Origin of the sequence: Variovorax monticola (assembly GCF_051216855.1) — a bacterium.
Classification (GTDB): domain Bacteria; phylum Pseudomonadota; class Gammaproteobacteria; order Burkholderiales; family Burkholderiaceae_C; genus Variovorax.
The window spans coordinates 445,670-503,122 of sequence record NZ_JBPJZP010000007.1; the positions used below are offsets into that span (position 1 = coordinate 445,670).

General features: G+C 68.8%; 44 protein-coding genes (2 of these 44 only partly in view). 27 read left to right on the top strand and 17 right to left on the bottom strand.

What is annotated here, in order from left to right; translation table 11 throughout:
* From ACSFA5_RS26145 to ACSFA5_RS26210, 14 genes are all read left to right on the top strand, one after another.
* Positions 1-738, top strand: the 3' portion of a protein-coding gene (locus ACSFA5_RS26145; protein ID WP_435446960.1) for an AraC family transcriptional regulator. The gene continues 201 nt to the left of window position 1, outside the view; only the last 738 of its 939 coding nucleotides appear in the window; the start codon falls outside the window, past its left edge; the stop codon is at positions 736-738.
* Between the two features lie 144 nt (positions 739-882).
* Positions 883-1,188: a Flp family type IVb pilin gene (locus tag ACSFA5_RS26150; protein WP_435446961.1), complete on the top strand. Its 306-nt coding sequence runs from the start codon at positions 883-885 to the stop codon at positions 1,186-1,188.
* Positions 1,189-1,227: 39 nt separating this feature from the next.
* Positions 1,228-3,144, top strand: coding sequence for a TadE/TadG family type IV pilus assembly protein (locus ACSFA5_RS26155; RefSeq protein WP_435446962.1), 1,917 nt, complete (start codon positions 1,228-1,230; stop codon positions 3,142-3,144).
* Between the two features lie 15 nt (positions 3,145-3,159).
* Complete coding sequence (locus ACSFA5_RS26160) at positions 3,160-4,152, top strand: hypothetical protein (protein WP_435446963.1); 993 nt, start codon at positions 3,160-3,162, stop codon at positions 4,150-4,152.
* Positions 4,152-4,874 carry a hypothetical protein gene (locus tag ACSFA5_RS26165; protein WP_435446964.1) on the top strand — a complete coding sequence of 241 codons (723 nt, stop codon included), beginning with the start codon at positions 4,152-4,154 and terminating at the stop codon, positions 4,872-4,874. The genes ACSFA5_RS26160 and ACSFA5_RS26165 overlap by 1 nt, the downstream gene beginning before the upstream one ends.
* 13 nt (positions 4,875-4,887) lie before the next feature.
* Positions 4,888-5,091, top strand: coding sequence for a hypothetical protein (locus tag ACSFA5_RS26170; RefSeq protein ID WP_435446965.1), 204 nt, complete (start codon positions 4,888-4,890; stop codon positions 5,089-5,091).
* Positions 5,092-5,097: 6 nt separating this feature from the next.
* A complete protein-coding gene (gene cpaB, locus ACSFA5_RS26175) occupies positions 5,098-6,066 on the top strand; it encodes a Flp pilus assembly protein CpaB (RefSeq protein WP_435446966.1) in 969 nt (322 codons plus the stop codon).
* 109 nt (positions 6,067-6,175) lie between these two features.
* Positions 6,176-7,798, top strand: coding sequence for a type II and III secretion system protein family protein (locus tag ACSFA5_RS26180; protein WP_435446967.1), 1,623 nt, complete (start codon positions 6,176-6,178; stop codon positions 7,796-7,798).
* A gap of 12 nt (positions 7,799-7,810) precedes the next feature.
* Complete coding sequence (locus tag ACSFA5_RS26185; RefSeq protein WP_435446968.1) at positions 7,811-9,454, top strand: TadA family conjugal transfer-associated ATPase; 1,644 nt, start codon at positions 7,811-7,813, stop codon at positions 9,452-9,454.
* Positions 9,451-10,308: a type II secretion system F family protein gene (locus ACSFA5_RS26190; protein WP_435446969.1), complete on the top strand. Its 858-nt coding sequence runs from the start codon at positions 9,451-9,453 to the stop codon at positions 10,306-10,308. The genes ACSFA5_RS26185 and ACSFA5_RS26190 overlap by 4 nt, the downstream gene beginning before the upstream one ends.
* A 15-nt stretch (positions 10,309-10,323) precedes the next feature.
* Positions 10,324-11,214 carry a type II secretion system F family protein gene (locus ACSFA5_RS26195; RefSeq protein WP_435446970.1) on the top strand — a complete coding sequence of 297 codons (891 nt, stop codon included), beginning with the start codon at positions 10,324-10,326 and terminating at the stop codon, positions 11,212-11,214.
* A 27-nt stretch (positions 11,215-11,241) separates the two neighbouring features.
* Positions 11,242-11,583 (top strand): DUF192 domain-containing protein, encoded by a 342-nt coding sequence (locus ACSFA5_RS26200; protein WP_435446971.1) that lies wholly within the window; start codon positions 11,242-11,244, stop codon positions 11,581-11,583.
* 22 nt (positions 11,584-11,605) lie between these two features.
* Positions 11,606-12,811 (top strand): TadE/TadG family type IV pilus assembly protein, encoded by a 1,206-nt coding sequence (locus tag ACSFA5_RS26205; protein WP_435446972.1) that lies wholly within the window; start codon positions 11,606-11,608, stop codon positions 12,809-12,811.
* The gene (locus tag ACSFA5_RS26210) at positions 12,811-15,129 is read left to right on the top strand and encodes a spermidine synthase (RefSeq protein WP_435446973.1); all 2,319 of its coding nucleotides are present in this window, start codon (positions 12,811-12,813) and stop codon (positions 15,127-15,129) included. Before ACSFA5_RS26205 ends, ACSFA5_RS26210 begins: the two co-directional genes overlap by 1 nt.
* Positions 15,130-15,158: 29 nt before the next feature.
* Here ACSFA5_RS26210 and ACSFA5_RS26215 read toward each other — a convergent pair whose 3' ends face one another.
* Together ACSFA5_RS26215 and ACSFA5_RS26220 are read right to left on the bottom strand one after the other, a co-directional pair.
* A complete protein-coding gene (locus ACSFA5_RS26215) occupies positions 15,159-16,064 on the bottom strand; it encodes a BUD32 family EKC/KEOPS complex subunit (RefSeq protein ID WP_435446974.1) in 906 nt (301 codons plus the stop codon).
* Entirely contained in the window at positions 16,061-17,758 is a 1,698-nt protein-coding gene (locus tag ACSFA5_RS26220; RefSeq protein ID WP_435446975.1) for an FMN-binding glutamate synthase family protein, read from the bottom strand. Before ACSFA5_RS26220 ends, ACSFA5_RS26215 begins: the two co-directional genes overlap by 4 nt.
* 55 nt (positions 17,759-17,813) lie before the next feature.
* On the opposite strand from ACSFA5_RS26220, the gene ACSFA5_RS26225 reads away from it, so the two are divergent.
* The gene (locus tag ACSFA5_RS26225; RefSeq protein WP_435446976.1) at positions 17,814-18,635 is read left to right on the top strand and encodes a UPF0149 family protein; all 822 of its coding nucleotides are present in this window, start codon (positions 17,814-17,816) and stop codon (positions 18,633-18,635) included.
* Positions 18,636-18,681: 46 nt separating this feature from the next.
* Positions 18,682-19,869 carry an MFS transporter gene (locus ACSFA5_RS26230; protein ID WP_435447067.1) on the top strand — a complete coding sequence of 396 codons (1,188 nt, stop codon included), beginning with the start codon at positions 18,682-18,684 and terminating at the stop codon, positions 19,867-19,869.
* On the opposite strand, the gene ACSFA5_RS26235 is transcribed toward ACSFA5_RS26230, so the two are convergent.
* Genes ACSFA5_RS26235 through ACSFA5_RS26250 form a run of 4 tightly spaced genes read right to left on the bottom strand, consistent with a single transcriptional unit; the run spans position 19,859 to position 21,789 of the window.
* On the bottom strand, positions 19,859-20,173 hold the full coding sequence (locus tag ACSFA5_RS26235) for a GNAT family N-acetyltransferase (protein WP_435446977.1): 315 nt from the start codon (positions 20,171-20,173) through the stop codon (positions 19,859-19,861). The genes ACSFA5_RS26230 and ACSFA5_RS26235 overlap by 11 nt on opposite strands.
* Positions 20,170-20,664 carry a nuclear transport factor 2 family protein gene (locus ACSFA5_RS26240; RefSeq protein ID WP_435446978.1) on the bottom strand — a complete coding sequence of 165 codons (495 nt, stop codon included), beginning with the start codon at positions 20,662-20,664 and terminating at the stop codon, positions 20,170-20,172. Before ACSFA5_RS26240 ends, ACSFA5_RS26235 begins: the two co-directional genes overlap by 4 nt.
* A gap of 31 nt (positions 20,665-20,695) precedes the next feature.
* Complete coding sequence (locus ACSFA5_RS26245) at positions 20,696-21,268, bottom strand: CinA family protein (RefSeq protein WP_435446979.1); 573 nt, start codon at positions 21,266-21,268, stop codon at positions 20,696-20,698.
* Positions 21,262-21,789, bottom strand: a complete 528-nt coding sequence (locus tag ACSFA5_RS26250; protein WP_435446980.1) for a phosphatidylglycerophosphatase A family protein — start codon at positions 21,787-21,789, stop codon at positions 21,262-21,264. Before ACSFA5_RS26250 ends, ACSFA5_RS26245 begins: the two co-directional genes overlap by 7 nt.
* Positions 21,790-21,971: 182 nt before the next feature.
* Here ACSFA5_RS26250 and ACSFA5_RS26255 point away from each other — a divergent pair, with 182 nt between their 5' ends.
* On the top strand, positions 21,972-23,420 hold the full coding sequence (locus ACSFA5_RS26255) for an MFS transporter (RefSeq protein WP_435446981.1): 1,449 nt from the start codon (positions 21,972-21,974) through the stop codon (positions 23,418-23,420).
* A 100-nt stretch (positions 23,421-23,520) separates the two neighbouring features.
* Positions 23,521-24,231 (top strand): DUF3053 domain-containing protein, encoded by a 711-nt coding sequence (locus tag ACSFA5_RS26260; RefSeq protein ID WP_435446982.1) that lies wholly within the window; start codon positions 23,521-23,523, stop codon positions 24,229-24,231.
* Between the two features lie 17 nt (positions 24,232-24,248).
* On the opposite strand, the gene thiL is transcribed toward ACSFA5_RS26260, so the two are convergent.
* From thiL to apaG, 5 genes are all read right to left on the bottom strand, one after another.
* On the bottom strand, positions 24,249-25,205 hold the full coding sequence (gene thiL, locus ACSFA5_RS26265; protein WP_435446983.1) for a thiamine-phosphate kinase: 957 nt from the start codon (positions 25,203-25,205) through the stop codon (positions 24,249-24,251).
* 144 nt (positions 25,206-25,349) lie between these two features.
* A complete protein-coding gene (locus ACSFA5_RS26270; RefSeq protein ID WP_435446984.1) occupies positions 25,350-26,558 on the bottom strand; it encodes a YbdK family carboxylate-amine ligase in 1,209 nt (402 codons plus the stop codon).
* Positions 26,555-27,826 carry a cation:proton antiporter gene (locus ACSFA5_RS26275; RefSeq protein ID WP_435446985.1) on the bottom strand — a complete coding sequence of 424 codons (1,272 nt, stop codon included), beginning with the start codon at positions 27,824-27,826 and terminating at the stop codon, positions 26,555-26,557. The genes ACSFA5_RS26270 and ACSFA5_RS26275 overlap by 4 nt, the downstream gene beginning before the upstream one ends.
* Positions 27,823-29,811 carry a site-specific recombinase gene (locus ACSFA5_RS26280; RefSeq protein WP_435446986.1) on the bottom strand — a complete coding sequence of 663 codons (1,989 nt, stop codon included), beginning with the start codon at positions 29,809-29,811 and terminating at the stop codon, positions 27,823-27,825. The genes ACSFA5_RS26275 and ACSFA5_RS26280 overlap by 4 nt, the downstream gene beginning before the upstream one ends.
* A 46-nt stretch (positions 29,812-29,857) precedes the next feature.
* The gene (apaG, locus tag ACSFA5_RS26285) at positions 29,858-30,253 is read right to left on the bottom strand and encodes a Co2+/Mg2+ efflux protein ApaG (RefSeq protein WP_435439050.1); all 396 of its coding nucleotides are present in this window, start codon (positions 30,251-30,253) and stop codon (positions 29,858-29,860) included.
* Positions 30,254-30,312: 59 nt separating this feature from the next.
* Between apaG and rpe the strand changes: the two genes are divergently transcribed.
* The gene (gene rpe / locus ACSFA5_RS26290) at positions 30,313-31,008 is read left to right on the top strand and encodes a ribulose-phosphate 3-epimerase (protein WP_435446987.1); all 696 of its coding nucleotides are present in this window, start codon (positions 30,313-30,315) and stop codon (positions 31,006-31,008) included.
* A gap of 10 nt (positions 31,009-31,018) precedes the next feature.
* Here the strand turns inward: rpe and ACSFA5_RS26295 are convergent, their stop codons facing one another.
* Positions 31,019-31,276 carry a hypothetical protein gene (locus tag ACSFA5_RS26295; protein ID WP_435446988.1) on the bottom strand — a complete coding sequence of 86 codons (258 nt, stop codon included), beginning with the start codon at positions 31,274-31,276 and terminating at the stop codon, positions 31,019-31,021.
* 165 nt (positions 31,277-31,441) lie between these two features.
* On the opposite strand from ACSFA5_RS26295, the gene ACSFA5_RS26300 reads away from it, so the two are divergent.
* The 3 genes from ACSFA5_RS26300 (at position 31,442) to ligD (ending at position 36,074) form a co-directional block, all read left to right on the top strand.
* Positions 31,442-32,452, top strand: coding sequence for a M14 family metallopeptidase (locus tag ACSFA5_RS26300; protein ID WP_435446989.1), 1,011 nt, complete (start codon positions 31,442-31,444; stop codon positions 32,450-32,452).
* 73 nt (positions 32,453-32,525) lie between these two features.
* Positions 32,526-33,497 (top strand): non-homologous end joining protein Ku, encoded by a 972-nt coding sequence (ku, locus tag ACSFA5_RS26305; RefSeq protein ID WP_435446990.1) that lies wholly within the window; start codon positions 32,526-32,528, stop codon positions 33,495-33,497.
* A gap of 15 nt (positions 33,498-33,512) precedes the next feature.
* A complete protein-coding gene (gene ligD / locus ACSFA5_RS26310; RefSeq protein WP_435446991.1) occupies positions 33,513-36,074 on the top strand; it encodes a DNA ligase D in 2,562 nt (853 codons plus the stop codon).
* Positions 36,075-36,212: 138 nt separating this feature from the next.
* On the opposite strand, the gene ACSFA5_RS26315 is transcribed toward ligD, so the two are convergent.
* Positions 36,213-37,028 (bottom strand): transglutaminase-like domain-containing protein, encoded by an 816-nt coding sequence (locus ACSFA5_RS26315; RefSeq protein WP_435446992.1) that lies wholly within the window; start codon positions 37,026-37,028, stop codon positions 36,213-36,215.
* A 347-nt stretch (positions 37,029-37,375) separates the two neighbouring features.
* On the opposite strand from ACSFA5_RS26315, the gene ACSFA5_RS26320 reads away from it, so the two are divergent.
* Both ACSFA5_RS26320 and katE read left to right on the top strand, forming a co-directional pair.
* Positions 37,376-37,528 (top strand): hypothetical protein, encoded by a 153-nt coding sequence (locus tag ACSFA5_RS26320; protein WP_435446993.1) that lies wholly within the window; start codon positions 37,376-37,378, stop codon positions 37,526-37,528.
* Between the two features lie 32 nt (positions 37,529-37,560).
* Complete coding sequence (katE, locus tag ACSFA5_RS26325) at positions 37,561-39,747, top strand: catalase HPII (RefSeq protein ID WP_435447068.1); 2,187 nt, start codon at positions 37,561-37,563, stop codon at positions 39,745-39,747.
* 35 nt (positions 39,748-39,782) lie between these two features.
* Here katE and ACSFA5_RS26330 read toward each other — a convergent pair whose 3' ends face one another.
* From ACSFA5_RS26330 to ACSFA5_RS26340, 3 genes are read right to left on the bottom strand one after another with little or no spacing between them, the layout of a single operon-like run.
* Entirely contained in the window at positions 39,783-41,435 is a 1,653-nt protein-coding gene (locus tag ACSFA5_RS26330) for an SEL1-like repeat protein (protein WP_435446994.1), read from the bottom strand.
* 5 nt (positions 41,436-41,440) lie between these two features.
* A complete protein-coding gene (locus ACSFA5_RS26335; RefSeq protein WP_435446995.1) occupies positions 41,441-43,534 on the bottom strand; it encodes a phospholipase D-like domain-containing protein in 2,094 nt (697 codons plus the stop codon).
* On the bottom strand, positions 43,531-46,365 hold the full coding sequence (locus ACSFA5_RS26340) for a type VI secretion system Vgr family protein (protein ID WP_435446996.1): 2,835 nt from the start codon (positions 46,363-46,365) through the stop codon (positions 43,531-43,533). The genes ACSFA5_RS26335 and ACSFA5_RS26340 overlap by 4 nt, the downstream gene beginning before the upstream one ends.
* Before the next feature lie 392 nt (positions 46,366-46,757).
* On the opposite strand from ACSFA5_RS26340, the gene ACSFA5_RS26345 reads away from it, so the two are divergent.
* The 3 genes from ACSFA5_RS26345 to ACSFA5_RS26355 are packed head-to-tail and all read left to right on the top strand — an operon-like array spanning position 46,758 to position 55,991.
* A complete protein-coding gene (locus ACSFA5_RS26345; RefSeq protein ID WP_435446997.1) occupies positions 46,758-48,839 on the top strand; it encodes a CHAT domain-containing protein in 2,082 nt (693 codons plus the stop codon).
* Between the two features lies 1 nt (position 48,840).
* Positions 48,841-50,547, top strand: a complete 1,707-nt coding sequence (locus ACSFA5_RS26350; protein WP_435446998.1) for a ShlB/FhaC/HecB family hemolysin secretion/activation protein — start codon at positions 48,841-48,843, stop codon at positions 50,545-50,547.
* 2 nt (positions 50,548-50,549) lie between these two features.
* Positions 50,550-55,991: a two-partner secretion domain-containing protein gene (locus ACSFA5_RS26355; protein WP_435446999.1), complete on the top strand. Its 5,442-nt coding sequence runs from the start codon at positions 50,550-50,552 to the stop codon at positions 55,989-55,991.
* A gap of 53 nt (positions 55,992-56,044) precedes the next feature.
* Here the strand turns inward: ACSFA5_RS26355 and ACSFA5_RS26360 are convergent, their stop codons facing one another.
* Positions 56,045-57,453: the 3' portion of a hybrid sensor histidine kinase/response regulator gene (locus tag ACSFA5_RS26360; RefSeq protein WP_435447000.1), read on the bottom strand. 556 nt of this gene lie beyond the right edge of the window; only the last 1,409 of its 1,965 coding nucleotides appear in the window; its start codon lies beyond the right edge, outside the window; its stop codon occupies positions 56,045-56,047.

The window sequence follows — 57,453 nt, forward strand, 5'->3', positions numbered from 1 at the left end:
CAGGCGTTCGTGGGCGACTGGATCGGCGCCTTCGAGCCCGGGCACCTGGTGCTGTGTGGCCCCAAGCTGCCGCACAACTGGATCTCGCTGGACGCGCCGCCCGAGGGCGTGGCGCAGCGCGACCTGGTCATCCAGTTTTTGCACGACCCGATCTTCGAGGCCGCAGAGCGCATTCCCGAGCTGCTCGAAGCGGTGCGCATGCTCGAGCGCGCGCGCTACGGCATCGAGTTCTTCGGCATGGCCGCGTGCGCCGAACGGCACTGGCACCGTGTGAAGGACGCGCGCGGCCTGAAGCGCTTCAGCCTGTTCTGCGACTTCCTGGCCGACATGGCGCAATGCACCGACTACCGCCTGCTGTCGGGCATGCAGACCGACGGCGAAAACCCGCTGGAGGCCATCAACGACATCGTGACGCGCATTGCCAGCGAACCCGCCAAGGACGTGAGCGCGGCCGACATCGCCGCGGAGCTCGGCATGAACGCGGGGCGCTTCGGCAGGCTGTTTCGGCGTGCCACGGGCCACAGCTTCCTGAGCTACGTGAACCAGGTGCGCGTGAACAAGGCGTGCCTGCTGCTGATGCACAGCGACCGCTACGTCACCTCGATCTGCTACGACGTGGGCTTCAACAACGTGTCGAATTTCAACCGGCAGTTTCTTGAAATCAAGGGCCTCACGCCTACGGAATTTCGCAGGCAGAGCCAGCTGCGTCTGGAGGGCGCGACGAGTTCAGCGAACTAAAGACTGCGAATTGTTTACACCCAGTTGCAAACTGTTTCCTGAAAGTTATTTCGTATCGGCAATCGCAAAAAGTGTATCGAACGCAGTGCAAGAGCGTCCCTACGATCCGGCTGTCCTTTCAGCCACCTTTCAGGAAACCCTCTCATGCAAACACTTCGTTCGACCCCGCTGAGCCGCCGTATCGCCTCGCACATCAAGATCCGCGGCCAGGGCATGACCGAGTACCTCGTGATCCTCGGCCTGATCGCCATTGCCGCGATCGCCGTGTTCAGCTTCTTCGGCCAGACCATGCGCAACCAGGTGGCCGGCATGGCGCAGGAAGTGGGCGGCAAGACCGGCACCGCCGAAGTCACCAACGCGCAGACCGCCGCCGGCAAGGCTTCCACCAACGCCCAGGTCAACATGAACATGAGCACCTACACCAAGGGCGGGGCGGACGGCGCGAAGTAAGCCCAGCCGCTTGCACCACGGCCTGACCGACATCGCCCGATGCCTCCAGTTGCCGCTTCGCTTCCCCTGGCAGCCACCGAGGCGCCCACGCGCCGGCGCCAGTCGGGCCAGGCGATCGTGTACCTGGTGGCGATGCTGCCGATCCTCTTTCTGAGCGTGCTGGTGGTCTACAACACCGCCACCGCCACGCGCGAGAAGATGAAGCTGCAGAACACGGCCGACGCCACCACCTACAGCGCCAGCGTGCTCACGGCACGCAGCCTGAACTACCTGGCCTACACCAACCGCGCGATGGCCGCCAACGAGTCGGGCATCGCGACGCTGGCCAGCGCGCAGACCACGATGGGCGCCGTCCTCACCAGCGCAGCCAACATCCGGGAAGGCCAGGTCATCGTCGAGGGCTTCAAGGCCGTGCGCAACCTCAGGAACATGCGCATCCCGGTGGTGGGCCTGCTCGTCTACGGGCCCATGTATCTCAAGAACATCGACGACGCCCGCAAGGCGCACGACAGCGCGGAGACCCTTGCCGGCCTGGTCGACACGGTCGCCAAGCCGCTGCAGGTGGGTGTGGACATGCTGCGCGTGCTCAACCAGGGCATCTCGGCCAGCCAGGTCGTGATGCTCGCGGGCACCGTGGCGCAGCTTCCGCAGGTCATCAAGGACGTGCTCAATTCGAACGACCCCGACGTGTCCGTGCCGCCCGGCGAAACCGCGATCTTCGCGACCAAGTTCGTGGCCGATCTCGGGCTCTACCTCAAGAGCTACCACCAGTCGGGCAGCATCTCGTTCGACGACGAAGAATTCAACGAGGTGCTGCGCTTTGCCCACTCCGCGCAGGCCATGCGCGACGACTGGACCAAGAAGCGCCGCTTTCTGCCCGATTGGGCCACCATGATTGCCTCGGGCCTGTCCGGCATGGTCAAGGGCCTTGCCACCGAAGCGCCTGTTTCGCCGCCGGGACTGTCTGAAATCGCCGGCGACGTTCTCGGCGGGCTGGTCGACTGGAAGGGCGGCACCGAACTCGTCGCGAGCGAAACCGGCGACGAGACCGGGCGCATCCGCTGGCAGTCTGCCGATGTCATCGATATCAATCTGCCGATCGGGCCGCTGTTCACAGCCTTCGTTGCCAGTGCCGAGGACACCGCGCACGCCCGCTTCGGCCTGGGCGCCGCTGCGGCCGCCGCGGGCGGACCCAACCGCCGCGGCAGCTGGCGCGGCCAACGCCTGGCGCTGGAAAGCTATTCGCGCGAGGCCCGCACGTACGGCGGCCTGAACGACGACGTCAACAACAACGGCATCATGGTGCGCGGCTCGTTCAGGGCGGCCGCCAACAACACCAACTGGGGACCGCTGGGCATCCTGCCGGGCGCCCTGCCGGTGTTTCAGTTCGGTGCCAAGCTGCATTACGGCCCGCGCACGGACATCGGCACCGGTCTCACGAAGAACTGGGTCATGCCCCGGTTCATCGACATCAAGGAACACCCGCCCATGCGGGCCAACGAGTCCGACAACTGGCTCGCGGAAAACGGCTTCAAGGGCGGCAACCCCCTCAAGTGGGGCAAGAACACCGACAAGGGCCCGGCGTTCACGCTCGTGGTCCAAAAGGGCGGCGACAAGGTGCGCACGGGCGAAGTCGCCGGCTTCGGCAACTCCGCGGCCGACGGCAAGGCGGGGCTGCGCGACAACTTCCAGGGCCGCGAGATCAAGGCCGTGTCCACCTCGCAGATCTACTTTCGCCGGCCGCAAGACCGCTGGGCGCGGCGCGACTTCTCGGCCGACGACCCGCCGCAGATCGGCAAGTACAACGTCGGCTTTGCCGGCGGCTACATCGAGCACCGCAGCCTGTTCAGCCCTTACTGGCACGTGCACAACATCGAGCCCTCGCTGTGGGCGCGTGCCATCGCCATGGGCGGCGCGGCCGTGGGCGGCTCGGCCGACGAAGACAACGGCAACTGACAGGCAAGACCGCGCATGACACCTTCGCACCGACGCCTCTTCGCACGCCCGTCCCGCGCCGGCGCGCCCCGGGGTCATGCGATGGTCGAGACCCTGCTCATGGTCAGCTTCGCCGCCGTCACGCTGGCCGCGATCCCGGCCATTGCCGAGTACGGCACCAAGCGCATGCAGACCGTGGCCGCCGCCAAGCTTGTTGCCTGGCAGCGCACGGTGTGGATGCCCGAGCCGACGGCCATCAGCGCCGAGGAAGCCAAGGGCGCGTCGGGCGCCATCAAGAAGACCGATGCGGAGGTCACGCGCGACCTGCGGCGTCACATCTTTCGCGACCGCACGGCGCCCGGCATTTCCATCCACGCCGCCGACATCGCCGAGTTCGAGCCGATGATGCCGGCCATCGATCCGCGCACCACGGCCGTCACCGCATCCAGCACGGCTGCGCCCATGCCCTCGATACTCAGCGCCAGCGACAAGGCGTTCGACGGCATCCGCGTGGCGCAGGCCGCCCTGGGGTCCAACGTGGTCACGGGGTCGTTGAGCAAATTCCAGTTCGTCAGCAGCGGCTACCTGCGCCACGAGGTGAAGGTGAGCCAGACCAACACCAGGTTCGCGATGGTGCCGGCGCTGGACATGAGCGAACAGGTCACCATGCTCACCGAGGCCTGGAACGCCGGCGGCACGAACCGGGAGGAAACCAAGATCCAGGGCCTTGTGCTGCTCAAGCTTGCCGACCCGGTCTTCTACCAGCAGATGCGAGGCGGCTTTCACCAGGCGGCCTACGCGATCAGCCAGGTCTTCCCGAGCTTCACCAACGCCAACCTCACCTTCGGCCTCACGCCGGGCGACGCCGCCGAGAAGTCGCCGCTGGACCGCTTCGAGCGCGTGCCGCCCGGTGCGGCCGCGAGCGGCGAGCCTGCCAGCGGCGGCGACGCCGTGGGCGGCAACCCGAAAGACAGGTTCCGCTACTACCGCGCCTTCCCACCGACGCCCGTGGTCAACGTGCTGCCCTGATGAGTTTGCGCGCGCCGTTCATTCAATGGCTGTTCGCCGCCGCATGGCTCTGCCTTTGCGGCGCGGCTGCAGCGGCGCCGCCGCAGCGCGACTGGCCCGCCATTCCTTCTCCCTCGGGCGCCAAGACCTTCTGGATCGCCGAGTACGTCGAGCAGAACACCGTTCCCATGCAGATCCGCGGTATCGAGTCCGCGGAGTCGATGGAGGCCGTGTCGCGTTTCTACGAAAAGTGGTTGGCCGACAAGGTGGGCTACGGCGTGAGCAAGGTCGGCGCTTCGCGCGTTCTCGGCGCACGGCTGGGCATCTACCAGGTGACGGTGCAACTGCGCGCGCGGCCCGAGGGCACGGTGGGCCGGCTGGTGGCGGCGGTGCTCTACGAGCAGGAACAAAGCGAGCAGAGCCTGCGAGAGCGCGCCGAGCGCATCGGCAAGGGCTTTCCGCGCCCGACCGGCTCGCAGGTGGTGTCGGACACGCTCTCCTTCGACGAGGGCCAGCGCAACCGCACCATCGTCGTCACCAACAACGTGAGCGTGGAGACCAATGCCCTGTACCTGCGCGAACAGATGATCCGCCTGGGCTGGTCGCTGCTGCAGGACCGCACCATCGAAGGCGGCACGCGCTCGGCACTGGTGTTCCGCCGCAACAACGAAGAGATGGTCGTGACCATCTCCAGGAACGACGGCGCCTATTTCATCGTCGCCAGCCAGACCACCCCCGAATAGCGGCGCCTTCCCCATGCGACCCCCCCACCGCCTTTCTTCTTCCCGCCACGCCCAGCGCGGCCAGGTCATCGCCGAATACGTGATCGTCGCGGGCATCCTGGCGGTGATGCTGTTCGCCACCTTTCCCGGCTCCGACCGCTCGGTGATCGCGCTGCTCATCAAGGCCTTCCGCGATGCCTGGGCGACCTATTCGTACACCCTTTCCTATCCTTTGTAGCCAGGCATGAAATCATCTCCGGGACTTCTCAAGTTCAAGCAAAGCGTCAAACGGCTGTCCCCCCTCATCGGTGCCCTGATGCTCGGCCTGCTGGCCGCGGGGCTGGGCTGGTACTACCTGCGGGCCAGCGAGCGCGAAATCGCCGCCAGCCTGGAGAAGGACGCCGACAGCCAGCGCCGCGACGTGGTGGTGGCGCGCCAGGCGCTGCCCGACGGCACCACCGTGCTGCCCGGCATGGTGGCCAAGCGCTCGGTGCCCAACGAGTACGTGCACAACGACGCGCTCACGCCCGAGACCTTCGCGCAGTTCGCGGGCCGCCAGCTCAGCGTGCCGGTGGCCGCCGGCAAGCCGCTGCTGGCCTCGTTCTTCTCCACGCCGCGCAAGGTCTTCGCGCAGGAGATCGAGCAGGGCGTGCGCGCCATCACCATTCCGGTGGACGAGATCAGCTCCATCTCGGGCATGCTGCGCGCCGGCGACCGCATCGACTTCATGTACGTGGTCGAGAAGTCCGCCGCCAACGATCCCTCGGTGGTCGTTCCGCTGCTGCAGGACGTGGAGGTGCGCGCCACCGGCCAGATCACCTCGGAGCAGTTCGCCTCGATGAGGAAGCGCGCCGACGTGTCGGCCGACACCGACCCCTACGCGCAGCAGCGCTACTCCACCGTCACCGTCGCCATCCAGCCGCAGGACGCGCAAAAGCTCATCCTGGCCCAGCGGCTGGGCAAGATCATCGCCACGCTGCGCAACCCCGACGACCGCGCCACCATGACCAGCGGCGTCGACGCGGTCGACCTCGACGCCATCGTGGCCGGCTTCCGGCCGCAGCGTGCGCGGCCGATGGCGGTGGCCAGCGGACCCGCGCGGCCCATGAGCGCCGGCGTCGAATACATCGTGGGCGGCTCCGGCAACCGGGGCGCGCCCGGTGCGCCTGGCCTGGGCGCCATGCTGCCGACGGGCGACGCCTTGCCGCGCTGAGGCCCCATCGCCCCGAACACCGCCCCCTTCGCTCTCTTGCTCCCGTGCTCCCTTGCCCTCACGTCGCCCCGCAGGACGTGCCCGTTTTATTGATGTCCAGAAAAGTTCGATGAATCTCAAGCGATGCTCCCTGGCAGCGACGGCGCTGTGTCTTGTTTTCCAGGCCCCTGCGCATGCGCAGGGCCCGTACCCCGGCATGCCTGCGGCACCCTCGTTGCCCCTGGGCACGGTGGCGCCCGCGCCGTCGGCGCAGCCCTCGGGCGCAACGGGTGCAACAGGCGCAGCGGGCGCCTCGGCCTCCGGCGGCGGCGAACGCTCGCCCGGCATCCGTGCGGCCGCGCCGCCGCCGCCGGCCTCCATCACCGAGGGCGAGCTGGCGCGCATCGCCGCGCGCGCCACGGTGATGCAGCGGCTGCCCGACACGCTCACGCTCTATGTCGGGCAGATGGTGCTGGTCAAGATGCCGGGCGTGGCCCGCGTGGCCATCGGCAGCGGCAAGATCATCGAGGCCCGCGTGCTCGACGGCGCCAACATGCTCATCACCGCGCAGGACGCGGGCGACAGCACGCTGCATGTCTGGGACAAGAACGGCACCGTGCGCAAGCTCAAGGTGCGCGTCAACGTGATCGACCTGGACCGCATCGCCGACGAGCTGCGCGAGATCACGCACGGCATCTCGGGCGTCAACATCCGGCGCATCGGCGAACGCATCATCATGGACGGCAACAGCCTGGACCCCGCCGCTGTGGAGCGCCTGAACACGGTGGCCCAGCTCTATGCGCCCGCCGTGGTGTCGCTGGCCACGGCCGAGCGCATCCGCGTGGACCGCATGGTCGACATCCAGGTGCGCATCGTGGAGTTCAGCAAGACCGCGCTGGACGACCTGGGCGTGCGCTGGCAGACCGGCGGCGACGGCTTCAACTTCGGCCTGTTCTCGGACATCGCCTCCAGCGGCAGCTACCGCATCCTGCCCGACGGCTCGGCGTTCAACGGCTCCAACACCGCGAACCTGCTGAGCCAGAACCGCCGCACGCCCGAGGCCTACTTCGGCATCGGCCTGAGCCTGACCTCGCGCATCAACCTGCTGGTGCAGCGCGGCAACGCCTTTCTGCTGGCGTCGCCCAACCTCTCCACGCGCAGCGGCGGCGAAGCCAAGTTTTTGGCCGGCGGCGAAATCCCGCTGCCTGCGCTCAGCACGCAGGGCGCCGGCTCGGTGGAGTTCAAGCCCTACGGCGTGCGCCTGAACATCAAGCCCATTGCCGACGGCGAGGGCAATGTGTCGGGCAGCATCCTCACCGAGGTGAGCAGCATCGACCGCAGCGTGGCGGTGCAGGGCATTCCGGGCCTCTTGATCCGGCGCACCGACACCGAGTTCAACGTGAAGGCCGGCGAGACCATCGTGCTGTCGGGGCTGCTGAGCCGCGAATCGACACGCTCCAGCGACGGCGTGCCGGGCCTGCGCAAGGCGCCGATCATCGGGCGCGCCTTCCGTGCCGACAACGACACCGACAAGGAGCAGGAGGTGGTGGTGTTCATCACGCCGCGCGTGGTCGGCCCGGCGGACAGCCGCGCGCGCATCGAGCGCTCGCGCCAGCTGGAGCAGGACGTGGGCAGCAACTTCGGCACGCTGACCGAAGACAAGTCGGACCCGCGCGGCACGCGCCCGCCGCCCGCTGCCGCCGACATCGGCGGCATCCCCCCCGGCGCGCCCGGCCAGCCCCTGGCGCCTTGAGACCCACTCACCATGCACAAGGTCTTCGTCAATTCCCCGCAGCAGGGCGTGCGCGAGGTCGCCATCGACGTCGCGGAACTCCAGGTCGGCAAGGACAGCACCAGCCACATCGTGCTGTCGGGCTGGAACGTCGCCAAGCTGCATGCCCAGTTCGTGCTGCACGACGAGGAGGTGTTCGTGCAGGACCTGGGGAGCCTCTTCGGCACCTGGGTCGACGGCAACCGCGTCACGCGCTTCGGGCCGATGAAGGGCGGCGAGGAAATCATCATCGGCGGCCACACGCTGGTGGTGTCGCTCGACGTCGCGCTCAGGCCGGCGGGCGAGGACCCGCAGGACGCGGCCGATGCCGCGCAGATGGCCGAAACCTCGCTGGCCATCGAAGACCCGCTGCTGCAATGGCGCCGCACGCTGCACCGCACGCTGCTGCAGCAGCTGGACAACCGCCGCATCGACACCGCGCAGATGAAGGACGAGGAGCTGCGCTCCAACATCCGCGCGCTCATTGCCGAGATCATTCGCGACACGCGCGAGCTGCCGCCCGAGCTCGACCGCGCCTTGCTGAGCCAGCAACTGCTCGACGAAGCCATCGGCCTGGGCCCGCTCGAGGTGCTGCTGAAGGACGAGAGCGTGACCGAGGTGATGGTCAACCGCTTCGACGAGATCTGGATCGAGCGCGCCGGGCGGCTGGAGCGCACCAACGTCGCCTTCACCAGCAACATCGCGGTGCTGGGCGCCATCGAGCGCATCGTGACGCCGCTGGGACGGCGCATCGACGAGAGCTCGCCGATGGTGGACGCGCGCCTGAAGGACGGCTCGCGCGTGAACGCCATCATTCCGCCGCTGGCGCTGCGCGGGCCCAGCATGACGATCCGGAAGTTTCCGAAGAACCGCATGGGCCACGAGGGCATGATCCGCACCGGCTCCATCACGCCGCAGATGGTGGAGTTCATGCGCATCGCGGTGGAAGAAAAGCTCAATATCATCGTCTCGGGCGGCACCGGTACCGGCAAGACGACGCTCTTGAACATGGTGTCGAACTTCATTCCACCCAACGAGCGCATCGTGACCATCGAGGACGCGGCCGAGCTCTCGCTGGGCCAGCCCAACCTGGTGTCGCTGGAGTCGCGCCCGGCCAACATCGAAGGCAAGGGCGCCATCGCCATTCGCGACTTGGTGCGCAACTCGCTGCGCATGCGGCCCGACCGCATCGTGGTGGGCGAGTGCCGCGGTGGCGAGGCGCTGGACATGCTGCAGGCCATGAACACCGGCCACGACGGCTCGCTCACCACGCTGCACAGCAACTCGCCGCGCGACGCCATGTCGCGGCTCGAAGTGCTGGTGACCATGGCGGGCATGAACATCCCGGTGTCGGCGATCCGTGAGCAGATCGCCTCGGCGGTCGACCTGATCGTGCAGCTCACCCGCTTTCCGTGCGGCAGCCGCAAGGTCACGCAGATCACCGAGATCACCGGCTTCGCCGACGGCATGATCCAGATGCAGGACGTGTATCTCTTTCGCAAGACCGGTGTGGACGAGTCGTTCAAGACCGTGGGCCACTTCACCGCCGCCGGCACCGTGCCCGAGTTCTTCACGCGCCTGCAGGAGCACGGCCTGAAGCTCGACCTGGAATACCTCTTCGGGGAGACCGTGCCATGAAGGGAATGATCCTGCTGGCCTCGGTGCTGTGCGGCATGGGCTTCATCACGCTGTGCGGCTACCTGCTGCTGCAGCGCTCGCCCGAGCTGGTCGGCAAGATGATGAGCAAGCTGCAGGCCAGCGGGCGCCGCACGCTGAACCTGTCGGAGTTCCAGGCGCAGCACGCGGTGGCCTTCGCATCGGGCCATGCCTTCCTCGTGGCGCTGTGCGGCGCCGTCGGCTGGCTCGTGTCGGGCAACCTCATCGGCGGCGTGGTGGCGGCGCTGGTGCTCTACCTGCTGCCCGCGCGCTGGTTCGCCTGGCAGCGCAAGAAGCGCAGGCAGCAGATCGAGTCGGAGCTGCCCGATGCGCTGCTCTTCATTGCCAGCGCCTTGCGCGCCGGCAGCGCGCTGTCGGTGGCCATCCAGGTGCTGGTGCGCGACCAGGTGGGGCCGCTGGGGCAGGAGTTCGGCCTGGTGCTCAAGGAGCAGCGCCTGGGCGTGAGCTTCGACGACGCCATCCAGAAGATGTCGCAGCGCCTGGGCATTCCGGACTTCGTGCTGGTGGTGGTGGCGCTGCGCGTGTCCAAGGAAGTGGGCGGCAACCTGTCGGAGCCGCTGCAGGTGCTGGCCGAGACGCTGCGGCGCAAGGCCATCCTGGAAGGCCGCATCCAGGCGCTCACGGCGCAGGGGCGCATCCAGGGCCTGGTGATGACGCTCTTTCCGCTGCTGCTGATGGGCGTGCTCTACCTGATGCAGCCCACCATGGGCCTGATGTTCTCCACGACCATCGGCTGGATCGTGCTGACGGTGATCGCCGCGATGCTGCTGCTGGGCTACGCGATGATCCGCAAGATCGTGGCGATCGACATCTGACGATCCGGAACCGCCATGCGTTCGCTCATCCTCCTTGCCATCATCTTCCTGTGCGCGACCACGGGCGTGATCCTGCTGCTGTACATGATCTCGCTGATCCGCAAGGCCAGGCCTTCGGAGCGCACGCACATGGACCCGCTGCCGCGCATGCTGCGCCTGGTGTGGCCGGTGGTGAACATCCTGCAGTTCCACGTGTCGGAGATCGCGCCCACCTCGATGCTGGTCAAGCGCAAGCGCCAGCTGCAGCTCGCGGGCCTGGAGTTCGTGCTCCGGGCCGAGGAGTTCATCGCGGTGCAGTGCGTCTCGATGCTGGTGGTGGCCGCGCTCGGCCTGTGGACCGCGGGCTTGCTCGACGCGATGGCGGGCACCAAGGTGTGGGTCACGCTCGCGTCGTGCGTGGTGGGCTGGTACTACCCGGTGATGTGGATGCGCGACCGCCGCAAGCGGCGCGAGAAGGACATTCTGCGCACGCTGCCGGGCTACCTGGACATGATCACGCTGTGCTGCCAGGCCGGCCTGAGCCTCACCGGCGCCATTGCGCAGGCGGTGCAGAAGGGCCCGGGCGGCGCGCTGGGCCAGGAGTTCGACCGCATGATGCGCGAGATGCGCACCGGCGCGAGCCGCATGGACGCGCTCAACGCGCTGGCCGACCGGCTGGACAACAAGCACATCAAGAGCCTGGTGTCCAACCTCACGCAGGCCGAGTCGCTGGGTGCGAGCCTGGCCGACACGCTGTCCGCCATTTCGGACCAGCGCCGCACCGAGCGCTTCCAGATGGCCGAGAAGCTCGCCATGGAAGCGCCCGTGAAGATGATCGGGCCGCTGGTGATCTTCATCTTCCCGGTGACCTTCATCATCATCTTCTTCCCGCTGGTGATGCAGTTCCTCGAAACCCAGAAACTCTGAAGCCCTGAACCCCTGGACCTCCGTTCCATGCGCATCGTCTCCCTCCGATCCCCCCAGGCCCAGCCCTTCGGTCCCGTGCGCGTGGCCGAGCGCGGCTGGGACCGCACGCGCGGGCTGCTCGGGCGCCCGCGCCTGGCCGCCTGCGAAGGCCTGCTCATCATGCGCTGCCGCTCGGTGCACACCTTGGGCATGCGCTACCCCATCGACGTCGTCTTTCTGGACCGGCACGGCGGCATTGCGCGCGTGGTCGAGAGCCTGCGCCCGATGCGCATGGCCATGTGCCTGGGCGCGGCCAGCGTGCTCGAACTGGCCGCCGGCCAGGCGAGGCGGCTGGCGCTGCGCCCGGGGTTGAAGTTGTCGGGCTGGTAAACACACTCAGGAGCAGCGGGCCATGCCATCCACTCTTCACACGCGCCGCCGCGCGAATCACAAGCGGCAGCGGGCGCAGCGCGGCGCCTCCATGACCGAGACGATGATCGCGCTGCCGGTGCTGATTCTGTTCGTGATGTGCGTGGTGCAGTTCGGCCTGATCTACCGCGCGCGCCTCACGCTGGAGTACGCCGCGCACGAGGCCGCGCGCGCGGGCTCGCTGAACAACGGCATGCCGCTGCCCTTCGTCTTTCGCATCGCCAACTCGACCACGCCGGGGCTGGGCACGCTCAACAGCGCCGCGCTGGAGCTCACCACCAACGCGCTCACGCGCGGCAGCGTGTGGCAGGGGCTGGTGAAAGGCATGATGCCGCTGAACGTGCGCGACGCCAGCGTGGGCGGCATGTTCAAGGGCTGGGTGGACACCAACACCGACCTGATCCAGTCGGCCTGCATCGAGTACCTGAACCCCACGCAGACGTCCTTCGTGGACTGGGCCTTCGTGGAGAACTTCGGCGAGAACCGCTGGATCGTGCAGATCCCCAACGACACCATGCGCTACCGCAAGCCGCTGCCCTACGACTTCAAAGCCAAGGCCCTGAGCACCACCGCGGGCATCGGCGACCCGCTGCCACCCGACGCCGAACTGCGCGGCAACGTGTCGAACAAGACGCTGGGCGAGTCCAGCGTGCTGCACCTGCGGGTGCACTACGGCTACCGGCTGGGCATTCCGGTGGCCAACAAGATCATCCTCACGGCGCTCAAGGGCTACCAGTTCGTGGGCGAGGCGTGGTTCAAGCTGCTGTCGGTGGACGGCGCCAGCGCCCCGGGCACCGACTTTCGCCTGAACCAGCTGGACGCCTACTACATCGCCAACGGCAAGATCCCGCTGGCCGCCGACGGCGTGGCGGGCATGGAGTCGCCGATGTTCTGGCATCCGTTCTATTCGTTCGGACCCAAGAGCGACCGCAGCATCGACCTGCAGTGGGACCCGGCGTGGAGCAACAACATCGGCATCAACGTGCTGGAGAAGCCGCAGGACGCCATGACCAACATCTTCGCCTTCGTGCGCAACAACAGCACCGAGTGGGCCTCGCAGCTCACGGCCAAGGGCATCGACGCGCTGGCCGACAAGGTGGGCGGCGGCAACTCCTTCTGCCCGGCCATCTGGGACGCCTCGGTCAAGGGCCAGCTGGTCAAGGTGCCCAACCCGGGCAACCCCGGCTGATGCGCGCGGCGACGGACGAGGCGCACGCGGCGCAAGCTGCACAGGCTGCGCACGGTGCGCACGCGATGAGCGGCGCGGGCGCGCTGGCGCTGTGCGCATCGACGATCTTCGTCTCGGCCTTCCTGCTGTTCCTGGTGCAACCGCTGATCGCGCGGCAGATATTGCCGTGGTTCGGCGGCTCGGCCGCGGTGTGGACGCTGTGCCTGGCGTTCTTCCAGGTGGTGCTGCTGCTGGGCTACTTCTATGCCGACCGGCTCTCGCGCCGGTCGCTGCGCACGCAGGCCGTGGTGCACGCGATCTTGCTGCTGGCCGCCTGCGCCATGCTGCCGGTGATTCCCGATGCCGCATGGAAGCCGACCGGCCAAGGCGACCCGGCGGCGGGCGTGCTGGCCGTGCTGGCCGCGACCATCGGACTGCCTTACCTCGCGGTGTGCACCACCGGGCCGCTGGTGCAGAGCTGGGTGGCGCGGCTGCATGCGGGCGATGCGCCCCGGCAGGCGAGGGTGTACCGGCTTTTCGCGCTGTCGAACCTCGCGGCGCTGGCCGCGCTGGTGGTGTACCCCTTCGTGCTGGAGCCGGTGTTCGCGCTGCGTGCGCAGGCGGTGGCGTGGTCGGTGGGCTTCGGGCTGTTCGCGGTGCTGGCGATCGTGTCGGTGGTGGCCGTGGGCAAGGCGCAAGCCGCGCTGACTGGCGCCCCGGCGACCGGCACATCGGCCTCGGCCTCGGCCGCTGCGGCGCCGCCGCTGTCGTGGTCCGACCAGCTCCTGTGGCTGGTGCTCGCCGCGCTCGGCACGGTCGCGCTGCTCGCGGTGTCGGCCTTCATCACGCAGGACATCGCCTCGGTGCCCATGCTGTGGATCGTGCCGCTCGCGCTGTACCTGCTGAGCTTCGTGCTGTGCTTCGACAGCGACCGCTGGTATCGGCGCAGGCTGTTCTGGCCGGCGGTGCTGCTGCTCACGCCGGTGATGGGCTGGTACCTGAACACGCCGCAGCGCTCGCTGCCGATCGCCGCGGCCATCGGCCTCTTCTGCGCGGGCCTCTTCGCGATCTGCATGTTCGCCAACGGCGAACTGGCGCGCGCGCGGCCCGGGCCCGAGCGGCTCACGCGCTTCTACCTGCTGCTGGCACTCGGCGGCGCGGTGGGCGGCCTCTTCGCGGGCGTGGCCGCGCCGCATTTCTTCAACGGCTACTGGGAGCTGCCCGCGAGCCTGGCGGTGCCGGGGCTGGTCATGCTGTGGCTCTCGCGGGCGCGCCAGCAATGGGTGTGGCTGGTGTTCGCCTTCGCCATCGTGGTGGGCTTCGCGGCGTTCCTGAAGATGGACGCGGTCGCGGTGTCGCTGAACGTGTCGTATGCGTCGGTCGCTGCGCTGGCCTGCTTCGCGGCGGGCTACACCGCGTGGCGGGCACGCTCATGGGCGGCGGGCGCCGGCCTCTTCGGTGCGCTGGCGTCGGTGGCGGTGGCCTGGCTGTCGGTTTCCTCCGTGCTGGAAGCCGACAACCGCACGATGCTGCGCGTGCGCAACTTCTACGGCGCGCTGCGCGTGGAGCAGTTCGGCATTCCGGGTGCGCTGACCGCGTCGCGCCGGCTGATGCACGGCGTGATCTCGCACGGCGAGCAGCTGCAGGGCGCGGTGCAGCGGCGCCTGCCGAGCACCTACTACGGGCCGAACTCCGGCGGCGGCCTGGCGCTGCTCACCCACCGCCCCGCGACGCAGCGCGTGGGCGTGATCGGCCTGGGCGTGGGCACGCTGGCGGCCTACGGGCGCGCCGGCGACACGGTGCGCTTCTACGAAATCAACCCGCGCGTGACCGAGGCGGCGCGTTCGCATTTCACCTACCTGGCCGACTCGCCCGCCAAGGTCGAAATTGCGCAGGGCGACGCGCGGCTGCTGATGCAGCAGGAGCTGGAGGCGAACGGGTCGCAGCGCTTCGACGTGATCATGGTCGACGCCTTTTCGGGCGACGCGATTCCCATGCACCTGATGACCCGCGAGGCGCTGGCGCTCTACAGCAGGCACCTGCTGCCCACGGGCGTGATCGCGTTCCACATCAGCAACCGGCATCTGCTGCTCGCGCCGGTGGTCAAGCGCCTGGCCGAAGACGCGGGCATGCAGGCGGTGCGTGTGCACTTCACGCCCGTGCCCGGCAACCTCACGCTCGAGCATGCGTCGGAGTACGTGCTGCTCACGCGCGACCCGAGCTTTGTGCAAGACCCGGTGATCCGCGAGCGCGGCGAAGCCATCGATGCGAGCGGCGTCTCGCTATGGACCGACGACCACAGCAACCTGTTGGCTGCGCTGCGTTGGGCCGAGCGCTGAACTGAAAACGAGCCTGCGAAGGGCCGTGCTCAGGCGGCCGGCGTGTCGTGCCACTGGCCCAGCAGCCGCGCCACGGCGCGCACCCGCTGCGTGTCGCGGCCCCAGCGTCGGCTGGCCGGCAGCTTCTGCGCCCAACGCATGCGGCGCGCCGCGTTGGCGATGCGCTCGCGCACTTCATCGCTCACGCCTGCCAGCGCGGCATGCCAGTGCAGGCCCGCGGCCTGCGGCGCGGCGGCCTCCAGCATCATGGCGGTGGAGTGCAGGTAGCTGAGCCAGTCGCGCGCCTGGCATTCGGCCAGCGTCATCACCTCGGCGGGGTCGTCCTCGAAGTCGATGTAGCCGATCACGCCGTCGGGGCACTGCACCAGGTTGCGGTCGAAGGCCTGGCTCAGGTGCTGGCCGCACAGGTGCACCGCGGCGATGGCGGCCAGGCCTTCGCGCCACACGGCCAGCAGCGCGGCGGGGCCGGCGGCGGCGGCCTGGTCGAGCCGCTCCTGCAGCACCACGGTGGCACGGCCGCTTTCGCCCAGGTCAGAGATCAGCAGGCCGTCGGGCTGCTGCGCCAGCACGGTGGGCACGCGCAGGCCCGCGGCCGCCAGTTGCTTCAGCCGCCGCGCCTCGGTGGCGATGGCCGCTTCGCCGCCCGGGTTGGGCACCGGCTTGATGATGTCCAGCCGCACCATGCGCGCGACCGCCGCCATCACGCGGTAGCCCCATTTGCCGTGCCGGGGGCCGGCCTTCTTGAGCCACACGCGTTCGCTGCCGAAGCGGTGGCTGGCCACGTTCTTCTGCTGGCGGGGCAGCGTCACGCGCAAAAATTCGGCGTAGTCGCCGGGGGCCGGCGTGCGCGGGAGCGTGTCCAGCGGCGTGGGTGCCGAAGCGGCGCCCTTGCGCGATGGCAGGCGCGCGTTGGCGCCTCGTTTCAAAGGATTCATGCCGCCATTGCAAAGCCCGCGACCAGCCCTTGCGGGCCCTGCGTCACGGGCTGGAAACTCTCTGCACTGGCCAGCGGCCAGTAGGTGCGAAAAACGTTGTGCTGCGCGTCGAGCGCGCCGAGCAATGCGCCCGGCTGCACCTGCATCACCAGGTTGCTCAACAGGCGCACCTCGGTGTCTGAAATGCGGCGCACGATGTGGTGCGCGGTGATCTGTTGCGGATGGTCCAGGCCCGCGGCCTGCACCAGCTCCTGCAGCGCATGCAGCGTGCTGCGGTGGAAGTTGCGCACGCGGTCGGCCTTGGTGGGCACCACCAGGGCCTGCTGGCGCAGCGGGTCCTGCGTGGTCACGCCGGTGGGGCAGTGGCCGGTGTGGCAGCTCTGCGCCTGGATGCAGCCCAGCGCCATCATGAAACCGCGCGCCGCGTTGCACCAGTCGGCGCCCAGCGCCATCATGCGGGCCACGTCGAAGGCGGTGATGACCTTGGCCGCGCAGCCGATCTTGATGCGGTGGCGCAGGTTCACGCCGACCAGCGTGTTGTGCACCAGCAGCAGGCCCTCTTGCAGGGGCGCGCCCACGTGGTCGCTGAACTCGACCGGTGCCGCACCCGTGCCGCCCTCGGCGCCGTCGACCACGATGAAGTCGGGCGTGATGCCGGTGGCCTGCATCGCCTTGACGATGGCGAACCATTCCCACGGGTGCCCCAGGCAGAACTTGAAGCCGGTCGGCTTGCCGCCCGACAGCGCGCGCAGCTTCGCGATGAAATGCATCATCTCGGTCGGCGTGGAAAACGCGCTGTGCGACGAAGGCGAGATGCAGTCCACGCCCACCGGCACGCCGCGCGCGGCCGCGATCTCGGGCGTGACCTTGGGCGCGGGCAGCACGCCGCCGTGACCGGGCTTGGCGCCCTGGCTCAGCTTGAGCTCGATCATCTTCACCTGCGGGTCGCGCGCGTTGGCGCTGAAGCGTTCTTCGTTGAAGCTGCCGTCGTCGTTGCGGCAGCCGAAGTAGCCCGAGCCGATTTCCCAGATCAGGTCGCCGCCGTGCACGCGGTGGTGCTGCGAGATCGAGCCCTCGCCGGTGTCGTGCGCGAAGCCGCCCAGCTTGGCGCCCTGGTTGAGTGCGAGGATGGCGTTGGCCGACAGCGCGCCGAAGCTCATTGCGGAAATGTTGAACACGCTCGCGCTGTACGGCTGCGTGCAAGCCTGCGCGGCATTGCCCTCGGCCGGCTGCGGCGTGCCGCCGATCACGATGCGAAAGTCGTGGTTCGCGAGCTGCGTCGGCTGCATCGAGTGGTTGATCCACTCGTAGCCCGCGATGGTCACGTTCAGCTGGGTGCCGAAGGGCCGGTTGTCGGGCTCGCCCTTGGCGCGCTGGTACACCAGCGAGCGCTGCGCGCGCGAGAAGGGGGCGGCTTCGGAGTCGCTCTCGATGAAGTACTGCCGCATTTCGGGGCGGATGTACTCGAGCAGAAAGCGCAGGTGCCCGATGACCGGGTAGTTGCGCAGGATGGCGTGGCGGGTCTGGCGCAGGTCGTGGATACCGGTGCCCGCGAGCACCGCAAAAACCACCACGCCGACCCAGGCGAGCCACAGGTGCGGCGACACCAGCACGAAAGCCAGGCAGGCCACCAGCCCGATCAGGCACAGGGCGAATGCGCTGTAGCGCGTCGGAAACGGAATAATCGTGGGCATAGAAATTGTGTAGACCGAAGCCTGCTGCATCATAGAGGGCTGCCCCGAACCTGCCATGACGACCATTCCAGCCCCTATTCCAGCCACTGTTGCGGCTTCTGAAGCCACTCCTTCCGCCGCTGCCACGTCCGACGCCCAGGCGCCACTCGGGCCCGACGATTTCGACGCCCTCGACCAGGCGCTGGACGCCATGCGCGAGCACGACGAGGAAATCCCGCAGTGGGAGTTCTGCGAAGGCTTCATGGCCGCGCTGATCTGCACCCGCCGCCCCATCCCCCCCGCCGAATACTGGCCCGTGCTGCTGGGCGACGACTTCTCGTCGGCGCAGCACATGGAATTCGTCTGGAACTGGAAGCGCCGCTGGGCCGAAATCGTCGAGGGCCTGGACGCCCCCGTCGAAACGCTCGACGACGAGCGCAGCTGGCAGCCCGAGGTGCTAGACACCCGCGGCGCCATCGCCTCGCTGCCCGAGGAAGAGCGTGCCGAAGTGGCCGGCGAGGAAATTCCGTCCTTCGCCCAGGTCTGGGCGCTGGGCTTCATGTACGCGGTGGAAAACTGGCCCGAAGAGTGGGCAGCGCCGCGCGACAAGGAAGCCGCGCAAATGCTCGACGACGCGCTCGACAACATCGTCGCGCTCACCGAGGACGACACCGCCAAGCCCACGCTGTCGATGTACGCCGACGACGCCCCGCCCAGCGTGAGCCAGCAGCGGCTGGACGACTTCGGCGCCGCCATCTGGGCGGTGTACGACCTGCGCCAGCTCTGGAAGAGCCTGGGCCCGAAGGTCGAAACCATCCGCAAGGAGGCCGAGCCGGGCCGCAACGACCCCTGCCCGTGCGGCAGCGGCAAGAAGTACAAGAAGTGCCACGGTGCCTGACACCGCGGCCGCCCGCGCGCCCCTGACGCCGCGCGCGGCCTGGACGATGGTCCTGGCGCTGTGCGCCGGGGTGGCGCTCAGCCAGGCCTTCCGCACCGTCGGCGCCATCATGGCGAGCCCGCTGCAGACCGACTTTCACCTGTCCGCCCAGGCCCTCGGGATCTTCTCGGGGGCCTTTCACTTCGCGTTCGGCGCAATGCAGCTCTTCATGGGCATCGGCATCGACCTGCACGGCGTGCGGCGCACGGTGCTGGTGGCGTTCCCGATCGCCATCGCGGGCGCGCTGCTGTCGGCGGTGTCGTCCAGCTACCTCGTGCTGGTGGCGGGGCAGGCGCTGATCGGCGTGGGCTGCGCGCCGGCCTTCCTGGTGTGCACCGTGTTCGTCGCGCGGCACTTTCCGGCGGCGCGTTTCGCCACCGTGTCGGGCATGGTGCTGGCCATCGGTGGCTTGGGCATGCTGGTCACCGGCACGCCGCTGGCGTGGCTGGTGCAGGCGTATTCGTGGCGCGCGGGCTTCGTGGTGCTGGCCGTGGCCGCGGCGCTGGCCTGGCTGGCCATCTGGCACTGGGTGCATGAGCCGGCCTCCGCCACGCCGCGCACCCAGGAGTCGGTTCCCGAGGCCATCCGCCAGTTCGGCGCGCTGTTCGCCATGCCGCACACCCTGGGCATCGTGGTGCTCGGCGCCGTGACGTACGCCGCCTTCATCTCGCTGCGCGGCCTGTGGCTCGGCCCGCTGATGATGGAGCGCCACGGCTACTCGCTGGTGCAGAGCGGCAACGTCGCGCTGGCGGTGTCGGTGATCTCGCTGTTCGGCGCGCCGCTGTTCGGCCGGCTCGACCGCGACGGCGCCTCGCGCCGGCGCTGGATCGTCATTTGCGCGCTCGGCTACGCGGCCCTCTTCGCGCTCATCGCGGTGCTGCACTCGGCCTGGCTCGACATTGCGGGCATGGTGCTGATCGGCGCGCTGTCGGGTTTCATCGTGTGGCAGTACGCCGACGTGCGCGGCGCCTACCCGTCCACGCTCACCGGCCGCGCGATGGCCGTGTTCACCATGGCCATGTTCCTCGGCGTGGCGCTCATGCAGTGGGTGACCGGCGTGGCCGCCTCGGTGGCGGCGGCGCACGGTGGCGATCCGCTCACGGCCGTGCTGGGCACCATCGCCGCGCTGCTGGTGCTGGGCATCGTGGCTTTTGCGTGGCTGCCGGCGCCGAGGGCTGGTGCCGTCAGATTTTGAAAGCGCGTTGTATGTCCGGCCGCACCAGGTCTGCGTACTCGCGGTGCTTGCGGATGTACCCCGCGATGAACTGGCACACCGGAATCACATGCAGCCCCTTGGCGCGGGCTTCGTCGAGCACGTGCTTCGCGATGCCCGAGCCCACGCCCTTGCCCTCGTGTTCCGGCAGCACTTCGGTGTGCGTGAACATGATCGCGTCGGTCAGCAGGTTGTACTCGGCATAGGCGGCGAGCTTGCCGTCCAGCGCGGCTTCGTAGCGGTGCTGGGCTTCGTTGTTCGAAAAGACGAGGTCGGTGTTGCTCATGGCTGGCGCGCAAGGTAGTTGACAAGGTTGGCCGCGGCGGTGGCACGCACCTTCTTGCGCAGCATCGGGCTCCAGCCCAGCAGCAGGCCCGGCGTACCGAGCGCCTGGCGCGACCAGGTCCAGAACGCGAAGCTGTCGTGGTGCGTGGCAATGAGCCCGTCGGGCGTGAAGGTGAAGCGCGCATCGACGCTGTTGTCCACGATGCGCCCGGTGGCGCTGAAGCGGTAGTGCGCGTCCCAGTGGGCGCTGCCGGTGGTGTCGTCGGCCTTCACGTCGCGCCAGGTCAGGCGCCACACGTCGGCGCCCTTGGCCTGCGTGGCCGACGCCAGCATGCGCCACATGCCGCCCACCTCGCGCCGCCCGCGCAGCGAGAAGGCCTCGTCCTCGAACACCGCATCGCTGGCGTAGCACGCCTGCATGGTGGCGGCGTCGAGCTTGGCGAACGCGCTGTAGAAGCGCTCGATGGTCTGGGCATGGGTGGCTGCGGTCATGGGGCCTCTCGGGGTTGCAAAAAAGGGGCGGTCAGCGGCCGAGCAGCCCGACCAGCGTGTGCAGCGCGTGCCGCACCGTGGCGGCGCGCACCGTGGCGCGGTCGCCGTCGAAGCGGCGGCGCTCGGTGCGCACACTGCCGTCGACCGACCAGCCGAACCACACCGTGCCCACCGGCTTGTCGGGGGTGCCGCCGGTCGGGCCGGCCACGCCGGTCACGGCCAGTGCCACGCACACCGGCACCGAGCGGGCCGAATGCGCGATGGCGCCCGTGGCCATGGCGCGCGCCACCGGCTCGCTGACCGCGCCGTGCGCCGCGATCACCGCCGCGTCGACGCCCAGCAGCTCGGTCTTGGCTTCGTTCGAATACGTGATGAAGCCGCGCTCGAACCATGCGCTCGACCCGGCCAGCTCGGTGCAGGCGGCGCCGATCAGCCCGCCGGTGCAGCTTTCGGCGGTGGCCAGCATCCAGCCCTTTGTCTGCAGCAGGCCGGCCAGCACTGCCACGAGCTCGGGGGTGTCGAGGTCGGCGCAAGCCGAAGACATAGGCAACGTCGAGGAAGAAGAGGAGGAAGAGGAGGGAGAGGAATCCATCGGGTTCACCATGCGCGCCACAGCGCAATGACCAGCAGCGTGCAGAACGCCGCCACCAGGTCGTCGAGGATGATGCCGAAGCCCGCGTGCCACCAGCGCATCTGCGCCGCGTCGCGCTGCTTGAAGAGCGCGTCGGCCCAGGCCACCGGGCCGGGCTTGGCGGCGTCGAAGTAACGGAACAGCGCGAAGGCGATGGCCTGCGCCAGCAGCCCGGCCGGGGTGACCAGCCAGAGCACGATCCAGAAGGCGACCACCTCGTCCCACACCACGGCGCCAGGGTCGGCCACGTTCATGTCGCGCGCGGTCACCGTGCAGGCCCACCAGCCGACGGGCAGCGACGCCAGGATGATCCAGCCGATGGTGGCGGGCGTGAACCAGAGCTGCATCACCGCGAAGGCGGCCCAGGCCCACAGCGTGCCCACCGTGCCCGGCGCGAAACGCGGCATGCCCGAGCCGAAACCCAGCGCGATGAAGTGCGCGGGGTGCGACAGCAGAAAGCGCAGCGTGGGGCGGCGCATCGAGGGTCGGGGCATGGCGCCGGAGTCGGGTGTCGGTGTGGAAGAAGCGGCTTGCATCAGGGGCAGGAGTGTCGCGCATCTGCGGCCGCTGCTGCGTCGGCGTCTGCGCGGCGGCATTTATTTATCAAAGTAATAGCTTGTTTAATTGGCGATCGCCGCCTAGTATCCGGGCTTCCTTTCGACCTTCGCATTCCTCCATGTCTTCCTCTTCCGCCGCCTTGCATCCACCCCCGGCCACTGCCGCATGGAGCGAACTTTTCAGCGGCCGCAACGGCTGGCGCGCGCTGGCGCTCACCGGCGGCGTGGCGCTGCATGCCGTCAACGTGCACATCGTGACCACGGTGCTGCCGTCGGTGGTGCGCGAGATCGGCGGGCTCGACTGGTATGCATGGAGCACCACGCTTTTCGTGGTCGGCTCGATCCTCGGTGCCACGCTGTCGGTGCGGCTGCTTGCGGTGCTCGGGCCGCGCGGCGCGTGCCTGGCCGCGCTGGCGGTGTTCAGTGCCGGCTCGGTGGGTTGCGCGCTCGCCTCGGCCATGCCCTGGCTGCTCGCGGGCCGCACGGTGCAGGGGCTGGGCGGCGGGTTGCTGGCGGCGCTGAGCTACGGGCTCATCCAGCTGGTGTTCGCGCAGCGGCTGTGGCCGCGCGCGGTGGCGCTGGTGTCGGGCATGTGGGGTGTGGCCACGCTGTGCGGGCCTGCCGTGGGCGGGCTGTTCGCGCAGGCCGGGCACTGGCGCTGGGCCTTCTGGTTCCTGCTGCCGGTGGCGGCCGCGCAGGCGGTGCTGGTGCTGGTGCAACTGCGCCCCTCGGCGGGTGTGACACACCGGCGGCCGGCCACGCTGCCGCGCGTGCCCGGCGTGCAGATCGGCCTGCTCGCGGCCTCGGTGCTGGTGATCGCGGCCAGCGGCCTGTGGTCCAGCCTGCTGTGGCAGGCCGCCGGCGTGGCGGTGGGCCTCGCCATCGGCCTTGCGGCCACGCGCATCGACAGCCGGGCCACCGTGCGCGTGCTGCCGAGCGGCGCCTATGCGATGAGTGCGCCGCTGGGCGCCATCTACGCGAGCGTGGCGCTGCTGCTGATCGGCACCACCACCGAGATCTTCGTGCCGTACTTCCTGCAACTGCTGCACGGCCATTCGCCGCTCGCGGCGGGTTACCTCACGGCCGCGATGGCCGGCGGCTGGAGCGTGGGCTCGCTGACGTCGTCGGGCCGCAGCGGGGCGGGCGCCGACCGCATGCTGCGCGCCGGACCGGTGATCTGCACGCTGGGGCTCGTGGCGCTCGCGCTGTTGCTGCCGGCGCCGGGCCGCTTCGGCGCGGGGTCAGAGACCTTGCTGGTGGCCATTGCACTGGCGGCCGTGGGGCTGGGCGTGGGCATCGGCTGGCCGCACCTGCTGACGCGCGTGATGTCGCTGGCACCCAAGGGCGAGGAAGGCCTTGCCTCAGCGTCGATCACCACCGTGCAGCTCTACGGCATGGCCGTGGGCGCCGCGGTGGCGGGGCTGGTGGCGAATGCGGCGGGGCTCACCACGCCGGGCGGCGTCGAGGGCGCGCAGTCGGCCGCCGTCTGGCTGTTCGCGAGCTTCGCCCTCGCACCCGCGGCGGCTGTCTGGCTTGCTTGTCGCGCAGTGGCCAGACGCGGTGGGTGATGGCCGGCTGGCGCTGCAGGTCGCGGCGCTCGCCTGCATCGATGCCATGAGGCGCTCCCTATAATTTTTTGCTTTTGCAACAAACGGGAGGGCACTGCCCATGAGAAATTTCGTTCAACGTCTCGGGGCCCTGTCGCTCCTGGTGGCTTTCAGCTTCGCGCTGGTGGCCTGCGGCAACAAGGAGGCCGAGCAGCGCAAGGCCTTCACCACCTTCCTGCAGACCCGCGTGCTCGACAAGCCCGGCATTCGCGTGCCCACACCGACCGCGGACGAGAAGGCCTCCTTCGGCGACTACGCGCAGCACTACGCGGTGATCACCGATTTCAACGAGGGCATGAACCAGTCGGTGAGCCAGCCCATGACGCAGATCATGGCCAAGGGCGGGCTGCGTTCCATCGGTGACCTGGTCTCGCGCCGCGAAGACATCAAGGCCGCGAAGGACGGACTGGCCGGCCTGCGCACCGCGCTCGACCAGCAGACCGCCAAGGCCGACGCCGCGCACGCGCAGCTCAAGCAGCCCGACGACCTGAAGCAGGTCTACGACAAGGCCTACGAGAAGACCGTGACGGCCCCCTCGACCACCTTCAAGGAAGTGTTCCCCGCGCTCGACACCGTGTTCGACAGCGCGCTGGCCATCGGCGGCTACATCGAGCAGAACAAGTCGAAGATCCAGGTCTCGGGCAGCACCATCAGCGTGACCGACCCGGTGGTGCAGGCCGAGCTCAACAAGATGCTGCAGCAGCTGAACAGCCAGTCCACTGCGATCAACGCGGCGCAGCAGAAGCTGCAGACGGTGGTGCGCGGCTCCTGACCGCGCGGCGCGAGCCCTCAGGCGAAGTGATCGAACGAGCCGAAGCGCTGTGACACCGGCGCGCCTGCCGCGTCGACGATGCGCAGGCCGGCATCGGCCTCGATGCGGCCGATGCGCGTGACGCGCGTGGCGCTGTTCGCGCCGGCCTGCGCCACCGCAGTGCGCGCCGAGGGCGGCGCGGTGAAGACCAGTTCGTAGTCGTCGCCGCCCGAGAGCGCGCAGGTGCGCAGGATCTCGGTGCGCAGGCCGGGCGCCTCGACGGCAACGAGTGCCGTGGCGGCATCCGCGTCGAGCACGGCACCGACCCGGCTCGAAGCGAGGATGTGCCCCAGGTCGCCGATCAATCCGTCGCTCACGTCCACCGCCGACGTGGCGATGCCGCGCAGCGCCTGCCCCAGCGCCACGCGCGGCGTGGGTTGCTCCATGCGGGCGCGGGCGGCCTCGAAGGCCTCGGCCGACAAGGCCACCGTGCCCCGGAACACCTCGAGCGCCAGCCGCGCGTCGCCCAGCGTGCCGCTCACCCAGATGTCGTCGCCCGCGCGCGCGCCCGAGCGCAGCAGCGCCGCGCCGGCCGGCACCTCGCCGAACACCGTGATGCAGATGTTGAGCGGACCGCGCGTGGTGTCGCCGCCCACCAGTTCGCAACCGTGTGCGTCGGCCAATGCGAACAGGCCGCGCGAGAAGCCCTCGAGCCAGGGCTCGTCCACGCCCGGCAATGCGAGCGCGAGCGTGAAGGCCAGCGGCTTCGCGCCGCAGGCCGCCAGGTCGCTGAGGTTCACTGCCAGCGCCTTGTGGCCCAGCCGCGCGGGAGCTACGGTGGAAAGAAAGTGCCGGCCCTCAACCAGCATGTCGGAGGACACGGCGAGCTGCATGCCCGCCGCGGGCGCCAGCAGCGCGCAGTCGTCGCCCACGCCGAGCGGAGAGCGCACGGCGGGGCGCTTGAAGTAGCGTGTGATCAGGTCGAATTCACCCATGGGGTTGCGAGCATAAGCGGTGCGTGGGCCTTCTTTCTCCGCCCCCTTTCGGGCGCGGGCCGGGGTGGGGGCAAGCGGCTTGTCCAATGAGCGCTCTGCCTGCCCCCATCCCAGCCTTCCCCAGAGGGGGAAGGGGCAAAACCATCAGGCCGCGCCTCGGAACCTCAGTGCCGCCTGCCGCACCACCTCCGCCAGCAGCCGCTCTTTTCCCTGCTTTTCCCGCAGCCAGCGCGCGTCGTTGCGGTTGGCTTCCACGCTGGTGCGCAGCTCGCCCAGGGCCTGCGTGGCGTTGAGCGCCTCGCTGTGCCATTCGAGCTGGGTCATGGTCATCAGGATGTGGTCGCGCAGCGGCATGTGCTGGCCGGTGGCCGGGTCGACGTACACCGCGTCGAGCCCGAAGCGGCAGGCCTGGAAGCGGTTGTAGGTGTACACGAGGTAGTCGTCCTCGCAGGGCTCGAAGGGCTGCTCCTGCAAAAACCACGCGGCCAGCGACTGCACGTAGCCCGCCAGCGCGGCGGCGCGCTCCACCGTGAGCGGCGTGTCGAACACGCGGATCTCGATGGTGCCGAACTCGGGCTTGGGGCGGATGTCCCAGTAGAAGTCTTTCATGCTGCGCACGACGCCGGTGCGGGTCATGCGCTCGAAGTAGGCCTCGAACTCCTTCCAGCTGGTGGTGAAGGGCGCGCGGCCCGACAGCGGAAACGCGAACACCGAGTTCAGCCGTGCCGAATCGAACTGCGTGTCCTGCCCCTGCACGAACGGCGACGAGGCCGACAGCGCAATGAAGTGCGGGATGTAGCGCGACATGCGGTGCAGCATCAGCAGCGCCGAGTCGGCGTCGGGGCAGCCGATGTGCACGTGCTGGCCGAATATGGTGAACTGCTTGCTCAGGTAGCCGTACAGCTCCGACAGTTCGCGAAAGCGCGGTTTGTCATAGATGCGCCGCTCGTGCCACTGCTGGAACGCATGCGTGCCGCCGCCCACCACCGCGATGTTGAGCTTGTCGGCATTGCGGATGAGCGCCTCGCGGATGGGCGACAGCTGCGTGATCACGTCCTGCGCCGAGTGGCAGATGTCGGTCGAGATCTCGATCATGCTCGACGTCATCTCGGGCACCACGCTGCCGGGCAGCGGGGTCTGCGCCATCAGGCGCAGCATGTCCTCGGCATAGGGGGCCAGGTCGAAGTCGTGCGTGTTCACGAGCTGCAGCTCCAGCTCCACGCCGAGCGACAGCGCCTCCGACTTGTTGAAGGGCTCGAGCTTGACGACGCGGCTTGCCGGGTCGGCGGGCAGGGCGGCCGAGCGCACGTCGTCGCTGTCCGGATCGACGGGCTTGTGAAGGGTGGTGCTCATCGCTGCGTGTCCTCGGTGGTGCTGAAGGCCTGGGGCGCCCAGGGCACCGAACTCTCGCCCACCGCGTGGATGGCCACGGTGGCAAGCACCGCGCCCACCACTTCCATCAGCAGGATGGAGGGCAGCGCGACCTGCGTGATCATGGTGCCCAGCAACGGCGAGGCGGTGGCGAAATTGGAGGCGATGAGCAGCGCGATCGACGACAGCGGCGACATCGCGCAGCCGACCCAGAAGGCCTGCTTCCAGCTGGCGCCGCTGCCGGGGTTGGCAATGGCCACGCCCGCGATCTTGGCGACCAGGCGCACGCCGATCACCGCCAGCACCACGCTGGCCACCGGCAGCGTCCAGTCGGCCTGCGCCGCCACGATCGACACCAGCACGAACATCAGCATGGTCAGCAGCGAGGCGGCCGTGCCCAGCTGGCGCTGCCAGGCCCAGGGCTTGGGGTTGAGCGCCTTCAGCAGCACGCCGCCGATCAGCGCGGCCAGCGGCGCCGAGCCGCCGATGTGCGCGGTGAGCGCCGCACCCGCCGCAATGAGCGCCAGCAGCAGGATGGAGGTGTTTTCGCTCGTCGGGCTCATCACCCTCAGGGCCGAGCGCAGGGCCAGCGCCATGATGGCGCCCACCACGAACGACAGGCCCAGCACCACGCCCACCGGGTAGAGCTTTTGCAGCAGCGTCTGCGGCGCGCGCTCGATCAGCCCGGCCTGCGCGTAGCCCAGCGCCAGCGCATAGAAAGTGTTGAGCGTGGCCAGCGTCATGGCGCGCTCGGTCACCGGGCCGGCGGCGCGGGTGTCGATGATCACGCGGCTGAGCACCGCGGGCGAGGCGACGATGGCCATCAGCGCAATGGGGTTGGCCACCGGCTCTGGCAGGCCCAGCAAGGTCAATATCCAGTACACGCCGAAGTAGGTCAGCGTGGCTTCCAGCAGGCTCTGCACCAGCACCATCGGGTTGTGGCGGAACCAGCGCAGCGGCAGCCGGCCGCCGGCCTCGAACAGCACCACCGCCACGCCGAGTTCCAGCAGGAACAGGCTCAGGCCGCGCAGCGGCCAGATGGCGCCCTCGAAGCCGGCAAAGCCGACCACCGCGCCCACCAGCGAATAGCCGATGACCTTGGGCAGCCCCAGGTAGCGCTGCACCAGGTGGCCGGACGCCGCGGCCGCGGCCAGCAGCAGCGACCACAGGATGGTGGGCAGGCCGGCCGAGGGGCGCACCCATTCGGACCAGAAGCCCAGCAGATCGTTGATGAAGCTCGTCAAATTCATGCAGGTAGGAAGAAGCTCACCGGCCGGCTGCGCCAGCGCGCCCAGATCGCGCCGCGAATGCGCGCGCGGTCGGCCAGGCTCACGCTGTGCGCGCGCAGCGCCAGCCGGAAAGCGAAATAGAAACTCACGCTCACATTGAGCGCGCCGATGACCGGAACGGCCGCCACCGCCCACCACAGGGCAGGCTGGTGCAGCACGGCGAGACCCGTGGACGCCGCGGCGGCAGCAATCTGCCCGGCCGACAGTGTCACGTGCCGCACGTCCAGCCCGAGCCCGAAGAAACCCGCGAACGCGGGCAGCAGCCCGAGCATGAGTCCCAGGGAAATGTTGGAGGCAAAGCCCGAGATGTGTGTGCGCATGAAGTCGGCCCAGCGGCGTGCCCGGGCGGCGCCGAGAAAAGCGCCGATGCGGGGGTTGTAACGCATGGCGGAGTCCAGGCGATGCAGGACAAAGGCGTTTTCTGTCCAACCCGCGATGATGCTGGCCGAAAACAGCAGGATGCCGGTGATTGCCGCATAAAGCGCGGTCGGGCCGGCCAGGGACAGCGAATCAAGCGTGGCTGCGGCATGCGCGGCGTCCAGCAGGGGCCGGCCCAGCGCCAGTTGCACCAGCAACGCCAGGCCCAGCATGGCCGGCACCACCACCAGCACATTGCCCAGCACGGCGGCCACCTGCGAGCGCACGAGGTTGGCGACTTCGTCGACGAAGTCGACCACCGCGCCGTCCGACTTGATGTCGCGCAGCCGCGCCGCCAGGGCCGGCGCCGTCATCGCGGGCTGCTTGGTGGCCAGCGTCAGGTGCAGCAGCTGGATCGCGACGAAGCTGGCCGCGTACATGAGCCCGGCTGCCAGCCCGCTCCAGAAGGCCGACAGCCCCAGCGCGTAGATGCCGAACTTCAGCAGCACGGTGAAGGCCGTGAGCGCGCCGCCGCCGGCAGCCTTCTTCACCATCTGTGCATAGCTGGCGCGGTCGCGCGTGATGTAGTGCTCGCCGGTCTCCGCGCTGCGCTCGGTCACCTTGGCGGCCAGCATCGACGAGTTGGAGGCGATCAGCGCGCGGATGCTGTTGCGCTCGCCGCCCGCCAGCACCAGCCGGCCGACCAGCCGCGCCACGCTGGGCGCGGGCACGGGCGACATCAGGCAGTCGAGCAGCTCTCGAATGCGCAGCACGCGCTCGCGCAGCTGGCGCAGCCGGAACACCAGGCCCACCGAGATGCCGTTGTCCTCCAGGTGCGTGTAGACCGACGAGGCCACCGTGCGGCAGGCGTCGAGCCGGTCGCGAAACGCGATGAAGGCGGCCTGCAGGGCTTCTTCGTTGCACGGCGGGGCGAACATCTGCTCGCGCAGTTCGTCCAGGTCGGCCATCAGCGAATGAAAGGGCCGCGCGGCCCCCAGCTCGGCGCTCATGCGCAGGCGCAGCTCCGGGGCGAAGCCGGCCGCCACCACCTGGCTTGCGCAATACGTGACGGCGTCCATCACCGTGTGGCGCCAGCGCGGCGCACCGTCGTCGACGGCTGCATCGGCTGCATCGGCCGAATCGGCCAGCAGCACGCCGATGCGCGCGAGCGGCGCCTCTTCGAGCAGCGCGATCCAGCCGGCGTCGAACACGCCGGGCAGCACCATGCGAAACAGCTCCGACGCGTCGGTGGTCTCCGGCGTGCCCGGCAGAATCTTGCGGCGCAGGCGTTCGGCCAGTTCGCTGGCGAAGGCCGTGCGCGGCGCAAATCCGTAGTCGGCCAGCAGCGTGGTCAGGTCGACCGACTGCGTGAACACCCGCCACCAGGCGCGCAGGCGCTCGCGCAGCTCCGGCCGCGCCTCGATGGCGTCGAGCAGCAGCAGCACGCGGCCCATGGCCGCCTGGGGCGACGCACGGTCGCCGCGCAGCCAGTCGAAGAGGTTGATGAGCCAGATGTGGCGCTGCGCCACATCGGCCGTGGGGTCGAGGCCGGCAAGCAGCCCCTGCAAGTCGCGCGAAGCGGCAGCCATGTCGGGGGGCGGGGAAAGAAGGAAAAGAAGGGGAGCGTCGTGGCGCTCAGTGCAGGATGCGCGACACCGGCGTGCCGTCGACATCCGCTTCCAGCACGAACATCGGCACCGGCACGTCGAAGCGTTCGCCTTCCTCCGTCACCACCAGGAAGCTGCCATGCATGGTGCCGCTGGGTGCCTGCAGGCGGCAGCCGCTCGTGTAACGGAAGGATTCGCCGGGCGCCAGCAGCGGCTGCTGGCCGATCACGCCGAGGCCCTTGACCTCCTGCGGATGGCCCGATGCGTCGTTGATGCGCCAGTGGCGGGCAATCAGCTGGGCCGCCACCGAACCCGTGTTCGTGACGGTGATCGTGTACGAAAACGTGTAGATGTGGTCCTTCGGGGAGGACTGGTCGGCCAGGTAGCGCGGTTCGACCTGGACGCTGAAGGGGCTGTTTGACATGGGGCGCATGGTAACGGAGGCCTTTCGTCGGACTTCCATCGGCTGCGAGAATCGGGGGCATGAGCACCCCGTTCCGCATCGCGCCCTCCATTTTGTCCGCCGACTTCGCGCACCTCGGCAAAGAACTGACCGACGTGATTGCCGCCGGCGCCGACTGGATCCATTTCGACGTGATGGACAACCACTACGTGCCGAACCTGACCTTCGGCCCCATGATCTGCCACGCGCTCAAGCCCTACGCCAAGACCGCCGACGGCACCCCGGTGCCCATCGACGTGCACCTGATGGTCCAGCCGGTCGATGCCCTTGCCGCCTCGTTCGCGGAAGCGGGCGCCGACTGCATCAGCTTCCACCCCGACGCATCGCCGCATGTGAACCGCAGCATCCAGGCCATCAAGGGCGCGGGCTGCAAGGCCGGGCTGGTGTTCAACCCCGGGCTGGGCCTGGAGGCGCTGGACTGGGCGATCGACGACATCGACCTGATTTTGATCATGAGCGTGAACCCCGGCTTCGGCGGCCAGAGCTTCATCGACTCGGCGCTGCGCAAGATCGAACTCGCGCGCAAGCGCATCGAGCAGAGCGGGCGCGACATCCGCCTCGAGGTGGACGGCGGCATCAAGGTCGACAACATCGCGCGCGTGGCCTCGGCCGGCGCCGACACCTTCGTGGCGGGCAGCGCCATCTTCAATGCCAAGGACTACGGCGCGGTGATTGCGGACATGCGCAAGCAGCTCGCGGGCATTCCCGCCGCCTGACCGCCGAGGGTCAGCGCTTGACCTTCTCGTTGTAGACGCGGTCGGCCTCCGGGCCGCGGTCGGTGTCGACCACGCCGCGCTCCACGTCGTCATGGGCCTTGCGACCCACCTCGGACGGCTTGCCGTCCTGGGTCTGCTGGCTGTCCGACGACTGGTCGCGCTCGTTCGGCAGGCGCGGGGCCGCTTTGCCGCCCTGCTGCACCTTGGTCTTGCCGTCGTTCTGGTCCGCCGTCTTGTCGCTGGGCTGAGTCTTGGTCTTCGTGTTCATGGGGATGCTCCTTGTGATGCGCTCCACAGAGCGTGCCGCGCGCGCACCGGCAGGGCGGTAGGACATGCAAGGCTGCCCCTGTAGGTGCCGCAGGTGCGCGCTCGGACGCCATGGGGCGCGCAGTGCCTTTGCACCGGGCCATGGGGCTCCGCAATAATCCCGGGCATGTCCTCCGATCCTTTTGCCGGCGTGGCCACCGACAGCCTGCGCATCCACACCTTCGCCTCGCTGACCCCCGGACCGCGGCTGCTCGTGGTGGGGGGCGTTCACGGTGACGAAATCTCCGGCACGCTGGGCATCGAGCGCATCCTGGGCGAGATCGACGCCGGCACGCTGCAGCTGCAGCGCGGCGAACTCACCCTGGTGCCCGTGGCCAACCCGCTCGCGCGGCGCCGCCTGCAACGCGAGGGCGAGCGCAACCTCAACCGGCTGTTCCGTCCGAGCGAACAGCCCGCCGACTACGAAGCCCGCATCACCAACGTGCTGGCCCCGCTCATCGAGCGCCACGAGGTGCTGCTCGACCTGCACTCCTTCCAGAGCGAGGGCGAGGCCTTCGCCATGATCGGCCCGCGCGACAACAACGGCACGCTGGAGCCCTTTGCCCGTTCGTTCGAGGAAGGCCAGCTGGCCCTGCACATCGGCACGCCGGTGGTGGTGGAGGGCTGGCTCGACATCTATGCCGCGCACCTCGCGCAGCGCGCGGGCGGCGCACCCGCCGACGAGGCCGCGCTCGACTTCGGCCGCGGCACCAACGAGTACATCCGCAGCCGCGGAGGCTATGGCGTGACGCTCGAATGCGGCCAGCATATGGACCCGCAGGCGCCCGAGGTGGCGTGGCGCGCCATTCGCCGCGCGCTCGCGCTGCTGGGCATGGCCGCGCTGCCGCCGGGGCTCGCGGGGGCGCCGGTGCAGGCACCCCGGCTGCTGCGCCTGGCCAGCGTGACCGACCGCCTGCATGAGGACGACAGCTTCGTGCGCGACTGGGCCACCTTCGACGAGGTGCAACGCGGCGAGCCCATCGGCATGCGCCACGACGGCACGCTGGTGAGCGCGCCCGATGACGGCTTCATCGTGTTCCCCAACGCCGTGGCCCTGCCCGGCACCGAGTGGTTCTACTTCGCGCACCCGAGCGAGCGGCAGCTGGGGCCCGTGGCGGGTTCGACCGGCGCCGCCTGACCGCGTCTGGGGCGGCGCTCCTACAGCGCTGCGCCACGGAGGGCGCACATTCCGAGACCGAAGGAGTGTGCCCATGCCCGTCTCTCAAAAATCCCCTGCGCCGCGCGTCCTGTGGAAGGGTGCCATCAGCTTCGGCCTGGTCCACATTCCGGTCGCGCTCTACTCGGCCACCACCGACCACGGCATCGACTTCGACTGGCTTGACAAGCGCACCATGGACCCGGTCGGCTACAAGCGCATCAACAAGAAGACCGGCAAGGAAATCGCGCGCGAGCAGATCGTGAAGGGCATCGCCTACGAAGACGGCGAGTACGTCGTGCTCAGCGACAAGGAAATCGCGGCGGCCTACCCCAAGACCACGCAGACCATCGAGATCGAGACCTTCGTGCCGGCCGACGGCATTCCCTTCGTGTACCTGGAGCGGCCCTACTACGTGGCGCCCATCAACCGCGGCGCCAAGGTGTACGCCCTGCTGCGCGAGACCCTGCAGCGCAGCGGCCGCGTGGGGGTGGCGCGTGTGGTCATCCAGACCAAGCAGCACCTGGCCGTGCTGGTGCCCGTGGGCCCGGGGCTGGTGCTGAACCTGCTGCGCTGGGGCGCGGACATCCGCCCCTGGACCGACCTGCCGCTGCCCTCCGAAGACGTGAAGAAAGCGGGCCTGAGCGAGCGAGAGCTCAAGATGGCCAAGCAGCTGGTCGAAGACATGAGCGCCGAGTGGGACCCGAACGAATTCAAGGACGAGTTCAAGGACGAGATCCTGCGGCTGGTCGAGAAGAAGGTGAAGGCCGGCCAGACCGAAACCGTGACGCAGCCCGAGCCCGGGGAGGGGCAGGCCAGCGAAGGCGGCGGCGCCAAGATCATCGACCTCACCGAGCTGCTCCAGCGCAGCCTGCGCAAGGGCGGCGGCAAGGCCAAGGCAGCCGCCGACGACGAAGAGGAGGAAGAGGCCGAGGAACCCCCTCCCAAGGCCGCCGCGAAGAAGCGCAAGCCGGCCGCGAAGGCGGCTGGCAAGACCGCCGCCGCCAAGGCGCGCCGCGCTGCCTGACGCGGGCCGACCGCCATGGGCACGACCGCATCGGCCGCAAGCAAGGCGCTGGCGCGCTATCACGGCAAGCGCGACTTCACCCGCACGCCGGAGCCCAGGACCGGCGGCAAGCCAGGCAAGCCAGGCAAGGGCGTGCTGTCCTTCGTCATCCAGAAGCACCACGCGAGCCACCTGCACTACGACTTCAGGCTCGAGCTCGACGGCACGCTCAAGAGCTGGGCCGTGCCGAAGGGGCCTTGCCTCGACCCGACGGTAAAACGCATGGCGGTGCACGTGGAAGACCATCCGATTTCCTATGCGGACTTCGAGGGCACCATCCCGGCGAAGCAGTACGGCGCCGGCTCCGTCATCGTCTGGGACCGCGGCGACTGGCTGCCGGACGGCGACGCGCGCCAGGCGCTGGCCGCCGGCAAGCTCAAGTTCGAACTGCGCGGCGAGAAGCTGCACGGGCACTGGACGCTGGTGCGCATGCACGGCAAGGGCGACGAGGCGCATGAACCGTGGCTGCTCATCAAGGAGCGCGACGGCGAGGCGCGGCCGATCGGCGACTACGACGTGCTGGAAGCACAGCCCGCGAGCGTGATCACCGGGCTGGGCGTGGACCAAGTCGGCCAGCCGCCGAAGAAGGTCGCGACCCGGTCGCCCGCAAAGGAGGCCGCAGCAAAGAAAGCCGTCCCCAAGAAGGCCGCCCTCAAGGCGGCGAAGAAAGTCGCGCTGCCCGCCACCCTGCAGCCCCAACTCGCCACCCTCGCGACCGCGCCACCCGCTTCGCCCGACGGGTGGCTCTACGAACTCAAGTTCGACGGCTACCGCCTGCTGGCGCGCATCGACAAGGGCAAGGTGCGCTGCTTCACCCGCAACGGCCACGACTGGACGGCCAAACTGCCCGCGCTCGCCAAGGCGCTGGCGAAGCTGCCCACCGGCTCGGCCTGGCTGGACGGCGAGATCACCGTCGACGGCGAGAACGGCGCGCCCGACTTCCAGGCGCTGCAAAACGCCTTCGACAGCGGCGCGACGTCGTCCGTCGCGTACTGGCTGTTCGACGCGCCATTTCTCGACGGCGAAGACCTGCGCGAACTGCCCGTGGAGGAGCGCCGTGCACGGCTGGCAAAGTTGCTCGGCAAGAAGCCGCCCGCGTCGCTGCGCCTGAGCGAGGCCTTCGACGCGTCGCCGCACGACCTGCTGGCGTCGTCCGCGCGCATCGGCTTCGAGGGCATCGTGGGCAAGCTGAAGGGCTCGCCCTATGTGTCACGCCGCTCTGCCGACTGGATCAAGCTGAAGAACGAGCAGCGCCAGGAGTTCGTGATCGGCGGCTACACCGCGCCGAAGGGGTCGCGCACCGGCTTCGGCGCCTTGCTGCTGGGCGTGCACGACGAGGCCACCGGAAAACTGCGCTATTGCGGCAACGTGGGCACGGGCTTCGACGCGAACCGCCTTGCCGACATCAAGTCGCGCCTGGACAAGCTGGCCACCGACGACTGCCCCTTCGAGCCCAGGCCGAGCGGCGTGAAGGCGCAATGGGTCGAGCCCACGCTCGTGGCCGAGGTGTCGTTCGGCGAGTGGACGCGCGAGCACCGCGTGCGCCACTCGGTGTTTCAGGGCTTGCGTGCCGACAAGCCCGCGCGCGACATCCGGCGCGAACGGGCGCAGCCGGCCGCTGAATCCGCGCCATCGCCGAAGCGCAAGGAAGCAGGAACGCCCATGGCCCTCAAGATCAGCCACGCCGACCGCGTGATCGACACGCACAGCGGCATCACCAAGGGCGCGCTTGCCGCTTACTACGACAGCGTGGCCGCGCTCATGCTGCAGCACCTGCGCGGGCGCCCGGTGTCGCTGGTGCGCGCGCCCGAGGGCGTGGGCGGCGAACTGTTCTTCCAGAAGCACCTGCAGAACCGCGAGATCCCCGGCGTGAAGCTGCTCGACCCCGCGCTCGACCCGGGGCACGAGCCGCTGCTGCAGATCGACACGAAGACAGGGCTCATCGGCGCCGCGCAGATGAACGTGATCGAGCTGCACACCTGGAACGCCACCTCGCGCGCCATCGGCAAGCCCGACCGCATGACCTTCGACCTCGACCCGGGCGAGGGCGTGGCGTGGGGGCAGATCCAGGAGGCGGCGATGCTGGTGCGCACCCTGCTCGACGAACTGGGCCTGCCCTCGTTCCTGAAAACCAGCGGCGGCAAGGGGCTGCACGTGGTGGTGCCGGTGCGCCGCCAATACGACTGGGACACCGTCAAGGGCGTCTCGCAGGCCGTGGTCGTGCATCTGGCGAAGACCATTCCGCAGCGCTTCGTCGCCAAGAGCGGGCCGCGCAACCGGGTGGGCAAGGTGTTCGTCGATTACCTGCGCAACGGTTTCGGCGCGACCACGGTCGCTGCGTGGTCGGCGCGTTCACGGCCGGGGCTGGGGGTGTCGGTGCCGGTGGCGTGGGAAGAGCTGCCGGTGCTCACGAGCGCCTCGCAATGGACGGTGGCCAATGCGGCGGAGCGCTTCGCCATCGGCAACAAGCCCTGGGAAGCCATGGAGCGCAGCCGCAAGGGACTGGCCCCAGCGATGAAGCTGCTCGGCTACAAGTAGCGGACTGGTATTTCTCCCTCCCCCGCTGGGGGAGGGTCGGGGTGGGGGCACGACGGCCTCGACCTTCTCGCGGCGCTCGTTGGCCGCTGCCCCCATCCCAGCCTTCCCCCGGAAGGGGAAGGAGCAAATCCCAGGCTGCTAGAGCACTTCTTCCGTCGTCACATCGAAGCGCTGAAGCGTGTTCGCCCCGAACATCATCGTGATAGGCACGTCCGCCGCGTCGCGCCCGCGCGCGATCACGACGCGCCCGATGCGCGGCGTGTTGTGGCGCGCGTCGAAGGTGTGCCAGCGGTTGCCCAGGTACACCTCGAACCACGCGCTGAAGTCCATCGGGTAGCGCACCGGCGGAATGCCGATGTCGCCGAGGTAGCCCGTCACGTAGCGCGCCGGAATGTTCATGCAGCGGCACAGCGTGATCGCCAGGTGCGCAAAGTCGCGGCACACGCCCGTTCCCTCGCGAAAACCCTCCAGCGCGGTGCGCGTGGCGCGTGCGTTCTGGTAGTCGAAGCGCAGGTGCCGGTGCACGAAGTCGCAGATCGCCTGCACGCGCGACCAGCCCGGCGCCACATTCAGGAAGTTGGCCCAGGCGAACTGCAGCAGTTCGCTGTCGACCTCGCAGTAGCGGCTGGGCAGCACGAAAGGCAGCGTGGACACCGGCAGGTCGGCCGCCGCGTGCTCGATGGCACCGAAGTCGATGGGGTCGGGCCAGCCGGTGTCGTACACCACGGCTTGGTTGCGCAGGCGCACGCTGCTCACGCCGAACGGAATCTGCACGCGCGCGCAGTGGTTGTCGAAGCTGTCGCGGTAGTGGTCGGTCACCAGCGGCGGGCTGATGGTGATGTTCTCCGGGCCCTGCAGGTCCGCAGCCCGCGAGGGATGGACCTGCAGCATGTAGATCAATGCCGTGGGCGCGGTCACGCCGAGTTCGATGTCGAAGCCGATCCTGATCTGCATGGGTGTCTACTTTCTTCCCTGGGTGATCCGGGCAGTGCGGCCGGTGCGCGAGGCAAGGAACGACAAGCACGATTGATGCCGCCCCCGAGTCCCGTGCCCATGCTATGCGACGAAGGCGCCCACGCCCCACCGTCATGACGCCCGAACCCGCGTAGGCCGCCGCTCTTGGGGTGTCGGCGTGCTCCTACCGAAGCCGGCCGCTTTCTCCGACAAATGGGGAAGGGCGGCCACTACGGCCCCGGACCGCCGGGAAACATAACCTTGCATTTCGCTTGCAGCCACCGATTGCAAGCGCTTCAACCCGCCGCTCGACCCGGTTCATTCTGTTTGTTTCCTTGGAGGGAATCATGGACCTTTCTTCGCTTTTCGACACGCTCACCACCAGCACCTTGGGCGATGAGATCCTTGTGTGGTCCGTCGCCGCCGTGGCGGGCTGCATCTGCCTGGTGGCCGTGGTCAACGTGCTCGACATGTTCCTCGACAACAACGAAATGGGCTGAGCGCCCCTCCCATGAAAGACTCCAGGTCCACGATGACGCCACAGAACAAGGCCGCAGCCGGCCGCCGCACCGGTGCCTCCAAGGCGGGCGACGGCGGCAACGCCAAGCAGCAGCAGCTCGAAGGCTTCACCGTCGAGCATCCGGCGACCCTCACCACGAACCAGGGCCTGCAGATACCGGACAACCACAACTCGCTGAAGGCGGGCGTGCGCGGACCCACGCTGCTCGAAGACTTCATCCTGCGCGAGAAGATCACGCACTTCGACCACGAGCGCATTCCCGAGCGTGCCGTGCATGCGCGCGGCTCGGCGGCGCACGGCTACTTCCAGGTCTACAAGTCGATGTCGCAGTTCACATGCGCCGATTTCCTGCAGGACCCGGATGCGAAGACGCCCGTTTTCGTGCGCTTCTCCACCGTGGCGGGCTCGCGCGGTTCGGCCGACACCGTGCGCGACGTGCGCGGCTTCGCCGTCAAGTTCTACACCCGCGAAGGCAACTACGACCTGGTGGGCAACAACATTCCGGTGTTCTTCATCCAGGACGCGATGAAGTTCCCCGACCTCATCCACGCCGTCAAGCCCGAGCCGCACCACGAGATGCCGCAGGCCGCGAGCGCGCACGACACCTTCTGGGACTTCGCCTCGCTGATGCCCGAGAGCACCCACATGCTGATGTGGGCCATGAGCGACCGCGCCATTCCGCGCAGCCTGCGCATGATGGAAGGCTTCGGCGTGCACACCTTCCGCTTCATCAACAGCCGCGGCGAAAGCCACTTCGTCAAGTTCCACTGGAAGCCCAAGCTCGGCGTGCACGGCCTGGTGTGGGACGAGGCACAGAAGATCGCCGGCAAGGACGCGGACTTTCACCGCCGCGACCTGTGGGAAGCCATCGAGAGCGGCCACTTCCCCGAATGGGAGCTCGGCGTGCAGATGATCCCGGCCGACAAGGAGCATTCGCTCGGCTTCGACCTGCTCGACCCCACCAAGCTGATCCCCGAGGAAATGGTGCCGGTGCAGAAGATCGGCCGGTTGGTGCTCAACCGCAACCCCGACAACTTCTTCGCCGAGACCGAGCAGGTGGCCTTCCATCCGGGCCACGTGGTGCCTGGCATCGACTTCAGCAACGACCCGCTGCTGCAGGGCCGCCTGTTCTCGTACACCGACACGCAGATCTCACGCCTGGGCGGCGCCAACTTCCACGAGCTGCCGATCAACAAGGCCGTGTGCCCGTTCCACAACATGCAGCGCGACGGCATGCACCGCCAGAGCATCGCGCGCGGCCAGGTGGCCTACGAGCCCAACACGCTGGGCAGCGGCACCGAGTTTCGCGTGGACGGCGGCAGCAACGGCTTCCAGTCGTTCCCCGAAGAGATCGACCCGCCCAAGGTGCGCCGCCGCAGCCCGTCGTTCGACGACCACTTCACGCAGGCGCGCCTGTTCTTCAACAGCCAGAGCGCGCCCGAGAAGGAGCACATCATCGCGGCCTTCCGCTTCGAGCTGTCCAAGCTCGAAGTTCCGGCCATCCGCCAGCGCATGGTCGACAACCTGGCGCACGTGGACGAGAAGCTCGCACGCCGCGTGGCCGAGCCGCTGGGCATCGGCGAGCCCGATGCCAAGGCGGCCGCGGGCCGCGCGGGCTTTCGCGACCACCGCATGTCGTTGCCCATCGACGAATCGCCGGCGCTCAGCATGGCCGACACCGGCGACGGCTCCATTCGCACGCGCAAGATCGCCATTCTGGTGGCCGACGGTGTCGACTCGGCCTCGCTGAAACCGATTCGCGAGGCGCTGGAGCAGGCCGGCGCGCAATGCAAGGTGGTGGGCCCGCGCCTGGGCACCGTGGCCAGCGCGTCGAAGCGGCAGATCGATGTGGACATGACGTTCTCGAACACGCCCTCGGTGATGTTCGACGCGGTGCTGGTGCCCGCCGGCAGCGAAGCCGCTGCAACGATGTCGGGCATCGGCGACGCGGTGCACTTCGTGCTGGAGGCCTACAAGCACTGCAAGGCGATCTGCACGGTGGGCGACGGCGTGAAGCTGCTGTCGACGCTGGGCATCACGCCGGAGTCCGACGCGCCTGCAGGTGTCGTCGTGGCGGCCACGCCTGTCACCAACATGGGCGACAGCACGGCCGCCACGCAGATCGCGCAAGACTTCATCGCGGCGATTGCGAAGCACCGGCATTGGGACAGGGCGAATGTGGACGCGGTGCCGGCGTAGGCAAAAGGGAGCAGCAGAGAAGCAGAGGCGAATGGCTAGAGGGCGATCGGGGTCGACGTGATGTGCACATGCCCCGAGGCATCCGCCTGATTGGCATCGCCCACCCAATGCCATCGGATGTCCCTGGCCGCCACCGTGATGCCGCCCGCTTCGCGCAGCGTGGTCGGGTCCGGGAACGGTTGGCCCTTTTCCATGTAGGTTTGCTGCCACTGCGCGTGGAACACCGCGTGGTGCGCGTGCTCTTGCTTCAGTCGCGCAGACCAGATGCCGGTCTGCGGACAGCGCACGGTCCCGCTACAACTGCGGGGCATTTCAGGTGCAGGTACATACCGCGCAACGCCCTGCGCAACATAAGGATGGACCGGTGACACCTGCTGAACCGGCAGGCCCTTGTAGTCCCAGGACACGGCGCCATAGCCGGGCGGAATCTGTTCGGCCAGACTTGGAAGAGACTCGCCACGTTCGAAATGTTGCGGTGCCTGTGCTGCGTTCCAGTCGCGTTGCCAGTCACCCCGCACCACATCGATCCTGGGTTGCCAGTAGCCGGTGAAGTGAGCGTGCTGTTTGGTTGTGAGGCTCCACGGCCTGCCGTGGTTGTCGAAGGCGTTCTCGCCGGGTGGCAATGTGATATTGCTGGGCAGTACATGGCCTTGAGGAACATGAGCACGGCCGGTGCGGTTGGCCCCTGGTGTGGCGGGTGTCGGGTGCTTGACGATGACCGCTTTCGCTGCGTCGATCAACGTCTCGCGCTTGCCGTCCCAGAAGGGCAGCGCCGCGGGCGGCAGGGGCAGGACCTTGTCGAGATTGGGGAGGCGGAGGTCTGGGTTGAGTTCGAGGGCCGCTGCAATGGTGCTGTAGCGCTCGGCACGCGCGCGGTCAATAAGGTTGAAAGTCAATGGATCAACATCGTCAAAGGAGGCAAACAAATAACTGGCGGCGTCGCTGCTCCCGAATTTCACGCCTTCATGCAGAACGGCAAGCGCTCGGGCGTAATTCTTGTCAACAAGATTGAGCGTTTGCCCCAGCTTGTAGGCAGCCTCCCCATGTCCTTGTGCAAACGCGCACTCCAGCATCTTGATGCCAACCTTGCTGTTGCCCCAGACGCCCATTTGGGCATCGTCATAGGCTGCGTCTAATTTGTAGCCGAGATATGTCTGAGCTCCAGGGCTGCCCATATCCGCTGCGAGTTGCCAGAACCCGTAGGCCCTGTCGATGTCCCGTTTGACCCCGATGCCACTCTGGTGATAAGTGCCCATCTTGTCGAAGGCGCCTGGCACATCCTGCTTCATCAGCCCTTCAACCATCTGCACCGCCCGTTCGGCATCACGTTGCACGCCTAGGCCGCGCTCATAAAAGCCCGCAAGATTCATCGAGGCCTTCCAATGGCCCTTGGCTGCAGCCTGCTCCCAAAGCTGAGCCGCCGTCCTGTAGTCGCGCTGGTTGGGCCATAGTTCGTTGCTGGTCACCGCCATACCTTGCTGGAACAGAACTTCAACTTCGTTCGTGATCGGCGCCAGCTTGGACGCTTCATGCACGCAGGCGAAATCGGTACGGTGTGGATTGAAGGCCTTCAGGCCCATGTTGCGGGGTAGATCGTTCATGGTGCAGTCTGTCAGGATGAAAGGAATCAGCAGCGCAGGCCAGGCTGAGCGCGGATAGGAAATGTCGCAAAGGCGGAATAGCTTCATGGCGATCAGCCCAGGCGAATACTGCTGACGCGGTCATCCTGGAACGCGACAAGAAAGCAGGACGGGCTTAGGCCTTGTTTTTTGTTAAGCAGGTTGTCCCACGCTGCTTTTTGCCATTTCTGAAATGTGTTGAACATCACCTTCTGATCCGTCGCATCCCCCCCCGCGAACTTCCCGTCGGTATGCTGCCCCCACACCCGTTCGCGCAAATTCGTGGCCGTCACCGCATCGTCGCTGGCGATATTGATCTCGCTGTCCACCGCGAAGCTGCGCAGGTTCAGGTTGGCACTTCCCAGCGTGAACATGCTGTCGTCGATGATCATCAGCTTGCTGTGGATGTAGATCTCGCGATAGCGCGCCTTGTACAGCGTGTCGCTCATGCTCTTGATGCGCTGGCGGTTGTGGCTGATGTCTTGTCCGCTCTTGTCGTAAGTCGACGTGCTGCTCCACTCCTTGAGCCTGCCCAGATCTCCTTGTTGCTTGCTTTGCCAGTTCGTGTCGAAAGTCCAAAGACTGGCCACCAACGAGCGCATGGCGAACTGGCCCTCCAGCTCCTTGCGCGCCGTCTCGTCGTCCTTGCCGCCGCCTGCGTCCTTGTAGGCTTGGGCAATGCTGGAAAGGGGCGCTGGCGGCGGGATCAGTAGCGGATCGCTGCTCCGCCTGCGGGCCTCTTGCACGGCTTCGTGGCGCGCGATTTCTTCTTCCACCATCTTCGCCTGATGGGGCATGGACGAACCATGCCCCAGTTCCGTCACGGTGTCGTGCGTGCGCGGCACCATCTGCGCACGCTCCGGCGTCGGCGTCACGACCATCACATGCAGCTTGGGCACGTCGGCCATGTCCAGCTTGCCCTTCTGGCAATCTGCGACTTGCTTCGCACGCAGGCGCTTGAGTTCCTTGACCCAGGCCGCGTGCTGGAAGTACTGGTTCTCTACATACAGATAGTGGCGCGCAAAACTGATCGCTTGGTCATAGAGGCGGTGGATGGACTTTTCGCTGCCATCGGCGGCAGGCAAGGTGCGCAGGATCTGCGCTTTCTGGCGGGGGGCTACCAGGTTCCTGGTCAGGTTCGCAGGTGTCGCCTTGAAATCGAATGTGCGGTTCACGTTGCTGCCCGCACCTTTGCCGTTGGCGTCGGCCTTGTTCCACGCCTCGGTGAAGTTCTTGCACACCACGGCCAGCACCTCGCCTTCGATACGGCAACCGTAGTCCTGGTAGGGCTTCAGGCCGGGCTTTGCATCGTTCGCGCCCTCCCAGCTTTTGCCGCGCCGGGGGTCGTCGAAGGTGTGGGACGTCGTATCCCAATAGTCGGTGACCGAGTTCAGGCCGAGCACGTAGCCGCAGGGTTTGTCGCCCTCGTAGTCGATGACGATGGTTTTCTGATGATGCGTGGCCAGGTACTCGAAGCCCAGGCGCTCGATGCGGCCCAGTCCCTTGGCGCTCGCTTCGGCCTGCAGGCTGGTCATCACGTCGGCATGAACGCCGCCGCGCGTGCGCAGTGAGATGCCTTTGTGCGCTCCCGCCGCGACATCTCTGTACCAGTACGAATTGAATACCTCTCGCCGGTCGCGCGCCTCGATGGGGTCGGCCAGTGAAGGCGTCTCGCCATGCGGTGACACGCCAGCAGACATGCCGCGCCGGGCCGCAGTTTTCAACACGTAGGGGGCTTCTTTCTTGTAGCCCGGCATGTTGTTCACGGCGGCGCTGCCAATGAAGTCGTACCACACCAGAAGACGCACCTGCACCGGCTTGCCGTTGTTGAACTTTCCCTGCGCAGCCCCCAGCAGCAGATCGCCCCAGGTGTCGCCGCGCGGCCATTGGTCGCCCGTGCCGCGTGTGAGTTCCATCGCCGGATCGAAGCCCCAGCACACGAGGTCGATGCTGTGCTGTGCTTTTCGGATGTCGGTCGCGATCTGCTTGAAAGTTTCTTCGCCGCAGATGCAGAGCCGCAGATTGTTGTGGTTGAGGACCGGCGACTTCTCGTCCTCGCCCTTCTTCTCCAGGAGCCATTGCGCGCTGCCGATGGCGACGCCTGTGGCGGTGCACAAAGGCACCGTCGATGGGTGCTGGGTATCGTTCATGGGTTGCGGGTCGCTCATGGGTTGCCTTCTTCGTCGCTGTGACGCAGGTAGTGCTGCATCCGGTTTCTGGTGTCGCCGTGCGCCGCGCGATACCCGGCGGCAGCCAGCCTGTCATCGTTGGATTTCAGCTGCGCCCTGACGGGCAATTCGTATTCGTTGCCGTTTGAAAGCCGGACCTTGTAGGAGGTCGTAGCGCTCTGGTGGTCTTCAATGAGCACTCGCCCATCGGCATCGGTGATGCCGTCGGCCACTTTTGCACCGTCTCTGAACAAGGTGTAGGGCTCCAGGCCCAGCGGCCGGCCGTCTTGCGCGTGCGAAATCAGCACGAAGCTCAGCGTCCCTTTTTCCTTGAGGTCCAGGCTCGACAGGCCGCTCACCGACCGGGTGGGTGCGTTCTTCGGTCCGACCATGCTGTGCACGGCGGCGTATTCCACGTGCTTGCCGGAGGTGGCTTCTTCGATGCCTGCTGCGTTCAGGCGGATCGTGCTTCCGCCGCCATTGAGCACCAGCTCCTCTTTGGCGGTGATGGTGATGCGGTTGGCGACCTGAACGATATCGAGCTTGGCCAGGATGTTGATGCTCTCCTTGAGCGCCTTGATATCGATGTTGCCGCCGAATGCGAAGAGCCTCATGCCTGCCTGGTAGGCAAAGAGCCGAACCGCCTGTCTGGCGCTGACCAGAAAGCTCTTTGCTGCGGAGATGCTGGTGTGCCCTCCACTGGTCAGGGCGTTGTGCTCGACGCTGGCGATGTGGGTCGACTTGGACGTGGTGCTCGCTATGCCTGCGGGGCTCGCCAATACGAGATGCGGCTCGGCCAGCTCGGGGAAACCGTCTTTGCTTGCGGGTGTGCCGCCCTTGATGGCGTCGTTCTGCACCTTGAGGGCCTGAGTGACTTCGTCCTGATCTCCCGAGGAATGCGCTTCGGCCTGCAGCGCGGAGCCGGACAAGCCTTCGTGATGTTCTCTGGCCTGCGTCAGCCGTGCCGTTGTTTCGCTCATGTCGGTGATGTGGGCCCTGGCGTTGGCTCGCCCCTCGGTGGTGATCAACAAGCCTTGGGCGGCACGAATGGCACCGTGACCATCGGTGCGCAGTTCCACGCCTTCACCCCGAAGGTCCTTGCGCCCCGCGTTGTCTTCGATGCGCGCGATGTGCCCCATGCTCAGCTGGCTGTGCCCATGGTCGCTCTTGAGCTGCACCTGGATCTTGCCGCTCGTGTCGTCGAACGAGAGGTGGTTGCTGCGGCCGGCCGCGCTGTTGCCGCCCTGCTCGATCAGCTCACGACTCCGGTAACCCGACAACGCCTGCTGGTCCGGCAGATTCCAGGACGGCTTGTTCGACTGGTTGTAAGCCTGCCCGATGCAGATGGGCTGGTCGGGATCGCTCCCAATGAAGCCGATGGTCACCTCCTGCCCGATGCGAGGGATATGAACGGTGCCCTGCTGGTTGCCCGCCCCCGACGAAGTCACACGGATCCAGCAGGAACTGTGCTGGTCCTTCCTGCCGATGCGGTCCCACGGAAACTGCACCTTGATGCGGGCGTACTCATCGGTCCAGATGTTCTGGCCCGGCGGGCCGACGACCACCGCGGTGTGCAGGCCGTGGGTGAGCGGCCTGGCCTGCGTCGGCGCGGGACGCAGCGGCTCGGTCATCTGGTGCGCGGCAAAGTCGACTTCCACTCTCCACTGCTGCTTGCGGCCGGGAGAGGCGTCGCCGACCTGACTGTCCTGGGCGATATCTTCGATCAGGAAGCGGGTGTCCAGGATCAGGTACTCGGTGTTGGCCTTCTGGCGCGGATGTTTCTGCAGCAGGAAGCTGCAGCCGGGCACCATGCCGCGCAGGTTGCCGCTGGCCCGGGCCCTGGCGCCGTGCGTGCACAGGGCCTGCACGCGAAGCAGGGCGAGTTGCCGCCCTTCGGCGTGCGGATCGTTCGCCTCGCTGGCGCCGGCGCGAGGCTGCGCGTAGTGGCTGCCGGCCGCGCTGCCTTCGTGCCATTGATACACCTCGCCGTCGGCCTGGCCGCTGTGGCGTGGATCGCTGCGGCCAACGCTCAGGTCGGCCCCGGGGCGCGTGTAGTCGTAGTTGCGGGTCGCGTACCTGCCGCTCGTCAGTTGGTAGTGTGAAACGAAGCTGCTGACGTATTCCGCGTCCGCCTTCCAGCCGGGGGCGTGGTACTCGACCTCCTGGTAGGCGGCGCTGTCGTTCTTCTTGTAGGCGCCCATGTTGTCGATCAGCACGAGCCGGTGCTTGCCTTCGCCGTGCTCGAAGAAGTAGCTGATGCCCCATTTCTGGCACAGGCGGCTGAAGAACGCGAAGTCGCTCTCGTTGAACTGGACCTGGTAGTCGCGCGGCGGGTAGGTCTCGATCAGGCGCTTGTCGACGGGAAAGTTGTAGTCGGCCAGGAGTTCGTCGAGGATCTGAACGACAGTCTTGTTCTGAAAGATCTTGCAGTCGGTGGTCAGGGTGGCGCAGTGCAGCCAGGGGCGCAGGGTGAGCTTGTATTGCACGTGGCGGCCTTCTTCGCCCACCACCTCGACGCCGGTGATCTGGGCGTTGATCTGGCGCACGCCTGCGCCGATGCCGTCGACCGAGGCGCCCACTGCACCGGGCAAGAACTGGCCCGCGCCGTCGAGCTGGATGCTGCAGGAGATATCGCAACCGATGAAGGTGTCGGCGTCGAAGTCCATCGCCCCACTGGCCCCGAGGTTCAGGGCATCGGGGGTCTTGAGCAGCAGTTCGTAGGCGAACAGGCTGTCGAGCCCTTCATGCCCGGCCAGGCGGACCGGTTCCAGCGTCGGCTGTCCGAGAAGCAAGGGAATGGCGGGAGACTGAACTGAGAGCGTGCGCTGCATCGCGATCTTTCATGAGGGAAAAGAGATCGCGCAGTTTGCGAGCGCTCATCGACCCGCATTGCGAACAATCGTCACCCACCCGTGAAACCAGCGCATGCCTCCCGAATACGCCGTGCAATGTGTGACGGATTCGACAACATCAATGCAGACATGCCAATCGGCCCGTAGTCCTTTTGCGCTAGACCTTCTTGCGAATAGGCGCGACAAAGCCCCCCTCCTAGACTTTCCCCACGAGGCCCGAACGGCGCGCACTTCTGCGACGCCGGCGGCCCGCTTCCGGCGGGCACACATGGGCCATGTGCGGGGGTCCAATGGCTTGGTTTTCGAGATGGGGATGTGAACGCCCGGCGCGCCTTCGTGCGCGTGCCGCAGGTGCACTGGGTCTTGCGTGCATGCTGGCCATGGGCTTCGGTCCGTCGGCATCGGCGCAGCAGCAGCCGTCGGCGCAGGCGGTCTCGAATGCCGAGGCCGCGGGCAGCAAGATGGAACAGGCCCGGCTCGACGACACCGACACCCTGCTGGCGCTGACCAGCCAGGGCGCCGTGCTGTACGGCGACGACGCGGTCAAGCTCTCGGGCTACCAGTACTGCAGCCAGGCCGTCGCATTGGCCGAGGCCGGCGAGTTTCGCCAGAGCGTGCGCGCCGCCAGCAAGGCGCTGCACCTGGCCGGCGCCACCAACGACCCCAACCTGCTGGCCATGGCCAACCGGGACCTGGCTATCGTCTACAGCTACTCCGGCCAGCTCGAGAAGGCCGAGGAGTTCGCGCGCGAAGCGCTGCGCCACCCGGCGCGCGATCCCAAGCTGGTGGTCGGCCCGGTGCAGAAAGTGATCGGCGACGTGCGCACGCGCCGCGGCGATTTCGCGGGCGCGGTGCTCAGCTACGACGAGGCACTGGCCAACAGCTCGGCGCGCTACGCGCCGCTGGTGCAGGCCTCGCTGGTCAACGCGTTGATCGAGTCGGGCGACCCGGTGCGCGCACGGCAGGTGCTCGGCACCATGGCGCCGCCCAGGGACGCACCGCTCACCGCCCTGCTCGACCGCACCCGCGCGCGCCTGCTGCTGGCCGAAAACAAGCCGGGCGAGGCGCGCGACATGTACCGCGCGCTCACCGCGCGCCAGGTCGGTGCCGACACCGAGTACTACCGCCTCTGGGCCTGGGACGGCGTGGCGCGCAGCGAACTGGCGCTGGGCCAGAAGCAGGCCGCCGCCGAAGCCGTGGGCCGTGCGCTGGGCGACGTCGACAAGGTGCGTGCCAGGTTCCGCAGCGAAGAATTCAAGATGGGCCTGTTCTCCGACCTGCAGTCGGTGTTCGAGCGCGGCGTGGCCATCTACAGCGACGCGGGCGATGCGCGCGCCGCCTTCGAGGTGAGCGAGCACAGCCGCTCGCGCGCGCTGCTCGACGCGGTGCGCGGCCGCGCGAAGATCAGCGAGCAGGCCGCCACCACCATCGACCTTGCCGCGCTGCAGCGCACGCTGGCGCCCGACGAGCGCGTGGTGCAGTTCCACGCGCTGCCCGACCGCCTGGTGGTGTGGATCGTGAGCCCCGACGGCATCGCCGAGAAGACGGTGGCGGTCAAGCGCGACGACCTGACCGAGCTGGTCGAGACCTTCCGCAACGCCATCGTGCGCGGCCGCCGCACGGCCATTGCCAATGCCGACAAGCTGGGCGCCGCGCTGCTCGGGCCGCTCGGCCTGGTGCCGGGGCAGCGGTTGATCGTGGTGCCGCACGGCCCGCTGCACTACCTGCCGTTCCAGGCGCTGCGGCTGGACGGGCGCTACGTCATCGAGACGCACCCGGTGGCCGTGGCGCCGTCGATCAGCATCGCGGTGCAGCTGGCGCAGCGCACGCCGCGCGTGAACGCCGCGCTGGTGGCCTTCGGCAATCCGCGCATCGAGGACAAGTACGACCTGCCCGGCGCCGAGACCGAGGTGAAGCAGCTCGCGCAGCTGTTCCCGCGCAACACGGTGTACATGGGCGCGGCCGCCACCAAGACCCAGTTCCGCGACGTGGCGGCGCGCTCGCCGCTGATGCACGTGGCGGCGCATGCGGAGGCCGATGCGGTCGATCCGCTGTACTCGCGCATCCTGCTGGCCAACGAGGGCGGCAAGCAAAACTTTCTCGAGGCCCACGAGATCCTCGGCCTGCCGATGGAGGGCACCGCGCTGGTCACGCTGTCGGCCTGCGAGTCGGGCCTGGGGCGCATCGCGCAGGGCGACGAGGTGCTGGGCTTCACGCGCTCGTTTCTTTCGGCCGGTAGCTCCAGCCTGATCGCGTCGCTGTGGCCGGTGTCGGACGACGCGACCGCGGTGCTCATGAGCACGCTCTACGGCGAACTGGCCAAGGGCCGCGACATCCAGAAGGCGATGCAGGCCGGGCAACTCGCCGTGTTGAAGGACCCCAAGATGTCGCACCCCTTCTTCTGGGCGCCGTTCAACCTGATCGGCAACTGGCGCCTCACCGTGGGAAGTTGACATGCCTTTCGCTCGCCAACGCCCCACTCCGATCGCCCTTGCGCTCACCGCCCTCGTGGGCGCGACGCTGCTGGTCGCCGCCCCGCGCACGCACGCGGCCGACACCACCGAACTGCTGCCCACGCAAGACCCCTGCGGCACCTGCGACCGGCCGCTCGCGCAGGCCGCCGGCGCCGTGGCGCCGCAAAGCCTGCCCGCGCCGCCGCGTCCCGAGGGCACCTCGTTCAAGCTCAACGACCTGCGGCTCAACGGCGTGAAGGCGCTGGGCAACGAAGAGCTGCAGTCCATCACCGCGCCCTACATCGGCCGCGACGTCACGCTCGGCGACCTCGAGGCGCTGGCCAAGGCCATCACCGCGCGCTACAAGGAGCGCGGCTACTTCCTCGCGCAGGCCGTGGTGCCCGTGCAGACCGTGCGCGACGGCATCGTCGAGATCAGCGTCATCGAAGGCCGCCTGGGCAAGGTCGACGTCGTGGTCGCGCCCGACGCGCCGCTCGGCGAGTCGCGCGTGCGCGGCTTCCTCGCGCCGCTGCAGCCCGGCGAGGCCGTCAACGCGCAGTCCTACGAGCGCGCCATGCTGCTGTTGTCCGACCAGCCCGGCGTCAAGGTGTCGTCCGGCCTGCAGGAAGGCGGGCAGACCGGCACCACCGACCTGTCGGTCGAGGTGGCCGCCGCGCCGCGCTGGGCCTTCACCGCCGAGGCCGACAACCATGGCACCAGGGAGTCGGGCCGCTACCGCGTGGGCGGCACGGCGCGCTGGCTCAGCCCCTTCGGCATCGGCGACAACCTGGACATGCGCGTGATGGTGTCCGACAGCAATGCGCTGCAGTTCGGCCGCATCGCCTACGAGGCGCCCATCGGCACCAGCGGCCTGCGCGCGGGCATCGGGCTGTCGCGCGTGAGCTACGAGCTGGGCGGCCAGTTTGCCGACCTCGATGCGCGCGGGCGCGCCAACGTGCTCGACTTGTCGCTGAGCTATCCGCTCATCCGCCAGCGCCAGCAGAACCTGTTCCTGCGCCTGGGCGTCGACGTGAAAGACCTCACCGACGAACTGCGCGCGGCCGATTTCACCTCGAAGAAGCGCGTCAACGGCCTGAGCCTTGGCTGGACCTGGGAGCGCCGCGACGAGCTGCTGGGCGGCGGCTACTGGGCCAGCTCGGGCACGCTGTACCACGGCAACCTGTCGATCCGCGACCCCGAGAGCCGCGACTTCGACAGCAGCATCACCGGCCACCGGACGGAAGGCGGCTTCACCAAGCTCAGCTTCCAGTTCTCGCGCCTGCAGTCCATCGTGGCGCGCCATTCGCTGTACCTCTCGCTGGGCGGCCAGTGGGCCGGCAAGAACCTCGACGCCTCCGAGAAGCTCGCGCTCGGCGGCGCACGCGCGGTGCGCGCCTACCCTTCGGGCGAGCTGCTGGTCGACCAAGGCCTGATCGGCACTGCCGAGTGGCGCTGGTCCTACAACGAAGAGCTCACGCCCTTCCTGTTCTACGACGCGGCGCACGGAAAGATCGTGCGCAACCCGACGCCCTACGACGGCATCAACAGCCACAGCCTGCGCGGCTACGGCCTGGGCCTGAGCTGGTCGCGCCCGGGCAACTTCTCGATCAACGCGACGCTGGCCTGGCGCGCGGGCACGCCGCCGGCATCGACCGACGGCGGCGGCCGCAACCCGCGGCTCTACGTGCAGCTCATCAAGGCGTTCTGACCATGAAGCAACGCAACCGACCTTTACGCCCGCAGCAGCAGCAGCAGCGCCTGCGGCTGTGCCCCCTTGCGTTCTCGTTGATCTGCGCGGGCGTTGCGCCCGCCATGGCGCAGGTGGTGCTGCCCGGCGGCTTCATGCCGGCGCCCGGCAGCGGCGTCACGATGAGCCAGACCGGCAACGTGATGAACATCCGCCAGCCGATGCAGCGCGGCATTGTCAACTGGCAGACTTTTTCCATCGGCGCGGGCGGCACCGTCGACATCGCGCAACCGAACACGCGCGCCGTGCTGCTCAACCGCGTGGTGGGCGACGGGCTGAGCATCCAGGCCTCGCGCATCGACGGCACGCTGAAAACCTCGCTCATCGGCAACCCCGCCCTGCCGGGCGGCAGCGTGTTCCTCATCAACCCGAGCGGCATCGTGTTCGGCCGCGGCGCCTCGGTGAACGTGGGCGGGCTGGTCGCCTCGACGCTCGACATCGCAGACGAAAAGTTCATGCCCGCCGGCTCGCAGGACAAGGCCTTCGGCCGCAACGAAGAGCTGCTCTTCATGGGGCCCTCCGGCAGCATGGCCCAGGTGAAGGTGGAAGGCGGCGCGGCTATTACCGCCTCGCCCGGCGGCACCATCGCGCTGCTCGGCGGCGTGGTGCGCAACGAGGGCGAGATCAGCGTGGCGCGCGGCTCGGTCGGCCTGGTGTCGGCCAGCAAGGTGACGCTGAACCTCGACTTCGACGGCGACGGGCTCACGACCTTCAAGATCCCGGCGGACGGACAGACCACCTTCAAGCTCGCCCAGCTGCAGCAGGAAGACCCGGCGGCCGTCGCGCAACTGGCCAACGGCGGCAGGGTCGCGGCCGACGGCGGGCGCGTGGTGCTGATGGCGTCCGCGGCCAATGTCGACGCACGCCAGCTGGTGGTGAGCCAGACCGGGGTGATCCAGGCGCGCTCGCTGTCCAGCCGCAACGGCGAGATCGTGCTCGACACCGGCACCTCGGCGAACACCACCAGCGAGATGCGCCTGGGCGGCACGCTCGACGTGAGCGGCAGCGCGGCCGGTGTGGCGGGCGGTTCGGTCACCGCGCGGGGCGACTACATCCGCCTGGCCGGCCTCGGCGTGGACGCCAGCGGCAGCGCGGGCGGCACGGTGTCGGTGAAGGCCGTCGGCGCGCTCGACATGGCGCCGGACGCCACCATCGCGGCCAACGCCACGGGCGCGAACGGCGCGGGCGGCACGGTGGCGCTCGACGCGGCCCGCACGCACGTCTCGGGCGCGATTTCCGCGCGCGGCGCGGGCAGCGGCGCCGGCGGCACCATCGGCACCTCGGGCGGCGCGCTCCAGGTGAGCGCGAGCGCGCGCATCGACGCGGCGGGCGGCGCATCGGGCGCCAACGGCCAGTGGAACGTGGCCGCGCGCAGCGACCTGAACGTCGACGAGGCCGTGCCCGCCTACGACGCGGCCGGCTACGGCAACTTCGCCGGCGGCACGCATGTCAGCGCGAAAGCCTTGGGCGATGCCCTGGGCCGCGCGAGCGACGTCAGGCTGTCCACCGGCTCGGTCGCAGGCGAGGCGCACGACGTGGTGTTCCAGGACAACGTGGCGCTGCTCAAGTCGCAGGGCCGCGACGCGCGCCTCACGGTGGACTCGCTGCGCGACGTGCGCATGAACAATGGTTCGTCGATCGGCTCGACCGCCGGCGCGCTGCACGTCGACTTCGACGCCAACGCGAGCAACAGCGAGCGCGGCGGCGCGGTCCAGCTGGACCGCGCCACCATCGCCACCCACGGCGGCAACATCCGCTTCTACGGCCAGGGCAAGGCGGACACGGGCTACGCCGTGGGCGGCGTCGCCAGCCTCGACGGCAGCCCGTACAGCGGGCGGGCCGGCATCACGGTGACGGACAGCGCGCTCTCGACCTGCGCAGCCGGTGCGGGCGCCGCGTGCGGCGGCACCGGCGCCATCACGCTGCGCGGGCAGGGCGTGAGCCAGCAGACCGGCGAAGACGCCGACTACCGCATCAGCTCCGACGGCGTCGTGCTGCTGGGCAGCGACCTGCGCACCGGCGCGGGCAGCATCGCCATCGACGGCAAGGGCGGCATCGGCGCCAACGGCGTGCGGCTGGGCAGCACCGAGAACCAGGGCACGGCACTGCGCACCGGCACCGGCGACGTGAACATCACCGGCACGTCGCGCAGCTGGACGCCCGACGATGCGGTCGCGGTGTATGCGAGCCGCATCGCCACCAGCACCCTGTCCGCGCCCGATGTGACGATGGCGAACACGGCCGGCGTCTCCATGGGCGCGGTGACCATCGCGGCGGGCGGGCGCGTGGCCATCGACGGCACCGGCAGCGACATCCAGGGCCTGCTGGCGAGCTCGGCCTTCGTCACCTCGGCGGCGGCAGCCAACGGCGGCACCGGCATCGGCTTCGGCCCGGGCGACGGCGTGTCCATCTCGGGCGGCAGCATCTCGGCCGGCAAGGGGCGCGACGTGTCGATCTCGGGCACGGCGGGCGGCGGCGGCTTCGTCGTCAACAACGGCGGCACCGTGGTCCAGGGCCAGGACGCGAGCGCCGTGCAGATCACGATGGAAGCGGGCGAGACGGTGCGCGCCGAGGGCGGCCGCGTGAGCCTGGACGGGCGCGGCGGCGACGTGCGCGTGGCGCGGGTGGCCAGCCGCTTCGAAGGAGAAGGGCCGGGCCTCGCGGCGGCCAGCGCCGGCAATGCCGTGCTCGACGTGTCCAGCACGACCGGGGCCGGCGGCACGGTCTCCATCACCGGGCGCAACGTGCTGGTCGACGACGTGTACGACACGCTGCCGACCATCGACGCGGGCGGCGCCGGGCAGGCCGGGAGCATCGGCATCCAGGCGAGCAAGACCATCGCCATCGGCGGCGACGCCAGCCTGCGGGCCGATGCGAATTCGGCCACCGGCAACGGCGGCACGGTGCGGGTGATCGCGGGCGACACGCTGCGCGCCTACGGCAGCCTGTCGGCGCGCGGCGGCGCCGCCGGGGGCCACGGCGGCAGCATCGAGACCTCGGCGCCGCACTTCGCGCTGCAGGGCCTGCGCGTGGACGCATCGGCGCCCGTGGGCCTGGCCGGCACCTGGACCATCGACCCCTTCAACGTGACCATCGCGCACGGCACCGGCCCCGGCAGCCTGACGGGCAACCCCTTCGCGCCGATGGCCAACTCGACCGTGCAGGACGGCGACATCAGCGCGGCGCTCGACAAGGGCACCAGCGTGACCATCACCACCGGCACCGGCGGCAACGCGGTCGACGGCAACATCACCTTCGACACGCTGGCCGCGATCCAGCGCACGACCGGCGGCGCGCCCGTGACCTTCCAGCTGGACGCGGCGCACAACATCAACGGCGGCGCCACCAACACCATCCAGTCGACCGGCGGCGCGCTCAACGTGGTGTTCAACGCGGGCGTGGGCGGGCAGGGCGGTGCCATCGGTTTCAACGGCACCATCACCACCAACGGCGGCAACGTGACGATGACCGCCGATGCCGGCGCCAGCAGCGGCTCGGCCATTGCGCTGAACGGCACCCGGATCGACACGCGCGTCACGGCGACGGGCGACGCCGGCCCCGGCGGCTCCGTGCAGCTGAACGGCAGGCGCACCCTGCCGAACGGGATCTTCAACACCGTGCCGACGCTGGACCTCACCGGCGTCAGCATCCAGAGCAGCACCGGCGATGTGTCGATCACGGGCATCGGCCAGCACGGCGACGGCGTGCGCATCCAGAACGGCACGGCGCCCAGCCAGATCCTGACGACCAGCGGCGACATCGACATCGTCGGCATCGGCGCCAGCTACACCTACAGCCAGTCGGCGCTGTCGGTGCAGAGCATCGAGATCACCGGCGCCACGGTGATCCGAAGCGTCGACGGCAACATCGCCCTTCGCGGCCTGGTGACACCCGGTCCGCTGGACGCGCCCTCGGGCGGCGTGCTGGTGGCCGGCACCACGCTGCTCACCACGCTGGGCGTGGGCAACATCGACATCGCCGGGGAGTCGCAGGCCAACGGCGCGGGCGTCACCGTGGGCACGGGCGCGCGCGTGGACGGCAACAACAACGTGGTGCTGCGCGCCGCCAACAACGGCACCACCGACGCGCTGGTGCTGGGCGGCGACGTGCGCGCGGGCAACGTGCTGAACCTGCGCCCCGGCGGCGTGGACGCGGCGGGCAACGCGGTCGACCGCACGGCCAACCCCATCACGCTGGGCGGTGCCGCGGCCACCGGCTTCGCGGTGTCGGCCGCCGAGTTCGCGCGGCTCGATGCACCCACCATCGTGGCCGGCAGCAACGCGCACGCGGGCGACATCGCCGTCGTCGGCCCGCTGAGCGTGCCCAACGCGCTCACGCTGCAGAACGGCGCGGGCGGCAACATCCGGCTCGGCGGCGCGGTCACGGCCGCGAAGCTCGGGCTGGTCTCGCGCGGCGACATCACGCAGACGGCCGCCGCGCCGATCGTTGCCGGCACGCTGCTGGCGCGCTCCACCGGCGGCAGCGTGCTGCTCGACCAGGCGCCGAACAACGTCAGCGCCGACACCCTGGGCGGCGGCGCGGCCGGAGCCTTCCGCTATGTCGACGTGGACACGGTGCAGCTGGGCCCGGTGTCGGTCACCGGCTTCGATGCCGCGGGCAATGCGCCGCAGGTCGTGTCGGCCACCTCGATGGCGGCCGACACGGTGTTCGTGCGCACGCTGAGCGGCGACCTGCTGCTGGGCACCGGCGTGAGCACCACCAACGGCGTTGATCTGGTGGCCGGCGCGCGCTTCCAGAACCCCGGCGGCTACACCATCACCGGCGCGCCGTGGCGCGTGTGGGCCGACACCTGGCTGGGCGAGACGCGCGGCGGCCTGCAGGGCTCGGGGCTGTATCCGAACCTGTACCACTGCGCCTACTCGGGCCTGTGCGCGGTGAGCATTCCCGCAGGTGCCAACCACTTCATCTATGCGCAGCAGCCGGTGGCCACGGTGGTGGTCGGCAACGCCAGCCGGCCCTTCGGCTTTCCGAACCCGCTGTTCAGCTACGGCATCGGCGGGCTGATCCTGGGCGACACGGGCGCGGGCTTCGCCGGGTTCCTGTTCTCGCCGGCGCTGCAGTCCAGCCGTCAGGGCGTGTACCCGATCAACGGCGTCTTCACCTCGGCCGAGGGCTATGCGGTCAACGTGGTGCCGGGCAGCCTGTTCGTCGGCGGGCTGCCCAACCTGCCGCGGCCCGACACGCTGCGCGACCTGCCCGCCACCTGGGTGTACGACCGCAACATGGGCCCGCCGCCGATCTGCTTCGCCACCGGCACGCTGGACGGCGACCGCGCGGCGCAGGGCGGCGACGTGCTCGCGCGCGAATGGTCGCGCGTGCGCTCGCGGCCCAACCTGTCGAGCTGCGTGGACACCGAGAAGCGCAACGGCTGCGCCGATTTCTGAGTCGCGCGCGATCTGCCTGCCTGCCTGCCGGGTGACCCCGCTGGGCCCGGCGCTCAGACGCTGTGCGCGTGCCGCCGCGTGGTCAGCAGCGCCCGCAGCTTGGCCGGTGCCACCGGCTTGGTCAGCAGCATCACGCCGCCGTGGCGCAATCGCTGCAGCACCTCGGGCCCCGTCGCGCCCGACACCAGCACGGCGAGCGCGTCGGGCTGCAGGCGCTTGGCGGCGTCGATCACGTCCACACCGTCGCCGTCGCCGGCCAGCTGCAGGTCGCACAGCACCGCGTCGTAGGGGATGTCGCCGGTGCCCATGCGCGCGATGGCTTCCGCGCCGGTGGTCACGCATTCGACCTGGCAGCCCCATTGCGCCAGCAGCGTGCGGCTGCCGTCGAGGATGGCGGGGTCGTCGTCCACCACCAGGCAGCGCAGGCCTGCCAGCGGCGCCGATGCCGGCGGGGGCGGTTCGGGCGGCACCACGTCGGCGGCGCGCGCCGCGGGCAGCGTGAAGGCGAAGGTGCTGCCGGCCTGCAGCGCCGAGCGCACGGTGATGCGCGTGCCCAGCAGCGCCGCGATGCGCGCGCAGATGGCCAGCCCCAGCCCGAAGCCGCGGCGCCGGTCGCGCTCGGTGTTGGCGACCTGGTAGAACTCTTCGAAGATGCGGCCCTGGTGGATGGGCGCGATGCCCACGCCGTTGTCGCGCACCTCGATGCGCACTTCGTCCTGTGCATGCGCCGGCCGACCACCCGCGATGCGCCGTGCCGCCACCAGCACCGTGCCGCCTTCGGGCGCATGGCGCAGCGCATTGGCCACCAGGTTGCCGACGATGCGCTGCAGCATCGCAGCGTCGGTGCGCACGGCCAGGCCGTGGTCGCTCCAGCGCAGCCGCACGCGGGCTTGCGTGGCCGTGGCGGCGTGCTGGGCGTCGAGCTGGTCGAACAAGGCGGCCAGCGACACGTTCGCGATCGAGGGCGTGAGCACCTGCGCGTCGAGCCGCGAAATCTCGAGCAGGTCGTCCAGCAGCACGCCCATGAACTCGGTGCTCTCCTGCAGGCGCAGCACGGCCGGGCGCTGCGCAGGCGAGGCGCCCGGCAGCAGGCCGTCGATGAACAGGCCCATGGCGTGCAGCGGCTGGCGCAGGTCGTGGCTGGCGGCGGCGAGAAAGCGCGCGCGAGAGAGCGCGGCCTGCTCGGCCTCGGCCATGCGCTGCAGCGCGACGGCGGTGGCCTCGCGCACGCGCTCCTCGCTGATCTCGCGGTTGCTTTGCAGGCGCTCGGCCAGCCGGTCGATGTCGTGCGCGAGCGTTGCGAGCTCGTGCGTGCCGGGCGTGCCGCCTTCCACCACACCGCAGCGCACCTCGAAGTGGCCCGACTCCAGCGCCGCCACGGTGCGCGACACGCGCCGCAGCGGCCGCGCCACCGTGCGCGCCATGTGGCGCACCGAGGCCCATGCCGCCAGCAGCGCGACCA

Excerpts from the sequence above, each read along its gene's own strand:
- ACSFA5_RS26150 (WP_435446961.1), top strand. The coding sequence starts at position 883 with ATGCAAACACTTCGTTCGACCCCGCTGAGCCGCCGTATCGCCTCGCAC.
- ACSFA5_RS26155 (WP_435446962.1), top strand. The coding sequence starts at position 1,228 with ATGCCTCCAGTTGCCGCTTCGCTTCCCCTGGCAGCCACCGAGGCGCCC.
- ACSFA5_RS26160 (WP_435446963.1), top strand. The coding sequence starts at position 3,160 with ATGACACCTTCGCACCGACGCCTCTTCGCACGCCCGTCCCGCGCCGGC.
- ACSFA5_RS26165 (WP_435446964.1), top strand. The coding sequence starts at position 4,152 with ATGAGTTTGCGCGCGCCGTTCATTCAATGGCTGTTCGCCGCCGCATGG.
- ACSFA5_RS26170 (WP_435446965.1), top strand. The coding sequence starts at position 4,888 with ATGCGACCCCCCCACCGCCTTTCTTCTTCCCGCCACGCCCAGCGCGGC.
- cpaB (WP_435446966.1), top strand. The coding sequence starts at position 5,098 with ATGAAATCATCTCCGGGACTTCTCAAGTTCAAGCAAAGCGTCAAACGG.
- ACSFA5_RS26180 (WP_435446967.1), top strand. The coding sequence starts at position 6,176 with ATGAATCTCAAGCGATGCTCCCTGGCAGCGACGGCGCTGTGTCTTGTT.
- ACSFA5_RS26185 (WP_435446968.1), top strand. The coding sequence starts at position 7,811 with ATGCACAAGGTCTTCGTCAATTCCCCGCAGCAGGGCGTGCGCGAGGTC.
- ACSFA5_RS26190 (WP_435446969.1), top strand. The coding sequence starts at position 9,451 with ATGAAGGGAATGATCCTGCTGGCCTCGGTGCTGTGCGGCATGGGCTTC.
- ACSFA5_RS26195 (WP_435446970.1), top strand. The coding sequence starts at position 10,324 with ATGCGTTCGCTCATCCTCCTTGCCATCATCTTCCTGTGCGCGACCACG.
- ACSFA5_RS26200 (WP_435446971.1), top strand. The coding sequence starts at position 11,242 with ATGCGCATCGTCTCCCTCCGATCCCCCCAGGCCCAGCCCTTCGGTCCC.
- ACSFA5_RS26205 (WP_435446972.1), top strand. The coding sequence starts at position 11,606 with ATGCCATCCACTCTTCACACGCGCCGCCGCGCGAATCACAAGCGGCAG.
- ACSFA5_RS26210 (WP_435446973.1), top strand. The coding sequence starts at position 12,811 with ATGCGCGCGGCGACGGACGAGGCGCACGCGGCGCAAGCTGCACAGGCT.
- ACSFA5_RS26215 (WP_435446974.1), bottom strand. The coding sequence starts at position 16,064 with ATGAATCCTTTGAAACGAGGCGCCAACGCGCGCCTGCCATCGCGCAAG.
- ACSFA5_RS26220 (WP_435446975.1), bottom strand. The coding sequence starts at position 17,758 with ATGCCCACGATTATTCCGTTTCCGACGCGCTACAGCGCATTCGCCCTG.
- ACSFA5_RS26225 (WP_435446976.1), top strand. The coding sequence starts at position 17,814 with ATGACGACCATTCCAGCCCCTATTCCAGCCACTGTTGCGGCTTCTGAA.
- ACSFA5_RS26230 (WP_435447067.1), top strand. The coding sequence starts at position 18,682 with ATGGTCCTGGCGCTGTGCGCCGGGGTGGCGCTCAGCCAGGCCTTCCGC.
- ACSFA5_RS26235 (WP_435446977.1), bottom strand. The coding sequence starts at position 20,173 with ATGAGCAACACCGACCTCGTCTTTTCGAACAACGAAGCCCAGCACCGC.
- ACSFA5_RS26240 (WP_435446978.1), bottom strand. The coding sequence starts at position 20,664 with ATGACCGCAGCCACCCATGCCCAGACCATCGAGCGCTTCTACAGCGCG.
- ACSFA5_RS26245 (WP_435446979.1), bottom strand. The coding sequence starts at position 21,268 with ATGGTGAACCCGATGGATTCCTCTCCCTCCTCTTCCTCCTCTTCTTCC.
- ACSFA5_RS26250 (WP_435446980.1), bottom strand. The coding sequence starts at position 21,789 with ATGCCCCGACCCTCGATGCGCCGCCCCACGCTGCGCTTTCTGCTGTCG.
- ACSFA5_RS26255 (WP_435446981.1), top strand. The coding sequence starts at position 21,972 with ATGTCTTCCTCTTCCGCCGCCTTGCATCCACCCCCGGCCACTGCCGCA.
- ACSFA5_RS26260 (WP_435446982.1), top strand. The coding sequence starts at position 23,521 with ATGAGAAATTTCGTTCAACGTCTCGGGGCCCTGTCGCTCCTGGTGGCT.
- thiL (WP_435446983.1), bottom strand. The coding sequence starts at position 25,205 with ATGGGTGAATTCGACCTGATCACACGCTACTTCAAGCGCCCCGCCGTG.
- ACSFA5_RS26270 (WP_435446984.1), bottom strand. The coding sequence starts at position 26,558 with ATGAGCACCACCCTTCACAAGCCCGTCGATCCGGACAGCGACGACGTG.
- ACSFA5_RS26275 (WP_435446985.1), bottom strand. The coding sequence starts at position 27,826 with ATGAATTTGACGAGCTTCATCAACGATCTGCTGGGCTTCTGGTCCGAA.
- ACSFA5_RS26280 (WP_435446986.1), bottom strand. The coding sequence starts at position 29,811 with ATGGCTGCCGCTTCGCGCGACTTGCAGGGGCTGCTTGCCGGCCTCGAC.
- apaG (WP_435439050.1), bottom strand. The coding sequence starts at position 30,253 with ATGTCAAACAGCCCCTTCAGCGTCCAGGTCGAACCGCGCTACCTGGCC.
- rpe (WP_435446987.1), top strand. The coding sequence starts at position 30,313 with ATGAGCACCCCGTTCCGCATCGCGCCCTCCATTTTGTCCGCCGACTTC.
- ACSFA5_RS26295 (WP_435446988.1), bottom strand. The coding sequence starts at position 31,276 with ATGAACACGAAGACCAAGACTCAGCCCAGCGACAAGACGGCGGACCAG.
- ACSFA5_RS26300 (WP_435446989.1), top strand. The coding sequence starts at position 31,442 with ATGTCCTCCGATCCTTTTGCCGGCGTGGCCACCGACAGCCTGCGCATC.
- ku (WP_435446990.1), top strand. The coding sequence starts at position 32,526 with ATGCCCGTCTCTCAAAAATCCCCTGCGCCGCGCGTCCTGTGGAAGGGT.
- ligD (WP_435446991.1), top strand. The coding sequence starts at position 33,513 with ATGGGCACGACCGCATCGGCCGCAAGCAAGGCGCTGGCGCGCTATCAC.
- ACSFA5_RS26315 (WP_435446992.1), bottom strand. The coding sequence starts at position 37,028 with ATGCAGATCAGGATCGGCTTCGACATCGAACTCGGCGTGACCGCGCCC.
- ACSFA5_RS26320 (WP_435446993.1), top strand. The coding sequence starts at position 37,376 with ATGGACCTTTCTTCGCTTTTCGACACGCTCACCACCAGCACCTTGGGC.
- katE (WP_435447068.1), top strand. The coding sequence starts at position 37,561 with ATGACGCCACAGAACAAGGCCGCAGCCGGCCGCCGCACCGGTGCCTCC.
- ACSFA5_RS26330 (WP_435446994.1), bottom strand. The coding sequence starts at position 41,435 with ATGAAGCTATTCCGCCTTTGCGACATTTCCTATCCGCGCTCAGCCTGG.
- ACSFA5_RS26335 (WP_435446995.1), bottom strand. The coding sequence starts at position 43,534 with ATGAGCGACCCGCAACCCATGAACGATACCCAGCACCCATCGACGGTG.
- ACSFA5_RS26340 (WP_435446996.1), bottom strand. The coding sequence starts at position 46,365 with ATGCAGCGCACGCTCTCAGTTCAGTCTCCCGCCATTCCCTTGCTTCTC.
- ACSFA5_RS26345 (WP_435446997.1), top strand. The coding sequence starts at position 46,758 with ATGCTGGCCATGGGCTTCGGTCCGTCGGCATCGGCGCAGCAGCAGCCG.
- ACSFA5_RS26350 (WP_435446998.1), top strand. The coding sequence starts at position 48,841 with ATGCCTTTCGCTCGCCAACGCCCCACTCCGATCGCCCTTGCGCTCACC.
- ACSFA5_RS26355 (WP_435446999.1), top strand. The coding sequence starts at position 50,550 with ATGAAGCAACGCAACCGACCTTTACGCCCGCAGCAGCAGCAGCAGCGC.